We start from the raw sequence: 52507 nt of genomic DNA, 5'->3' as shown, positions 1-52507 counted from the left end.
GGTACGGTCGGGCGAACTTCGACCTTCTCCGGAAGCGGATCCTGCAACGGAACTGACGACGTCACAAGATCAGCGACAGAGCCCGATTACCTGTACCAGGCTCTGCACCGGTGGCCGTACGCCGACACCGCGGGCCTCCAGACCGATGCCTACCGGTTCCTGACCTCCGCTGTCGGATCCTCCTCGTGCCATCAAACCAGTATCGATCATGATCGTCGCGTTGAGGCATCGTTATGCTCTACCCGGCTCCGTGCTCTGCGTTCACCTCATCGGCACGCGCGTGCCGTCAACGTTGACAGTCCCGAGGAGCTCACCCCGCACGGCAGCCGACACAGCGAGGCACCGCCCCGGTTGATGCCGGCGAACCTACTCGCCGTTCATCCACGCTCTGCTCGGCCGAGCCGACCCGCGCACCACCCAAACCTACGCCCACCCCGACAACCTCGCCCGCAGTCCCGCCTACCGCGCCGACCGCTGCCCGACCACCGCTCTGGAACGCCGCAGGCCCGCCACACCCGCGGCTGTGACGTCATGATGATGCGCCCGGTCGAAGCACCTGGCTACGAGCCAAGCACCACGCTCTTCGCGAAGCCGCCGTCGTGAGCCGCCCGGCTTGCGGCGCCCGCGTCCCGGTGCCGCTGGCCGACGTCAACCCCAGCACCGCGCCCAGGCCGCTGTTGTCACCCGCAGCGGGCCGCCGCTGCGTCGCTCCTACTTGGCCGACCTTGGTGAAGTGATCCTTGTCCCCGTTGGCCCGCGTTCTGCTCAGACGGCGATGAACACTTGATCAAGTGATCGGACTTCGTTCCATCGGGCGGCGGCCTTGGCCAACCAGTCGGTGTACTGCCTGAGGCGCTGGTTGACGGCTTGACGGGCCTGGGCGCAGTCGGGCTCACTGGGATGGCGGTCGGCGTGCATGTCCAGCAGCAGCTGACGACCTCCATGATGCTCTCGGTGGCAGATCATACGCGCCAGGTTGTTGTCGTCGATACAGAGCTTGCCGGTCATCGTGCCGGTGCCGCTGTCGAGAGAGATGTGCAGGCTGCGTTCGGCGTTGATCGGCCGGCCGAGCGACTCGATGTTTTCGTGGTCGATCTGAACCCCGGAAACGTTGCCGGTGATCAGGCAAAGCGCCGCGTCATCGTCGTAGCCGAGGATAGGGGCGCTCCACAGGCCCTGGGGCCGGTCGATGCGGGCACGCCGCAATTGGTCGTCCTGCTGCCACACGACGTGCTCGTGTTCGCGTCCGTCGGCGCATTTGTCGGGGTGATAGTTGACCCGGCACCAAGGCATCCCGGCCGGTTGCCAGGTGAACCGGTCGTAGAGGGGTTCTTCGTAGAGCTGACGGAAGACGGCGAGAGTGACCTGCTTGCCGTTGACGGTCAGCGTTTTGATCTCGACCGCGGCGGTCGTGATCTGAGCGGTGCTCGGTGTGAGCGGGCGTCGGAGGGTCACCAGCGCCTCTTTTCGGTGAGCAGTCTGATCATGTGGCGGTCAGCGACGCCGACGGCCAGGCCGTGCTCGGCGAGCGCGACCACGGCTTCGGTGCCGGCCTGCTCTGGCACGTTGATTGAGCTGACGTCAGGCATCGATACCCCGCGATCGGTGTTCGACTCTCCCCGCAGTATGCGGGTCGAACGTCTATCCGTCGTCGGCATCGACGTGACCGGGCCCAAGATCGCTTAGGTAATCCGAGGGAACCTCCTCGTCAGGATCGTTGTCGGCAGGCTCGAGATCGCGGATGTACTCCCAGAACGCCTCGTCGTCGTATTCGACGTCGACAAACTCGGGGTCGAACAGGTCGTCGTCTGGGTCGATGCTTTCGGAGTGGCGCAGCACACGGACGAGGAACTCCTGCGCGTGGCGCAGCAAGCCGGGGTCATCGATCCAGATGCCGAAGTCGAGGCTGAGCCGTGAGCTTCGGGTGCCATTCGCGCTGCCGAGCCAGAGCCGCTTCGGGGTGAAGCCCATGACGTCGGCGACGAAGCCCTCAGGGTGCTCGTCATGCCACCACAGGTGCCCGAGCAAGAACATCTTGGCATGCAGGATGGGCACGGGTGTACCGCCCGCTTTGCGGAAGCCGATCGACCTGAAGCTCTGAATACGTACGCCGGGCAGGGGCGCCGATGCCGGGCCGACCACAGGTAGGTCACCGTCATATCGGGAGACGAGGTCGGTCAGAGCGCTGAATGCCCACGCGGGGAACCCCGGCCCCCGCTCGGCGTGGCGCTTTAACGCCTCGAAGCCGGGCCGGCCTCGTTTGCTCAGCTCCTGCTTGGTGACCACCACACACGCTGCAGGAAACCTGACGACGCGGTCGAGCAGTTGCGGATCGTCGAACCAGGGAACGCAGCCCAGCATGGCCGCCCCGAGGGAGCGGTACTGCGTCCACCGCCCATCGGGGTCGGCCAGGAACTGGTCGATGCCGTCGGTCAGGCTGCGCAGCGCGTCGATCCCAAAGACTCCGGCGCCGCTCTCCCCATAGGTGAACGCGTGCGAGAAATGCCCGGGGAAGCGCAGCTTCTCGGGTTCGGCTCCGCTCATCTCAACCTTCCTTGGCTGGGTGCCAGGCTATGCCCGCCGATCACGATCGCTCACCCCTTTATCGGCATCGGGAACACGGACCAGCGATTTGCACAGGGATTTTGTGGAGTCAGCACCGCCCGTCGACGCCGATGGTGTGATGGTGGTGGTCCGGTAAACCAAACTCTGGAGCCCGCCGCGATGTCAGCGAGCTCCGCTATCTTGAGAGCATGGTCGGCTTCGCCCGACCAGTGGCAGCTCCTCGGGGCTGAGCATTCAAACGATCTGCGCGCCGCACGCCTGCCTAGCGTCCGGCCCACTTCGCATGCTCGAGACCCTCAGCCGAAGGAGTCCCCACGATGCTGCACTACCTCGCCGCCCACGCCCGCCAGGAAAACCTCCGCTACGGGTGGCGCCGCCGCACCATCGCCTGGCTATTGGACATCACCGACCCCACCTCCCCTGTGTGGGAGAAATACGGCCAGGCCGAGGAAGTCCCCTACGTTCGCCGGTCCGGTTCCGGCGCCTGGCCACGCCCGGCCTGCGACACCATCGACTACCTCACCTGCCGTTACCGTGCGGCATGGCTGAAGATGATGGCCGACTACGCCCAATCCGCCCACGATGAACATGTGGCTGCGGCGCTCGGCGCGCTCGCCACCCTCGACCCGCCGCCCGGAGCGGTGAAGGGCGACCTGGCCGCAGTACGGGCCAGCGGCAGGTTCATCCACGAAACCTCCGGCCTGGCCGCGTTCTGGAACGACACGCAGCGGGCCGGCCTCGACTCTGGGAAGCGCGGCGTGTGCGTTTCCTGCGGCCAGGTCGCGCAGCTCGCCCGGCTGATCCCGGCCTACATCCCACCAGCCGCGTTCGGAGGACGCGGCAGCGGCGACATGGCGCTTGCTCCCACCAGCGCAGGAAAGAGCGGCAGGGGCGGGCAAGCACTCCTATGTCTGGACTGCGCGATCGCGTTCGGCGCCGCGCTCCCCACTCTGGCGCAGCACCCTCGCCACCACCACGTCACCGCTGTGGACGGTGAGATGGTGATGTGGTGGACGCTCGGCGGGCCGCAGTTCCCGCTTGGTGATCTCCTCAACAAACCCCACGCCGGCGGTCTTACCAACGTGGATGTGTCCGGCCGCGTGTGCCTGCTGGTCCTCAAGCCCAGCGGCGCAGGCAGGATTGCCATCCGCTGGGGCATGCAGGAGCCTGCCGCCGTAGTACGTGATCGGGTGGCGGCCTGGTACGACGTCATCACCGTCGAGACGGGATACGACTCCCGGCTGTTCGGCATTACTGCCCTGTATGGCCAGCTCGGCAGGTGGAACAAGGCGACCGGCACCTACAGCGACCTCCCCCGTGACCGCATGCCCGAGAGCGGCCTGTGGATCGCCGCCCTGTCCGGCCGTCCCGCTCCTGGCTACGCCTACGCCGCCATCAACGCATGCCGCCGCGATGGCCGCGTGTCGTTCGGTCGTACCGCGCTCATTCAGGCGTTCCTGCCCGGCTCCAACCTCGCTGCACTGCCCGACACCACACAGGAGCAACCCATGACCAGCTACAACACCACCGTCACGCTGTTGGAGACCAAGGCCGACGTCCTCGTCATCGTCATGAACGACCAGGCGTGGACCCTCCAGATCGGTGGGGACCACATGCTTGGCCAGTTCGCTGCCGACGCGGAAGCGTGGGCGAACGGCGACTGGGAGCCGAACGAGCACGACGGCCAGAACCCTACTGACGTGGACGATACGCTGCGCGAGGTCGCCACCTGGACCCGCGACCGCGGTCTCGAGGTCGTGGTGCGGCCGGACGAGCTGGGCGGAGCCGCCCGCGACTATCTGGGCGTCCATCCCGAAGAGTGATCCGATGCTGGTCAGTGGCCGTCGCCCATGAACGCGCTGGCTGCGACGCGTCGCGTGCAACCGCATCCAGCCGTCCGCGATGGCCACGTAGTTCGTCACGTACCTCTCGTCCAGGAGACGCTCGGCCGCCTGGTCCAGCATCTCCCCGCCTGCTCCGCAGCCACGTAGGCGGGCGTCACTCTCCCGCCCCAGTCGCCGAGCCGGTAGGGCGGGTGCGATGGTCGCCGCTACGGCGCCTGTCGCTCACCGCCCTGTTCGCCGCGGCCTCGGCTACGCCTCATGCGCCACTGCCGGAAGCATGATCATCTGGTGGATCGCCCATCGTTGATCCACGTCCCGGGCCCGATGGCGACTCACCCTCTCCCGCCCCGCGCCGTCCACGGGGCCCATGGCGGACGTGCACGAACGTTTCCTCACGTGCTCTGTCCCCCCGAACGCAGAGCCGGACGGCCGGGGCTCGCTTCCGCTGCGGTGCCGCGCCTAAGGGGGACCCAGCCTGCGGCTCGCTCACCTGAACCGCCGGCTGGAGGTCGGCCGAGAGGGGCTGCCATGGTGCCGGGCTGGCCTGGCATCTCGTCCGAGTGCGTAACCTCTCCTCGGGGGTGCAGCCCACTTACGCGCCAGGCTCGTACCGGCTTGGCCGCTGCGAAACGTTTCAGTCGAGACCGTTCCGTGCCTGGGCATTCTTGGCCTCGATGATCATTGCCGCGGCAAATTGGATCAGTATGAGTTTGTACGCTGCCTCTGCCGACTTCCCTAGCCTGTTGGCCTCGGTGTACTCCTCGATCAGGTCGCCGAGCTGGCTGGACCGCGTGGTCCGCATGCGGAGCTGCTCTCCGAGATATGCCGTGTTCAGCAGAATGACGCCTTGTGTCTTGGCTTGTTCAAGCTGTTCACTGATGGCGCGGGAGGTCGACTGGTCGTCGTCGATGAGCTCCTGGAGCGTGACAACAGATTCGTGCATACGTGACACTCTCTGGACATTTAGTGACGGAAGGGCATCTTCCCCTCCTTGTGTCGCAGCTGTCACTAGCAGAATCTGTTGCGAATGTATTTATGGTTTCGGCCAGGCTTGATAGCGGCAACCTGGCCAGGCATCGCCGAGGTGCCACGCCGGTGATAGCGCCGGATCCCCTTCGATCGCACAGCGCGCCTTTGATCGAGAGCTTTGTCTCACGCCCGTCCGGAGCCGTCAGTGCCGGGGCCGCCGGAGCGGTCAGCCGCTGGTGATGTGGGAGCCGGACGGGCGCGATCGTAGCCGCCGGGAACGTCGACGCTGGCCGCCGCCCCGTATGGGCCGTGATCCGCGGACGTGGCCGCCGAGGGTATGCCAGGACAGGCCAGGGTCCTCGACCCGCCGTTGAACGGGCCGATCGCTTGGCCTGCGCCGCTGGTGATGGGGCAGGATGTACGGCCGTTCAACCGGCCGAACCAGCACCGGCCAGCGGTTTTCACGCCCCATCTCCGTGTCTGCGGACGGCGAGCGAGAGGCATTGCCGGAATGTGCAGCGATGTCACGTGGTGGAACGTGCTGTCACGCCCTTAAAGCACGGGGCCGTCCGGCTCCGGCCGCGATGAGCGCAGTTCGGTTCGGCGGGTCTAGTCAGGACGGATGAATCCGGCTGGCCGTCGACGCCTCGTGCGGGTGCGATCCTTTCGAGGGAGAACATCACGATGTTCAGCTCGCGATTCTGCGGGGAGGCGCCGGTTCGGGACGGGGCTGCCCAGTCCCGCATCCGGTTCCAGCGCCGATGGCCGGTGTCCACCCTCGTGGCCCTGGCGTTGGCCGCCGCCTCGGTGATGACGATGGTGGCGGCCGGGACGCCGGCGCTCGCCGATCCCACCGACCAGATCCTCACCGTCGCCTGGGGTCACAACGAACAAGGCCAGCTCGGCGACGGCACCACCCAGCAAGCCAACACCCCGGTCACCGTGGCCGGGCAGATCGCCTTCACCAAGGTCGAGGCAGGCACCTCCCACACCCTGGCCATCGCCGCTGACACCACCATCTGGTCGTGGGGCACCAACGGTTTCGGCGGGCTGGGCGATGGCACCACCACCCCCAGTCTCACCCCCGTGCACGTGCCAGGACTGACGGGCATCGTCGACGTCTCCGCGGGTGCGGGCAGCAGCTTCGCCATCGATTCCAGCGGCAGACTGTGGGCCTGGGGCTTCAACGGCTCAGGATTCGGCAACCTGGGCCTGGGCGACAACGTGCCCGCCACCAACCCCGTACCCAAGCAGGTTCTCGGCCTGCCGCCCATGGCCGATGTCGAGACCAGCCAGCGCTCGGTCGTGGCGCGTGACGTCAACGGCGAGGTGTGGACCTGGGGCAGCAACAGTGACGGCCAGTTGGGCAACGGAACGGTCGGCGGCTTCCGCGCCACGCCGGCCAAGCTGGCGAGCCTGACCACCATCATCGACATCGCCGCCGCCGACGTCGACGGCCTGGCCCTGCGCGCCGATGGCACGGTGTTCGGCTGGGGCGACAACGGCGTCAGCCAACTGGGCCCTGGCGGCCTCGGCGACCGCCCCACCCCGGCATTCACCACCGGCATCGCCGGCCTGACCCAGATCGGCATCGGCTCGGGCAACGTCAGCGCGCTACGCAACGACGGAACGGTGTGGAGCTGGGGCATCAACAGCCGCGGCGAGCTGGGCATCGGTACCATTTCCGCCCCTGTCTATCCCCCTGTGGCCACCGCCGTCAGCGGCGCCACCCAACTCGCGGTCGGCGCGGAGAACGGCTACGCGCGCCGCGGCGACGGCACGGTGCTGGCCTGGGGCGACAACACCCTGGGCGGCTTGGGCACCGGATCGACCGCGCCCAACAACCCCAACCCCAGCCCCGTCGTCGGGGTGAGCCACGCCACCTATCTCGGCTCGGGCGCGACCGCCCTGCACGCGCTGGCGATCCAAGCGATCCCCACCGACTTCTCCATCGCCCTCGACCCCAGGCTCGGCTCGGTCCAACCGGGCGGCTCGACCACCACCGTGGTTTCCCTCACCCCGTCCAAGGGCTTCACCTCCAGCGCGGCGGTCAGCGTCACCAACCTGCCGCCCGGGGTCACCGCCACCTTGTCCTCACCGAAGGTGAGTGAGGACCACCCGGTCACCATTACGCTGCACACCTCGATCAGGACCCCGCGCGGCCAATTCCGCATCCTGATCACCGCGGTGGCCGACTCGATCACCAAGGCGGTGCCGTACACCCTCACCATCGGCAACATCACCACATCATGACCGCCCTGCTCTGGCCTGAGGCGTGCTCTTCAGGCCAGGGCCAGGCGTTAAGAATCCATCTTCCACCTGTGCGATGGCACGGAACGCCCGCCACAGCTGGCCGGTGCGCGGCCACGCTGCGGGTGACGGCCACGAGCCCCACCGGCGACCGGGAAGCCCAACAGATTGTTGACGCCCACAGCGCAGGGGCGCTATCCACCGACCACGACCGGCAGTCCTGGGCCGGGGCGATCGTGAAAGCTGCCGGTTCGTCCACGGCGGCCGGGCAAGCGGGTACACAAAGGCACCGGTCCTGGATCGACTGCCAGGACACCTGCCAGGTGCTGCTCGAATGCCGGCGCCCCAGGACGCCTACGCCCACCAGATCGTCCACGTGCGCCAAAGCACAACCGTCACCTCGTTGCCGCGGCCGAGGGACGCAGCCGCGGCAGACCGCCCGACGACGAGATCGTCTTGCGGGGCGTGTGTCAGTGGCAGTCGGAATCACGCACCTGGTCAGGATGAGCATCGGGGTGAAACGCATACCAGCCGTCCACCACGAAGGCGCGCCCGTAGGACATCAGACCGGTGCCGGGGCCGCAGTGAAGTCCAGTCAGTTTGAAAGGCTGATTGCCCTGGTCTGTGATGATCTGCTCCTCCTGCCTATTGTTGATCAGGTACTTCACCCGCAGGTTGAAAACGGTATAGAAGCGGTCCGCGTTGACCCTGATGATCACCGTCTCGTGCCGTCCATACGACAGCGGGATCTCGTTCTCCTCGAAATACGGCCGGCCTTCCGTCCCGTCACTGAACGGATCCCCTTTGACGACTTCGCGCGCGACCGGGACGCGCTCGTGTAGGTTGATCACCATGCGCGAGACAGGCTGGCCGCCCGCCTGGGTTCCCATAGCAAACAAGGTGCCGTCCAGGGGAGCCGACCGGGAAATGATCTCAGGGGTGATGCCCTTGATCTGGATCTTCTGGTTCCGGTTGCTCTGAAGACCGATCCTCAGGGTGAGCGTGCCGACCCGGACACCCCCCAGCTTCAGCAACCGGGCGTCCACCTCATCCGACACCGCGGCGTTCATTTTGACGAGCGACTTCGACAGTGCAGCATCGGGCTGGAAGTCATGCGCGAATGCAATCGACCGGCCCTCATCCTCCGCGAAGAACCCCTCAACGTAAACGTCCAGGTCGTCATCCCCCCTGATCGCCTTCTGCGTACCGTCCCGCAGGGCGTCGGGATCTACTGCCGCCTGCCCGAGCCCGAGCACGAGCGCTGTCACCACGGCGCCGATGCCACCGCCAATGATCGTGCCGACCCATACCAGCGGTTTGGTATACCACCTCTTGGGAGGCTCCTTTTCCGATTCCGGGCCCTTCTCTCCGGCGTCCCCTTTTGGCGGATTTTCCAATCGTTTCCGTTTCCGGGATGTCCGATTCTTGGTTGCCATTGCCCACTCCGCATGATCCGCCGATACCGCATGAATCGGTCGCATGCGTAAAATAGGGGAACCGAGTCAGGGACACCGCTGTAATCATCAGACCGTTACCTACGTGCCCCGTTACGCGCGGGCGGCTGACCATGGGCGAGCCACAGGAGCCCATGTATCCATTCGGGCCCGTAATTGATCACTCATGTTCTCTCCGCGGGTGCGGATGTCGTGAGATTGTCGCCGTAGGGAGCAAGTGCCGCCCCCCAGCGACTTCTAGGCCCTGAGCCATGAGGAGTTGCTCGCCGCGTTGGCCGAATGGGAGGTATTGATCGCGGCGTTGATGGCCGAGATACGCCATGGAAGCGGCGGGTGGCCATGGATTCGTCCAACTCCTCGACGTCGCCGGGTTCGGGCGGGCCGGCGCTGCACGCCACGCAGCTACCCGCATCCGCTATTGTCCGTTTTGTACGATTCTCGGGTGAAGGTGCGGAGATGCTGGGTGAGCCCAGACGGACACGAGGTGGAGCCCAAGATCCTCAACGCCCGGCAGGTCATCACCGTCTCCCGCTGGTACGGCAAGCGGCTCATCTGGATCGCCGACTGCCGCTCGGTGGCCGAAGTTCGCCGACATGTCGCCCTCCACACCCTCACCGAAGTGGTGAGGCTTCCCGGCAAGCGATGACTCAGGCGTCAGTGGCAGGTGGGCAGCCAGCGGCGCGGGTACCGCATGGAAGACGTGGAGGTCACACCGCGCGTAGTGGTCGTCTACGGCACTGGGGGCAGCGGCATGGAGCGGTTGATGCACGCGCAGCGGCGTACCGCCCGGCCATACCTTCACCGCACGCCCGGCTCGGTTACGCGTTGATGGCTTGGCCGGGACGTAGAGGACGGATCTCAGGCGGTGATGTCGAGCCGACCCGCCGGCCACGCGAGCCACGCATCTGGCCGAGCAGGCGCCACCTAAGCCCCATCCAGATCCACCCGTTCATCACCGGATACCGGGAGCTGAAGTTTGTTCCGCCGGTGCATCGCGCATGGTTGAACCCGGCCTCATTGGTGAACCGCGCCCCGTTGCAGAAGATCCAGTCGGTGAAGCGCGCCCCTGGGAACTGCGCTCTGTCGAAGTCGGCTCCGCCGGAGAACTCCCTCTGGCTGAACCAGGCCCTGTCAGCGGACCCTCAGCGGCCTCCAGGGCCTTGTCTGAGTCGGCGAACGAGAAGCTTCCCCATACACCTGCTGTACCCGGCTTTCGGTCGAGAGCAGGCCATAAGCGACAAAGCCCCCAGCCCTCGACCGGGGGCCGGATACGGTTTCGACTACTTGGGCATGACCATGCCTTGGTCGGTGACGTAGTAGCTGACCATGCAGTGCGGGTATGCAGAGCTGTCCCCCACCGGCCCGCGCATCTGAGAAGACGTGCAGAACTTGAACAGGATCTGCTGCTTCTGCTGGAAGGTGAGCCCGGTCGGTGAAGACGGTCGCGCAGTAGGCGGCAGATACTCGCGAAGCTCCTGAACGTCTTGGTCGGTTAGCGGTGTCGCCTCACCTTCAGAGGTCGATCCTCGGTTGGCAACAAGGACGACCCCGACGCCCAAGCAGAACGCCGCCAGCGTGGCCAGAAAGGCTATAAGGATCTGCTGAACGGTGCCCAGCGAGGAGAACCAGGGCTGTCGGGGCTCAGACTGCTGGGGGTCTTGCTGAGGGTCCATATGGATCTATCTGTCGATGTGGGGGGAACGTTCCATAGGAGAGAGGAAATCGTCATGCCGATCCCGGAAGCCGTGGATAGCCATGCGAGACGGCAAGGCGTCAGCGAGCTTCGACAGTTGCAGGCGGTGAGCGAGCTGCACAAAGCAGGCTTGGAATCGCAGCAAGACGTGGGCGGCCGGGGTGCCGACCGTGAGGCGTGACAGTGCTGGCGAGGGCCGAACGGGATGAGGGCGCGTGGAGGATGGAGATCGATGGTCTCAACGCGCTGCTGGCCGGCGGCTCAGGTCGCTCTCGTCTCTGCAGTCAGTATCCGGGTGCGACGAGCAGGCGCGCCGCGAAGACCCGGGCCAGCCTGTCGCACTCACCTATGAACGGCCGCGCCCCTCCAGCGCGCAGACGAACTGAGCGGGCGCCTCCGATGCGGAATCTCACCATCTATTCGGCCAGCGCATCCAGGTCACTGCCATGGGCGCGAACGCGCACCACTCTGGCTCCTGGGTGAACGTACGGGCGAAGCCCGTGCCTTTGTAGGAGAAGAAGACAAATGCATCAACCGAGCGCCTTTACAATGTAGATTTCTATGCTCCCAGCGCGCCTTCCCTGAGGGGCAGTCCGGCCGCTCGACCTGACTGAGGGAAAGCTGGGCCAAGCGCGCAACCACTGTCATGGTGTCGGCGAAGACCTCGGTCAAGGGCGCGGGCTGAGGGCGTTGCCGCCCAGGACGTCGCCTCAGCCGTTCAGGATGGGCCGGTGCGCCGCAGAGCGCCGGGCACCAGACACAGGTGCGGCGCACGCGCCGGAGCAGTATCGCGTTCTCCCAGGTCCCGCAGCCACACCCGCTTCGTCCATCCCTATGCGTCACGTTAGGCTCACTAGCGGTGGAAGTCCGGGCTAATGTATGGCCCTGACAAACACCACGAATACTGGGTATGGCTTTCGTCCATCCGCCGAATTTGAGGCTGCTACAGATTGGCCGCCCAGTATTCACCGGCGACTCGGCTGCTGATTAAGAACTGCGATAGATCGCTGAAATAGGGATGAGCCAGCGAGGTCGCCCGCAACACCCCCATAAACTTCAGGACGAGGGAGACGGCGTGGAACGCGCCTGGGCTGGAATCGACATCGGGAAAGGCCACCACCACGTCGTGGTCATCGACGCCGACGAGAAGCAGCTCCTCTCCCGGCGAATGCTCAACGACGAGGCCTCGATCCTCGCCCTGATCAAGGAGATCGGCGCGCTCGCCAACACGATCACCTGGGCAGTGGACATCCGAACGGGCCCGGCCGTCCTGGTGCTGGCGCTCTTAGCCGCTCAGGACCAGGAGGTCCTCTACATCTCCAGCACCGTGGTCAACGGGGTCGCCAAGGGCTACCGAGGCGCCGCGAAGACCGACGCGCGCGACGCGGCGATCATCGCCGACCAAGCACGCATGCGCCGCGGCATGACGGTCATCCACACGCACACCGAAGAGGCCATCGAGCTGCGTCTCCTGGTGGCCCGTCGCAAGGACCTCGTCGCCGACCGCACCCGGGCCGTCAACCGCCTGCGCGAGATGCTGCTGGAGCTCTGGCCTGCGCTGGAGTGCGTGTTGGACCTCACCACGAACGGCCCGCTCGTGCTGCTGACCGGCTACCAGCAACCGGCCGACATCCGCCGGCTGGGCGTCGCCCGTCTCGCAGCATGGCTTCAGGCGCGCGGCGTCCGCCGCCACACCGACCTGGCCGGCAAGGCCGTCAAGGCAGCCAAGGAGCAGAGCGTCACCCTGCCCGGCAGCTCGGTTGCAGGACGGTTGGTCGCCCAGCTCGCCCAGGACCTCATCGCCCTGGCCGAACGGATCGACGCGGTCGACCAGCTCCTCGAGGAGCGGTTTCGCCAGCACGAGCTCGCCGAGATCATCGAGAGCATGCCCGGCATAGGCCATGTCCTCGGTGCCGAGTTCCTCGCGGCCGTCGGTGGCGATCTGAGCGACTTCACCGACGCTGGCCACCTGGCAGGCTACGCCGGCATGTCGCCCGTTCCGCGCGACTCAGGGCGCATCAGCGGCAACATGCACCGGCCGCGCCGATATAACCGCGGGCTGAATCGGGTGTTCTACATGTCGGCGCTATTAAGCGTTCGATGCGATCCCGCGTCTCGTCGTTTCTATGACCGTAAACGCGCCGAGGGCAAGAAGCATGTCCAGGCCGTCATCGCCTTGGCCCGTCGCCGCGTGAATGTTCTGTGGGCGCTCATACGTGATCGGCGCTGTTATGTGCCCGATCTCGCCGCAGCACGTTCGGGCCTCGCTGCCTAACCCGCCATAAGGGACTAGTTGGGACAAAAGAGATCAAGATCCTTTGTCTCAACCTATTGAGAATCCCTATCCCAATGGGCTGCTCACCGGCACTTACAGTGAGGGGCCCGGCCTGGCCTCGCGGCCGGACAAGCACGCCGGCGTCACCCGTCAGGGTGAGTGCGGCCGCGTCCCCATCGACGTGGTGCAATCCACCACCGGCGCGCCGCCGCACACCCTTGGTCATTTCGGTTTCGACCTGCTCACCGGCCGCACGTGCGATCAACTGCCCAGCGCTCAAGTGGCGGCCGTCTTCGACGGCTACGGCATCGCGAGCCCGGGCCTGCCGGCCACGCTGGTCATCAGCGGTCGCCGTCTGCAGCTCGAGGAAGCCGCTGTCTACACGGCGCTGACCAGCAACAGGGTCGACGTCTCGTCTCAGACCTTCCATCGAATCCCGTACGGCGCTTCACTGCACAGCCGCCAGTCGGCTGTGCGATCCCCCGGCAGGCCATCCGGTTACGTACTGGACGATGGGCGGCTCTGGCCGGTCACGGATGATCGACTCTTCACCCTCAACGGGTCATGGGCGAAGTACCTCGCCCTTCAGCAATACGACAGCTATCAGAAGGGCCCTACGCTCCGTCCGGCCTGATCGAGATGACCAGCGCTGAATTCGCGGCGGCCGCTGCCGGTCCCGTCTCCCCTAGCTATCCGTGTGGGGGACCAGAGCCTGATGACGCTACCGTGGAGATTCTGACGGTGGGCGCGGCGTGGAGCCCAAAGGTGTGAAGCAGATATTCGCGAACGGCACTTCTCTTGAGCAAATCTACCCCTATTCAGTGCTGGAGGAGCAGTCGCCAACCGCCGGTCGTCATCGTCGTGAACGACAGTGCAGCGTCGGCCTGCGGTCATGACGCAGGCGAGAAGCTGGAGCGGGCAGAAGCGGCGTGTCATGGTCCACACACTCGGGCTGCTGCTGGGCAGGCTGTCACTGCCGCATCAGTGCGAGACCGCGACGGCCCGCATCCGGTGCTGGAGCCGCGGCGTGAGCGGTTCTCCACCATCAGCCTGGTCTGGCCGGCGGTCGGCTGCAGGCGTGGCCAAGCAGAGTCTCGGCCCGCCGGCGCTGTCCGTCCTGCCCAGCCACGGACAGCACGGCAGGGCCCGTGAACTCCTGGCCGCTCAGCCCTGGCGTGCCTGCAGAAGCCGCCATCCTCCGCATCGAAGCCGCCTCTCCGGCCCATGCCTGCCGGCAGGCTCTTGGAGGTCACTCGGAGATTTCAGCACGATCTAGCGCCACGCGGACACGGTCCGAGCCACATAGGCGTCGAAGGCGATCGGGGCGCGTCCGAGCACCCGCCGCACGTCGTCATGCGGCTCGGTGTAGAGGCCCGCACGCATCCCGGCGAACAGCGCGTCGAGCTCCGCCGCAGCTTCCTCGGAAACGCCCTGCGCCAGGAGTTCGTCCCGATACTGCTCCGGAGTGAGCTCCTCGTACCGGATGGACCGTCCCGACGCCTTGGCGATGGCCGCCACGGCCGCGCCGAAGGTCAGCGCCCGGGGCCCGGACAGGGTGTACACCTGCTCGTGGTGGCCATCCTGGGTGAGCGCTGCCGCGGCGACGTCGGCAATGTCCTGAGTGTCGATGAACGGCTCCGGCGTGTCCCCGATGGGCAGGGCCAGCCGTCCTTCGCGCAGCGGGGCCAGCCAGATCTGCGGGTCGTCGAAGTTCTGGTTGAAGTTGTTCGCGCGGATGATCGTCCACTCCGCACCAGAGTCGCGCACGGCCCGTTCCGCCGCGGCCATGCCGAGGAAATACCCGGGAAACTCGTCGATCTCGCGGGCGGACAACGCCACGAACCGGCGCACACCCGCCTCGGTCGCCTGCTTCACAAACACTTCGGCGTGCTCCGGTGCATCGGGCCAGACCAGGTAGAGCGCTGACGCGCCCGCCACCGTGGCCGCCCACGTGCTCTGATCGAACCAGTCGAACCGCGTTCCGCTCGACCGAGTCGCGACGCGGACGTCCTCGCCGCGCCCACGCAACGTGTCCACCAGGTGACGCCCGGTCTTGCCCGTTCCGCCCAACACCACAATCGTCATGCCGACGAGTTAAGTGGTCTTGTACGGTCCCGGACATGGTTCAGCGTCCGGAGCACATGTGCGATCGTCCGTAGACTTGGATGCATGGATCCGGTCGATGACCTGCTGCGCACTATCCGGTTGGAAGGCGGCGGCGTCAGCATCGAGGAGTTGACGCCACCCCGGCGCCTCACCGGCGATGCGCCCCTGACCTTGCTCTCCCCCCTTCAAGGCGTGACTGAGCTGACGGATGGCGTCGTGCGCGTCGGCGAGACGGCGATCGTGCGCGGAGCGTTCACCGCCCGCTCGCACGAACACTCCGTCCTGCTCGTCGGGGCGTACAACGTGCGCGGGGCCGTGGCACACCGGCTGCTGGACATACTGCCGCCCATGCTGGTGTTGCCGGACAGCGACGACTGCACGGCGACGCGAGACTTCCTGGCCTCGCAATCCGCCTCGTGCGCGACCGGTCAGCAGGTCGTGCTGGACCGACTGCTCGAGTGGCTGCTGGTGTGCACGCTGCGAGCTTGGTTCGATCAACAGCCCGCGGCTCCCGTCGGATGGCACGACGAGACGCTGGGCCCGGTGCTGCGGGCGATGCACGCGGCGCCCGGCAGGCCGTGGACACTCGCCGCGCTGGCCGACACGGCCGGTGTATCGCGGACCACGCTCGCCGAGCGGTTCGTCAAGGTGGTCGGCAAGCCGCCGCTGACGTACCTGAAGGACTGGCGCATGACGTTGGCCGCCGATCTGCTGGCCGAGTCGACATCGACCGTCGCCGCGGTCGCCCACCAGGTCGGGTACGCCGACGCGTTCGGATTCAGCGCGGCCTTCAAGCGCTTCCACGGAGTCAGTCCCACCGAGTGCCGCACAGGCTGCCGGTCGTGACGAAGCGACGGGACGTGTGAACGGCGGCCGGCCATCGCCGCCGGGCCGGCCGCGCTGGTCGTCCATCGTGAGGTCTGTCATCAGGTCCCACCGAAGGTGGAGCACTCCCCTGACCGAGTTCGGCCGTTCGCTCAAGTGCGGTTGAGATAGGTGAGTACGGCCAGCATGCGGCGGTTGGTGTCTTCTGCGGCGTCGATGCCGAGCTTGGCGAAGATGGCGGCGATGTGTTTGCCGACGGTGCCCTCGCTGATGTACAGCTGGCCGGCGAATGGCGGCGTTGGAGCGTCCCTGCGCCATGAGCTGGAGCACGTCGCGTTCGCGCGGGCTCAGCAGGGGCGCGGGATGCAGGGGAGAGGTGCCGCCGAGCAGCTTGGAGATCACCTCGGGGTCCATCGCGGTGCCGCCGGCCGCGACGCGCCGCAACGCCTCGACGAAGTGGGCGGTGTCGAACACGCGGTCCTTGAGCAGGTAGCCGACTCCGCCCGCGCCGTCGGCGAGCAGCTCGCGGGCGTAGATCTGCTCGACGTACTGCGACAGCACGAGCACCGGGAACCGGGGCCGGCGGCAGCGGGTCTCGATCGCGGCACGCACGCCCTCATCCTTGTAGCCGGGCGGCAGGCGTACGTCCACGGGTAGCCAGGTCCGGCTGGTGCGCGCTCACCACGGCGAGCAGGTCCTCACCGTTGTCCCCCGCGGCCACGATGTCGATGCCGTGGGCGGTCAGGATGTGGGTGAGCCCTTCTCGAGGAGGTAGACGTCCTCGGCGAGGACAACGTGCATGGGATCTCCAAGGCGGCTACGGTGGGTCCGCCGGTCGGGCTGATGAGTGAGGACGCCGTCGAAGCCGTCGAGGTGGTGCCGGATGCCGTGCAGCCCGCCACCGCGCCCGACTGTCGCGCCGCCCCGTCCGTTGTCGGTGACGGTGGCCTTCAGCACGCCGCTCTCGTGGCGTAGCTCCAGCTTGGCCAGCAGCTCGGACACCGCGAAGTAGACGGCCGCCTCGATCGGCTCCGCCGCCTGGCCAGGCAGGTTCACGCGCGTTGTCCACGTCCAGCGGGGCGTCCATGGCCAGCGTGCGGCGTCGGCGAGGCCCCGATCGGCGAGGATCGGCGGCTGGATGCCCCGGATGAGCTCGCGCAGCTCGCCGAGCGCGGTCACCGACAGCTCCTTGGCGCGCGCGATCATGACCTTGGCGGCGTCGGGATCATGCTGGACGGGGTGCTCGGCCGCGCCCAGGGTCATCCCGACGGCGACCCACCGGGCCTGCGCGCCGTCATGCAGGTCGCGTTCGATCCGGCGCAGCTCTGCGGCCTATGCGTCGTTGATCTCCGAGCGGCTCGTGGTCAGCGCGCTGACCCTCCGGGCGAGCACGGCCGCCTTGGTGGGATCGAGCAGCCACCGGCTCACGTGCGCGTGACAACGCAGCAGGGCGGGAGCGACGGCCATGCCGAGCGCGGCGGCGAAGAAGCGGCCCCCGCGCCCGGCGCGCTGGTGTTGGCCAAGATGGTCGGCACCGCGCGCAAGGCGGCCTCTGATCTGACGTGGTAGCTGGTGGCGCACCTGCTGACGGTGGAGGTTCGCTCCGATCCGGGGCGGATGCTGCTGGTGGATGCGGGGGTGGGGATGACCCGGCTGGAGTGGCTGGTCAGGCTGGCCCGGGGTGCTTGGCGACCTCGGTGAAGACCGCGATCGACAAGCTGACCTGGTTGCGCGCGATCGACGCCCACTGCCCACCGGCGCCGACCGCCAGGTCGCTATCAACAAGTTGACCGTGGACGAGTAGCGGGAGGCACGTCCGTTACCACCATCCCGGTGATGAATGAACCACGGTGGGCTCCAACCTGTTCGGCATCCTTGTGGAGATCGACTTCGTCGCCCATAGGAGCACATAAGGTCAGAGCGTGGATAGTTCGCTCTACGTTCTCGTCGAGGACCTGCGCGGTGAGGGCGTTGAGAAGGTGCTCAATCGTGTGCGGGAGTGCGGCGTGGCCGGGATCACGGTCGGCGCCGTCCATCACGGGTCCCGCGATGTCACCCCGCACGGGCTGTCCAAGCTGACCCTGCGGCATGACGGGGCACATTTCGACCTGCCTGATGACCTGTTCGCCGGGCTTCGGCTGGTGCCGCCGGCCGGTTACACCGACGCCTTCGACGGCCTGCTCGAGGCCTGCCGGGCGCGCGGGCTGAAGCTGCACGGCCGGACGGTGTTCCTGCGCAACGGCACGCTCGGCGCTCAACACCCGGACGTGATCGTGCGCAACTGCTTCGGCGACCGCGGCTACCCGACCGACCTGTGCCCGGCCCATCCCGAGGTGCGGCAGTACGCCGTGGCCCTGGCCAGGTCGGTGGCCAGGCTCGGGGTGGACAGCGTGGTCGCCGAGGGACTGCACTACCGGCCGCTCAAGGCTGAGCGCTTGTTCGTACCGCTCGGGCCGATGGACGCCTACCTGATGGCCCTGTGCTTCTGCGGCTTCTGCATGGCGCGGGCGTCCGATCTCGGCGTTGACGCCGACATGGCGCGCGAGGAGTGCGCGCGGATCGTCGGTGGCGTCCTGGACGGTGACCCACCGGCCGAGGGCGAGGTGACCAGGGCCGCCCTGACCGCCTACGCGGGGCCGGACGTCGTCAGCTACGCGGGCGCCCGCTGCGAGACCGTGACCACGCTGGTCTCGCAGGTGGCGGACGCGGTGGCGAGCGAGGGGTCCAAGCTGGTCTTCGTCGACCCGACGGGCGCGGTGAAGGGCTACCGAGACGGCCTGCCCTCGCCGGTGCTGGCCGCGCACGACGCCTGGCAGCTCGGCGTCGACCCGGTCGCGCTGGGCGACCTCGTGTCCTCCTTCGCCGTGCTCGCCTACGCGCGCGACGCCGCCCGGGTGGCCAACGACGTGGGCGCCTACCTGCGTTCGGTGGGCAAGGGCCGGGAGGTGCGCGCCGTGCTACGCCCCGGCTACCCCGACAGCGACTCGGCTGAGCGGCTGACCGCCAAGGTGCGCGGCGCCCGGGCGGCCGGCGCGCAAGCTATCGACTTCTACGCCTACGGCCTGGCCAGCCACCCCGTGCTCGACCGCATCCCCCACGCGCTCAGCTGACTCCGCGTGCCGGGAGGCGGTGGCGTCCGCGAAACCATGGAAACGCTTAGGGCCTGCAGAGAATTAACACGCCGAGTTGATCTTGTTTGGAACGGCGCCGATACTCATGGCGTAGGTGATGAGGTCTGCTGCGGAGTAGAGGCGTTTGGGGGCGGGGGTGATGGTGTAGCCGGCCTGTTCGGGCAGGGGCCGGATCTGGCGGATGGCTCGGTTGGCCGTCATGAGGGTGACCTCGAACAGTTCGGCGAGGACCGCTTTGGGCAGGCCGAGACGGTGGTGCAAGACAGTGAGCAGAAGGCGTTCGGGGAGGGTGAGGACGGGGTGACGGCCGGTCCCAGCCGCTACAGCCGACGGGGCCACCGTCTACATGAAGACCTCAAGCGGAAGTCCGTGATGTCTGAGTGGTCACCCGCCGACAGCTCGACCTGCACTCTGCCCGATCAACCCTGTGGCTCTCCCATGAGGTGATGTCGCCGACCAGCTTGGTGCCCGGCCGGGCGGCGGTGAAGTCGCGGCCGACCAGGTCAGGGATACCGCGGAAGTCGCCCGGCACGGTGGTCGCCGGCCGGAACGCCCGTTCCGGCGATCGGCCTGGCTATTCTGCGCTCCATGGCACTGATTCTGAGATGGGCACCGTGATGCCGGACTGGACCTATCATCCGCTGCGCGGGCTTGCCGCTGCACTGCTTGGACTGCGACGATCGCAACGGGCCGCTCTACGGGCGTTGGCCACGTTGGCCTCGTTGCCCGGCGGGCGCAGGGTGATCGAGAGCGTGTCCGGTCATTCGGCGCCCCCGGCGGTGTTGGCCGGAACCGATTGCCGGCATCGATGTGGCAGCGCGGCTGGGTGCGGTGGTGCCACCGGCGACAGCGCGTGATGCGGTCCGTGCATTGCCGACGCAGGGTGCCGGTCTGATCATGGTGGCGCCGATCGGCCGGGACGAGGTTGATCTGGTGCGTCAAGCGGTCGTCGGCCGGCGGTGTCCCGTGTTCGTGCGTACGGCCGATCCTGCGGTGGCGGCGGCGCTCAGTTCCCATGTCGACGCGGTGTTGACCGACGACGCGGATGTGATCGAGCTGACCACTCCAGCCATCGCCGATGCCTTGGTGGCACTGAAAGACGGCGCCAAGGCTGTTGCGGCGACCCCGGCAACACTGGTCGAAGCGGGGCCTGGCTGGTTTCAGCGGGTGGCCGAAGCGGCCACGCCGACGTGCCCGTTGCCCGGACTGCGTGAGGTGGGTCGTGATCCGCGACGGTGGCCTGCCTGGTGGTGGGGACTGTGGGTGGGGATCGGAATGATCTGCGCTGGCCTGGGCGCGGCCATCATCACTCTTGGTCCGGTCCTGCTCTGGTACGACCGGGACTTTCTCGGCCTGGACCTGCATCAGGTGCACGGCACCAACCACAACCTTGTGCACTTCCTGCAGCACGACAGGGTCACCATGGCAGGCACGATGGTGGCGATCGGAGTCCTCTACACCGGGTTGGCCATCGGCGGCATCCGGCGTGGGTGGCCATGGGCCCGGAATGCCTACCTGACCTCCGGGTGCATCGGATTCCTCACCCTGTTCTACTTCCTGGGATTCGGCTTCGTGGAGCCACTGCATACCGCGGTCACCGTCGTGCTCGTCCCGATGTTCGTCCTTGCCACCCGCCGGCCCCCTGCTCGTCCACAGTGGACGTTCATGGCAGAGGGGCCAGAACACCACCGGCGAAGGGCTCTGCTGGGCCAACTTCTACTGATTATCACGGGCCTGGGGCTGTTCTCCGGTGGTTTAGCGGTGTCCATCGTGGGGCTCACCCATGTGTTCGTCCCCAGTGACCTGGCCTTCCTCCACACCTCGCCCGAGAACCTCCGCGCCGCAAGCCCGCACTTGTTGCCGTTCATTGCACACGACCGGGCAGGGTTCGGCGGTGCGTTGATGGCCGCGGCCGCGGCGATCACCTTGCTGAGCGCCTGGGGATGGCGCCGCGGCGAGGCATGGGTGTGGTGGTCGCTGACACTGGCTGCGATCGCGGGGTTCATCCCGCCCACACTGGTGCACGTCCAGATCGGCTACACCGACTTCTGGCATCTGGCTCCGGTCTACCTCGGGATCTGCCTGACCACCCTTGCCGTCGTCCTGGCCCGCCCCTACCTGTGTGCGCGCCTACCCTAACGGCCGCGCCGCTGAGACAGGACATGCCGAGACTTGTGGCTGGGCCCGTTTCCTCGCTTGATGGCTGCGGTTCCCCCAAAGAGGCTTGTCGGCGATCGATTTGGACGGCTCGGCGGGCAGGTCCCGTGGCCAGCGCACTGCCATGTCCCCGATCTTCGACAGGCGAAGCACACTGGCCGTGCTCGAGAACCGGGCGTTCTTCGTGATCGGATGGCCAATTCCCGGTTTCTGCGCCGCGCCGAACGCCGGTTGAGGACAGCGTGGAACGACAGCACAGCAGGCCCGCCCTGTCCCGTCGGCGAGCTTTCGCGAACGGAAGGTTCGTTCTCAGCCTTGGAGGAACACTGCCCGGCCAGGACCGTAGAGGAGAACGCCCATGCCCCGGAGGAAAAGGCCAGCGCGTCGGCGCTCCGGCTCGACGAACTCGATGGAGGAGGAGAAGGACTCCAAGCTCGAGGCAGAGAAAAAGGCCGAGCCAAGGAGCTCGCGGCGGCGGAGAAGAAGAAGGCTCAGCGCCGTCAGCCGGCTGAGCGCCGTGAGCGAGCTGACCAAGAAGACCGAGCAGGGACGACTGCTATGAATGTGTCGAACGCCCCCAAGGAGGTGTCGACCCCCGAGACGACGACCACGACCGTCTTGAATTGGTTGGGGTTCGGGAACAAGTCCTCTAAACAGACCGGTGGTTCCGGCCCCACCCTCCCGCGTCCTCGGTCCCGTACGCGAGAACGGCCTCCTGCCCGAGCCTCTGGCCGCGGCGTTGTCGCGCATCCGCCCCGGCAGCCGCATGGCGTCGATCTGCACGGCGTCCTGGCCAACTCGCCGCGCATACCGAACCTGATGTAGTCGTTGACCCCGTTGTAGTTCTCCACCACGTTCAGCCCGGACTCGGTCTCATGCTGCAGGTCCCGGTCACGGAGCCAGCGAGCTAGGACAATGGTTCTCTGGGCACACCCCACCTCCAGCATCGCCGAGTAGGCCGGGTGAGTGGTCTCGCCCTGGAAACGGCGTAGCAGGGGGTGCTGGCTGTAGATGGCCATCGCTCCAGCGGTCTCGACTGTCCAGTAGATCAGCACGCCCCGTTTGGCCCGCTTGTACCGCGAGTGGTGCTCGGTGAAGATGTTCATCGTCCCGACTGCCCCGCAGCTGGGACATGCCACCGGCGCCCCCGCTGGACGTGACATGCACCACGATCGCCCCGGCCCCGGCCTGAACGCTGCCGATGACCAGGCCGGGCAGTTGCGGGAACACCAGCCCCGCAAGATCCTGCCCGAGAAGCGAGCGGCGGTCAGGTCATGGCACTGCCGGGCGGGGCACCAGAGATCCCTCGATGTTTGGCTGCGGAGAAGGACCGGTCGGCTTGGACCCAGTCGATGCGGACGATTGTAGTACTCCTTGCCTCACTTGCTGGGGCCCGGACGGCTTGCCTACGGCGTCACACCAACCCGGCAAGTGGAAACTCACACCGGTCAAGAGCGAGGCGAATTCTGGGGTGCCGCTCTCCTCGCCATGCAGGCGGACCCTCTGCTTTGTGAACCGAGCAAAAGCAGACGGGGCAGATCCGCATGACGACACGGATCTGCCCCGACGTGATACCTGTTGAGCGAGCGACACTCGATAACGAGCAGCGCGCAATCGCACAATGTCAGCCCGCTGGGCTGAAACGCCGCTGAGCGGTCACGAGGAAAGCTCATCTTTTAGCGTGGTGCGCATCTCATGGGAGTTCACACAACTGATGCGACATGCTTGGGACTATGCCAGGGGGATGGCGTCGATAACCCGTGCTGGCACCACCCATACGTTTGTGGACGTGCCCGTGGTGACTCGGTGGCCGTTTGTCATGATCCACACAATCGTTGAATCGGGTGCCTTGATCCGTGTGCCATCAGCGACGGTCGTTGACATCGCATCCCACACCCGCGCCGGGATCTTCTGCAACGGCTTTGTGCCGTAGCCGGTCTCGTCACGCTCGGCACCGCTGATGAAGGGCACCTTCGCCCCACCAACGACCGCACCCTCCGACGTACTGCCACTCTTGCCGATGCGCGTGCCATCAGCGACGGTCGTTGACATCGCATCCCACACCCGCGCCGGGATCTCCTGCAACGGCTTTGTGCCGTAGCCGGTCTCGTCACGCTCGGCACCGCTGATGAAGGGCACCTTCGCCCCACCAACGACCGCACCCTCCGACGTACTGCCACTCTTGCCGATGCGCGTGCCATCAGCGACGGTCGTTGACATCGCATCCCACACCCGCGCCGGGATCTCCTGCAACGGCTTTGTGCCGTAGCCGGTCTCGTCACGCTCGGCACCGCTGATGAAGGGCACCTTCGCCCCACCAACGACCGCACCCTCCGACGTACTGCCACTCTTGCCGATGCGCGTGCCATCAGCGACGGTCGTTGACATCGCATCCCACACCCGCGCCGGGATCTTCTGCAACGGCTGGGAGGCATAGCCGGTCTCGTCACGCTCGGCACCGCTGATGAAGGGCACCTTCGCCCCACCAACGACCGCACCCTCCGACGTACTGCCACTCTTGCCGATGCGCGTGCCATCAATGATCTGCGTTCTGATCTCGTTGAACGCTCGGGCGGGGATGGCGTGGACCTTTGAGGCCCAGTCGGTGCCGTAGCCGGCATCGATGACTTCCTGCTCGGAGGCGAAGTTGACTCGAGCGGCGCCCACCATGGCGGCCACCGGTGTGGGGCCACCGTTGCCGGCGCCCTGAATCAGGGTGCCGTCCTCGGGGACGGTGGGCATGGCGTTGAAGTGCCGGGTGGGTACCCCGCGTACCTTCGAGGCCCAGTTCGCACCGTGCCCGACGTCGATCACCTCCTGGGCGTTGGCGAAGTTGATCCGCGCCCCTCCCAGGACCGCTGCCACCGGTGTGGAGGTACCGCCAGCGGTGCCCTGAATCAGGGTGCCGGTACGCGGGATAAAGCCGATGCGGTTGTAGCTGCCACCGGAGATGGCCACCACCTTGGAGGTCCAGTCTGTGCCGTAGCCGGTGTCGATGACCTCCTGAGGAGTAGCGAACGGCACTAGTGCGCCGCCCAGAGTCATGGCCACGGGAAGGTCGGTATTGCCCTCCTTGGCTTGGACAAGAGCTCCGTCAGCCGGCTCCTGGCTCATATGATTACGGGCGTCGATCGACCAGTCTGAAATCTTCACCGGAGTGCCGCAGGAGACCGGAGCAGCGCAGGAATCCTGCCAGATGGGGGCGCCGCCAATGAAGATGTATACCCGGCCGCGTTGGTCGACGGCGGAGGCGCCGTTGCGTGGGGTGGCGGGACCGGCGTCGATGACACTCTGGGTGGTCGGGCGGGGAGTGGTGTTGCAGATCCCGTCGTTACATGTGGCCTGCCACACTGGAGCGCCGCCGACCATCTTATAGATGCGGCCGGTGTCGGTGGCGTGCAAGAGCGTGCCATCAGAAACGCTGCGTACGTCGGTTACTGGCACTGGACCTGGCGCCGGGCCAGCGGTCCCGGAACCGGGGGGCTGGCCGTAGCCGCCGCCACCGCCCTGAAGCATCGTGCGGGTGCAGCGGGTGTCAGGGCTCAGCCAAGCGCAAATGATCGACGCTGTCGGGATTTTGGCAGAGCGATAACTGACGATCGTGCCGCTCGAGCACCACCAAGTGCCCAAAATGTTGAAACGGACGGTGTGATCGATGTTTTTATAGGCCACCCGGGTGAACTGCACGTAAGGCTGCACGTACCCGGTCTTACCTGGGGGCACTTTAAGCTGCGCCCCGGCGGTGGTCGCGGTTTTAGTCGCCACGGTCGTGACTACTCCAGCCGAGCGGGAAGCACCAATCACTCTGCTGATCTCCAGCGAACTGGTCACGCTGGTCTCCACCGACAGTGACTGCTCCTCCAGCACTGAATAAGGGTAGGTTTGCTCACTAGAAGTGCCGTTCACGAATATCTGCTTCACACCTTTGGGCTCCACGCCCGCGCCCGCCGTCAGAATCTCCACGGTAGCGTCATCAGGCTGTGGTCCCCCACACGGATAGCCAGGGGTGACGGGACCGGCAGCGGCCGCAGGCGCTTGCGCGGCCACGTTTGGCGTTATGGCTGTCACTAACGCGGCCAAGCCGACGACCCAACGTTTCCAGGTTCTCATGATATCCACTTCATTTCTAGCCTCCGCATAAGCAGGCTGTATATTCGTTCGAATTGAGCCGGCGAGCGCCTGCTGGATGGTAGGCGGGTAGTTGGTATTTCTGATGGGCCGCACCGTGTGCTCGGCGGTGCGTATTTCGGCTGTCCGGACATGTTGGCTGTCGCGGACTCAGCGCTGGTCAGCTTGATCAGGCCGGGCGGAGCGTAGGGCCCTTCGGGTAGCTGTCGTATTGCTGAAGGGCGAGGTACTTCACCCATGACCCGTTGAGGGCGAAGAGTCGATCATCCGTGACCGGCCAGAGCCGCCCATCGTCCAGTACGTAACCGGATGGCCTGCCGGGGGATCGCACAGCCGACTGGCGGCTGTGCAGTGAAGCGCCGTACGGGATTCGATGGAAGGTCTGAGACGAGACGTCGACCCTGTTGCTGGTCAGCGCCGTGTAGACAGCGGCTTCCTCGAGCTGCAGACGGCGACCGCTGATGACCAGCGTGGCCGGCAGGCCCGGGCTCGCGATGCCGTAGCCGTCGAAGACGGCCGCCACTTGAGCGCTGGGCAGTTGATCGCACGTGCGGCCGGTGAGCAGGTCGAAACCGAAATGACCAAGGGTGTGCGGCGGCGCGCCGGTGGTGGATTGCACCACGTCGATGGGGACGCGGCCGCACTCACCCTGACGGGTGACGCCGGCATGCTTGTCCGGCCGCGAGGCCAGGCCGGGCCCCTCACTGTAAGTGCCGGTGAGCAGCCCATTGGGATAGGGGTGGACGCGCAAGTCGGTGCGGTCGAGGAACTCCAGAACCGTCCCGGTGGAGTTGGGGCCGTTGCTGGCGACGATGAACGCTTGGAGCGCGTCAGAGTACTGCCAGTCTACGGAGAAGCCGTTGAGCACCATGAAGCTGCGGTCGTTGTCCACCGTCCTTGGCTGCCAGCCGCTCGCGGTGAACACCTCCACCCCGCTCTGGAAGGCGGGATCGGCCGAACGCCAGACGAACTGCCCGGCTCCGTTGCTGAGCGCGCCGCTGCCGGTAGTGTCGGTGAACATCAGGTAGAACTTGCCGTCGAGGTAGACAGCGCTGGGCTGGCCAGCTCCGTACTTGTTGTCTCGGTCGACGTCGAAGGCCGGGGTGATGATCGGCCGCCCCTGGTTCAGGCGCTGCCAGGAGATCCCGTCAGTGCTTGAGGCCACACCGATCTGAGTCAAGGCAGGCGAGTTGTCTCGCGAGCCGCCGTAATACATGTAATAGGTCCCGTCGACCTTCAGCACCGACGGGTCGCAGGTGTGCTGATCCCATCCCGTCGTCCCATCGAACACTCGCCGCTGGGGAGCGCCGTCAGAGGCCAGAAAAGGTCCACCCGGCGAGGCCGACTCGGCGTAGAGGATGTCATCGCCCGGTATGGTGCCGCCGGAGAGCTGGCTGCACCACCACATCCGGTAACGCCCATCGACCATCACCGTCGGCGCGTAGTCATACACGTTCCGAGAAATCAGCCCGCCAGGATGAGAGCGGTAGGAATCAGTTGGCAGCGCGCTGGACATCGTGGCCGCCGAAGCATGGGTTGGGCCGCCGAGGATCCCTGCTAGTACACAGGCCGCGACAATCCCGCGTGTGATCAGTTTCAAGTAGGTATGCAGCTTTCTGAAGAGGAGGTTGTGCGGCACCTCCCACGGCATTGGGTGATGCCTGGCTGCGGATGGGAGTCCGGCCTGCTGCGAGACATCCTCCCATTCGCAAAGCACCACAGAACATGTCTAAGCTGCCAATACGCGGAGGTTCCCAGACAAATCGCCTTGCGAGTGTCTGTGGACCGTCCCGGCGAAGTTGGAGGCTACACAGGTTGAATACGTAGAGTCTTAGCCTCGCGACGGACTTGGCCGAGGTGGTCGGCTAAGTGGGCGACAGTGACCAGACAGCGATCTGCCCGCCCAGAACCAGCGCTACGTCGGCGACATCACCTGTCTCCCCGTCAGTGAGGGCTGGTTCCTGTATCGGGCGACGGCAGGGTGCGGAGCCGGCTTACCGGGGAGACGATGAGCCCGATCACTATGGCGGCCGAGCCGATGGCCGCCATAGTGAGCGCGCCCTTGGCGCCGACCGCACCGGTCAGGAGGCCTGCGGACAGACCGCCGAGCGCGCCGCCGCCGAACAGCAAGGTGCGGAAGACCGCAGTCATCCGGCCCATCATCGCCTGCGGGGTGCTGGTCTGGCGCAGGCTGACGATGATGACGTTGGCGACGCCGAGGCCCAGGTAGGTGGCAAAGAAGGACAGGACGAACATCCCCACCATCACCGGCCTCGGACCGCCTGCCAAGACGATCAGTGCCGGGCCCAGCAGGAGAGCCGTCTGCGCCACGAGATAGACCCGCCCGAGCCGGAATCGCGCGATGATCTTCCGGGAGATCATCGCGCCCATCAAGCCGCCGACGGAGGCCGTCGCGAAGACGCCACCCAGGGTTGTGGAGTCCAGCTGCAGGTCACGCGTGCCGTACAGCAGGAACATGGTCCAGACGGTGACCATGGAGAAGTTGCAGCAGAACCCGACCAGGGCCAGCGCGCGCAGGATCGGGTTGCCGAAGACCCAGCGCAGACCCTCGCGTAGTTCGGTCAGCAGGCGTCTGCGCGCCGTAGGCGGTTCTGGGCGTGATTCGTGCGTGCGGATGAGTAGCAGGGAGCCCAATGACACCAGGTAGGAGAACGCGTCGACGACCAGCGCCACCGGCGCGGTCACCGCACTGATCAGGGCACCGGCGAGCCCGGGACCGGCCACGTCAGCCGCTGACGAGCTGATCCCCATCTTGGCGCCGGCCTCAACGTAGTGCTTGGGGTCCTTCACGAGGGTGGGCACGAAGGACATCCAGCTCACGTCGAACAGCACCGACGCGACCCCGATGACACAGGCGATGACCAGGAGCGGCGCCATGCTGAGGACGTCCAGCCAGGACAGGACCGGGATCAGCGCGAGCAGGACCATCCGGGTGAGGTTGGCCCACACCATGACAGGCCGCCGCCTGACCCGGTCGACCCAGACCCCGAACAGCAGAGCGAGCCCCAGGTAGGGGGCGAGCTGCAGGAACCTCAGGAGACCGACCTGCTCGTCGGTGGCGTGGAAGGCGTAGATCGCGGTCAGCGGCAGCGCAAGGTTGGTGACCTGGGTGCCGAGCAGCGACAGAGTCTCGCCGAGCCAGAACTTCAGGAAGTCGCTGTTGCGCCACAGTCCTTCCCGAGCGGCGGCATCCGGATCGGCGAGAGGTTCAGCGGTCGTCACTGCCGCTGCCCGCGACGCTGAGGTCAGCGACCGCCGCGACGACCTGGTCCACTTCCTGTTCGGTGTTGTAGTAGTGCGGTGACAGGCGCAGGCACCAATCGATGTCCTTGTCGCCGAAGTCGAACTGCGCGAAGTGGCGGAAGCTGAGCGCCGAGTTGATGCCGCGGGCGTCCATGGCGGCCTTGAACGGGTCCGGCTGCCAGCCCTCGATGGCGAAGGTGACCAGGGCGCCCAGTTGCTGGCCGTGGTCGAGCACGCGTATCCCTGGCAGATCGGCGAGCCTGTCGCGCAGGTCGGCGGCCAGGGCGGGGGTACGGCGGGCGATGGCGTCCATGCCGACCTGGCGGGCATAGCGGGCGGCGGCCGCGCAGCCGAGGAGGATGGCGTAGGGGAACTCCCAGTCCTCGAACCTGGCTGCCGTCTCGACGGGCTGGTAGCGGCCCGGCTCAACCCAGCGGGCACCGTACATGTCGATGAACAGCGGCTCGTAACCGGCGCGCAGGACGCGGTCGGACACGTACAGGAAGCCGGAGCCGCGCGGGCCGCGCAGGAACTTGCGGCAGGTGGCGGTGAGCAGGTCACAGCCGATCTCCGCGACGTCGATCGGGTACTGGCCGACCGACTGGCAGGCGTCGACCAGGTACAGCAGATCCAGGTCGCGGCAGTGCCGGCCGATCTCAGCGACCGGCTGGACCAGGCCGGAATTGGTGGGGATGTGGGTGGCGGCGACCAGCCGGGGCCGGTGCTCCTTCATCAGTCGGGCCATCGCCGCCACATCCACCCCGCCCTCTGGCAGGTCGGGCGCGTGCACGATTCGCACACCGAACCTCTTGCTCAGCGACAGGAAGGCGATCTGGTTGGAGATGAAGTCGTTGCGGGTGGTGAGGATGACATCATCGGGCTCGAACGGGATCGCCGACAGAGCGGTGGAGAAGGCGTGGGTGGCGCTACCGGCGAACGCGATGTTCTCGGGAGCACAGTTGATCAGGGCGGCGGTCTCGGTGTAGAACTCGCGGACCTGCTCGGCGCGGGCGGCCGAGGCCTCGTAGCCACCGATGCTGGACTCCAACCGCAGGTGGTCGACCATCGCGGCCAGCACCGGCGTGGCCAGTAGACCGCAACCGGCGTTGTTGAAGTGCACGACGTTGTCTGCACCGGGAGTGTCCGCGCGCAGGGCTGCGACGTCCAGAAGCGATTCTGTTGAAATTCTGGAAGCGCTATTATCATTTCTCATGTCATACAGTAGCAGTGCGGCAGAGCTGGCGTCCACGATGCGCACGGTGATCGCCCGGCTGTCACCGGGCGACCGTCTGCCCAGCAGCCGCGAGCTGATCCGGCGCTACCAGGTCGGCCCCGCCACCGTGTCCCAGGCGATCGCCACGCTCGCCGCCGAGGGCCTGGTGGCCACCCGTCCAGGCAGCGGCACGTACGTCGCCGCACGCGCCCAGCGGCGCGCCACAGTGGCCGACACCGCTTGGCAGACCGTCACCCTCGCCGACCGGACCGTGGACACTCGAATCCTCACCAGCGCCATCGGTGCGCCACCCGCGGGTACGATCATGCTGGACGGCGGCTACCTGCATCGATCGCTCCAGCCCACCCAGATCCTGACCGCGGCGCTGACTCGCGCCGCGCGCCGCCCCGACGCCTGGGACCGCGCACCCGCCAGCGGCCTGGCGGCCCTGCGCAGCGTGTTCGCCACCATGGCCGGCGACGGCGTGAGCGCGGACGACATCCTGGTCACGGCCGGCGGGCAGAGCGCCCTGTCCATAGCGTTCCGGGCCGTCGCGGCGCCGGGTGACCCCATCCTGGTGGAGTCGCCCACCTATCCGGGTGCGATAGCCGCCGCCAGGGCGGCCGGACTGCGCCCGGTACCGGTGCCGATGGATGCCGACGGCCTGCAACCCGACCTCCTGGCCGACGCCTTCGCCATGACCCGCGCACGCCTGCTGTACTGTCAGCCGGCCCACCACAACCCCACCGGCATCATGCTGGCGCCACAACGCCGTCAGCAGATCATCGACGCGGCCAGGGCCGCGGGAGCATTCGTGATCGAGGACGACTTCGCGCGGCACCTCGGCCATGGCACGCCGGTGCCGCCGCCTTTGCTGGCCGCCGATCGCGACGGCACCGTGATCTACCTGACCTCGCTCACCAAGCCTGCCGCGCCAAGCCTGCGCATCGGCGCCCTGATAGCCCGAGGCCCGGTGATGGAACGCCTGCGCGCCACCCGCCTGGTCGACGACTTCTTCGTCACCCGCCCGCTCCAGGAAACAGCGCTCGAACTCCTCACCTCCCCTACGTGGGAACGGCATGTCCGTTCTCTGACCGCGGCCCTGCGGGAGCGGTGCGCAGCGCTGACGGCCGCCATCACGCACGAACTTCCCCACTGGACCCTCACCCGCATCCCCACAGGCGGACTGCACCTGTGGGTCCGCCTGCCGTACGGCACCGACGACACCGTGATCGCCGACGCGGCCCGTCTGCACGGCGTCGCCGTCAGCGCCGGCTACCGCTACTTCGCCACCGAACTCCCGGCGGCCTACCTGCGCCTCGGCTTCGCCGCCACCGCCGACCCCACCGAACTGACCGAAGCCGCACGCCGACTCGCGTCCGCCCACGAGCACGCCGTCGGCACGCGCTGATCGAAGCGCCAAGGCCATACCCACCGTCAGAGAGAGGGTTGCTTAGCATTTCCGCTGACCTGCATAAACGTACAGATGGCGGCTGGTGGAGCCGTCCCTGCCGACATCCCGAAATGCAGTGATGTCGCAGGTGATGGGGTGCCGTTCTGGGTGAGGACGCGGCTGCGGTGTATTCCTCGCCGCGTACGGCCGAGTCGCATCGCGCGGTGGTGCGCACCCGGCTGGGTGTGACCCGGAACCCGGGGAAGGCTCGCAAGATCGCTGATCGGGCGATCCGGAAGGCGGCGTGGGTGAAGAACAACCCGCCGGATCTGATCAACGTGGCGTTGGAGCATCTGGTGCAGGCCTCACTCGAGCTGCCGGCGTTTTCGACGCTGGATGAGATGGCCACCCGGATCCGTGCGGAGATCAACGCGGGGATCTTCCAGATGATCCGGTCCCGGCTGGGGACAGCTGGACGGGCGCGGCTGGAGGCGCTGCTGGTGGTGTGCCCGGACGGCAAGAGTGACCTGTGGCGGCTGAAACGGCCGGCGCGGCGGGCGTCGTGGTCGCGGTTCAAGGAGCAGCGCCGGCACCTGGAATGGGTCGTGGTCCGGAATCGGAGATCCTCGCGCCGACCCGGGCATCGGGCCGACAGCAGTGGGCCGTCGGGCTACCGTGGCGCGGCAAGACCCGTACCGAGATCGGCCGCCTTCCTGACGGCGCTGCACCGACCTGCCTCCGAGCAGGCGCCCGCCGGCCGGGGCCGCGGAGGACCGCTGGCCGACTACTCCGAGGGTTTCGCCAAGCAGCTCGCCTCGGCCGCCGAGCATGCATCCGGTGGCCGAGCACGCCGCGGGCACGGCCGTGGACGCCAGCGCGCGACGCGGAGCGGCACCACCGCCCCGGTGGACGAGCCCGGATTCGGGCAGCGGAACATCGGTCAGGGCCGCCCCTCTCGCCGGCGTCGCCGGCCTGGGCGACGACGCCGAAATCGTGCTGGGGGTGGCGGTGCTCACCGCGATGTTCACGATCTGGCATTCGACGCACACCTACCGGACCGGCGACGAGGCGTTCGTCGGCTTCTCCCGGACCAGGTCGACGCCGGTGACCTCCTCGATGACGGGATGCTCGACCTAATCATCGCGGTAGATGATCACACCCTGTTGCGCGAAGCGGTCTGCGACATCCTCCGAGCCGAGGCTGCCGGCCCACGACGGCGCGGTGTTCTTCGGGGAGATCATGCTACGCCTGGAGCAGCGCGACCGGCCAGCCCAGCGTCAGGCCGTACAGGCCCCCGTGGCGAGTTGTTCGCGGGAGATGCTCTTGTGCAGGTATGAGAACGCCGACTTCGCCCAGGCGGTCGGGGTCGCCGCTGATCGCTTCAGGGAACGAGGACGAGTTTGCCGCGGACCGGGCCGGTTTCACTCAACTCCTGGGCCTTGGCGGCGTCACGCAGCGGCAAGGTCCTCTCGACGTGCACGCGCAGCAAGCCCCGGTCGACGAGCTTGTTGAGTTCCTCCAGGTCAGCCGCTGACGGAGCGACCTGGACCGGATCGAATCGCAAACCCCGCTCTGCGACTTGCTCGGAGGTCACGCCGGGACGATCCCAGATCGCGCTCACCAGGTGTCCACCGGGGACAAGGGTGTCGAGGGATCTGGCGCCGTACGCGTCCCCGATGTTGTCGAAGACGACGTCGATGTCGCGGGCTGCTGTGGCGAAGTCCTCGACGGTGTAGTCGATGAGTTCGTCGGCGCCCAGATCGCGGAGGAAGGCGTGGTTGGCGGCGCGGGCCGTACCGATGACATGAGCGCCGTGTGCTTTGGCGATCTGAATGGCGATGTGGCCGATGCCTCCCGCGGCGGCGTGAATGAGGACCCGCTGGCCGACCTGGATCCGGGCGATGCGGACGAGCGCCTGCCAGGCGGTGAGCCCGACGGCGGGCATCGCGCCGGCTTGGACGTGGTCCAGGCCGGCGGGCTTGGCCGCCAGGTCGGCGGCAGGTGCGCGGACGTATTCGGCGTAGGTGCCGGCGAACGGCGTCGGCATGCCGTGGACTTCGTCGCCGGGACGGAAGCGAGTGACCCGGTCTCCGACCTGTTCGACGACGCCGGATACATCGAATCCAGGGACGAACGGCGGCTGAACGGGCAGGGCGGCCGTGCCTGACCGGATCTTCCAGTCGGCAGGATTGACGCTCGTCGCGAGGACCCGGAGGAGGACATCGTCAGGGCCGGGAACCGGCCGGTCGACCTCGACGAACTCAAGGACCTCCGGGCCTCCGAAGGCGCGCTGTCGGATCGCGTGCATGCGTGCTGGCAAGGGAAACTCCTGGGGATGCCGAATGCTTTGAATGGGTCGATCGTAGGAGAACTCAGCGAGATGTTGAATGATGCATCGTCTCTGTTTCATGTCCGATCGTCTCGCATATGAGGCCGATCGGTAGTATTCGTTCGTGGACGTTCTCAGCGATGCCATCGCCGCCATGCGCAGCGGACGACCGGGTTCCACACGCACGGACCTGCGAGCTCCGTGGGGGCTACATTTCGACAAGGTCGTTAGAGCACGGTCCAGGAAGCGACGCCGGTGCCGATCTCGGCCATGGTGTCTTGAAGGTTCATGAACGGAGCGTGCGAGCAAGGGTGACGATGAACGGCTCGTCTCCCTTGCTCGCAGTGGGGATATCACCCTTAAGCCACAAGCTCGGCCACGGACCTCGGCCGGCACAACCACCCGTCCCCCCGAGGGCCGACGATTGCTACGGTCGAAGCCTTCTGCCCGTGCCGACGCCGCACCGTGTCCCCCGGCTTTGCTCATGACGTGACGGGCTACGCTTCGAGGAGCGCCGCATTCTGACGTTCGAGTGCCTTGACCGCACCGCTGCGCCAGCCCTCGGCCATGGACTCCGACACGGCATCGGGGAAGATGTCCTCCTCTTCTTTCTCCACTCCGTCGAAGATGGCTCGTGCGACGGACTGTGGCGAGAACTTGGGTATGTCCAGGCCCCGGGTCATGTCGGTGTCCACCGGGCCGGGCATGACGGTATGAACCCGTACGCCTTGCCCGGCCAGAAGAGGACGCAGCGATTGTGACAGGGAGAACACAGCGGCTTTTGAGATCGAGTAGGCCGGAAGGACCGGCACAGCGGCCCAGGCCGCCAACGACCCGACGTTGACGATGGCTCCCTGAGAACGAGTCAGCAACGGCAGGAACGCCTGAATCACGCCGTAGGTGCCGAAGAGATTGACGGCGAGGTGCTGTTCGAGCGCGGCTCGATCGCTGAGATCATCGTAAAACGAAAGGCCGGCGTTATTGATGAGGATGTCGAGAGAGGAGACTTTCTCCACAGCCGCCTGGGTCTGTGCAGCGTCGGTCACGTCCAGAATGAGCGGTGTGACACGCTCATCCGGGTGGGTCAACGGCAGGCGCGTACCAGCGTACACCCGCTTCGCGCCCCTCCTCAAGGCCTCCTCCACCATGGCCCGCCCGATGCCGCGGTTGGCCCCAGTCACCAGAACTGCTCGGTCTGCGATCGTCATGCTGGTACGGCTCCCTTTTCCTGAGTCCCTGCGCCCGGATCGTCCGGGCCGTCGGTCAGGTAGACACCGCGACGCCGGGAAACCGGGCGCCCATCGACCGCCCAGTTCACGGCTCGGCCGGTGTCAGTACCGAAAAGGACCAAGAGGGGCACAGATGGCAGGGGTGGCGTAGTGACAACCGACCTGATCACCAAGGCGCGGGCTGGGGACGGCGAGGCGTTCCGCGAACTGACCCAGCCGTACCGCCGAGAGCTACAGGTGCACTGCTATCGGATGCTCGGCTCCTTCCACGACGCCGAAGACGCCCTCCAAGACACCCTGCTGGCCGCCTGGCAAGGCATCGGCAGGTTCGAGGGACGCGCCTCGATCCGTACCTGGCTCTACCGGATCGCCACCACCCGCTGCCTGAACGCGCTGCGCTCGGCCAGCCGGCGCCCGGCCAAGGAGTGGAACATGCCCGAGATCGAACCACCCGAGCCGACCGGGCTCGGCGAGATCGTGTGGCTCGAGCCCTATCCCGACGCCCTCCTGGAGGGCGCGACCGACCAGCAACTCAACCCTGAGACCCGCTACGAACAGAGCGAAGCCATTTCTCTGGCCTTCGTGACCGCACTGCAGATCCTGCCCGCCCGCCAACGTGCCGTGCTCATCCTGCGCGACGTCCTCGGATACCACGCCACCGAGGTGGCCGACATGCTGGACACGACCGTCGAATCGATCAACAGCGCCCTCAAACGGGCCCGCGCCGGCCTGCACCACCGCCTCCCACCGGCCGAGGAGCGCCAACCCCCTCCCGCTCCTCACTCACCAGCCGAACAGGCGCTCACGGCAAAGTTCGTCCGCGCCTACCAGGCCGGTGACATCGACGCGCTGGTCGCCTTGCTCACCGACGATGTCCGCCTGTCCATGCCACCGATCCCCCTCGAATACCATGGTCGCGACGCCGTCACCCGCTTCTACTCCAGCATCATCCACCAAGGCCATGCCTATGGCTTCGTGCCGACGCGCGCCAACGGCCAACCGGCGTTCGGGACCTATCTCCGCACCTCCGCCGACGGCATTCGCCACGGAGCCGGCCTGCTCGTCCTCACCCTCACCGGCGACCAGATCTGCGCTATCACCCACTTCGACACCAGCGTGCTCCCGCGGTTCGGCCTGTCCCGATCACTGCCCAGCCGTTGACCGGGACGACGTGGACGCTGTCGCTACCCTCTGCCGCCGGGGATCTCCGGCGGGTTCAGCGCGGCGATCACCGCGCCGGTCAGCATGGTGGCGTTCCTGGCGCCCATGGATCGGAACCGGTACCGGTTCGGTGCCCAGGGCGATGGCCAGGTCAAGGACCGCGTGCTCGGTCGTGGAGCTGTAGGGGTGCCGTTAACGAACGTGTCACCAGCCGCCCTAGGACCGGTGGCGGGTCGCTCGGTGAGGGCGGGCTGCCAGGAGGCGAAGGGTTACGGCTCGCTGAGAGATTTGGAACGGGATCCGACGGAAAGGGCTTTCCTGTCAGGTCACGAAGGGTGAAGTGCCTGCCGCCGGGGGGACGGGTTTCGGTCGGGACGGCAGGGCATGAGTCGGGCGCGACCCGGCTCGATAACCAGCGATGACGTGTTTTCGCAGGTCGCGTTGCTCGCTAACAGCTTTTATGTCAAGCCGTGCCGCGCCTCTGGTCGCTCAGAGTCACCGCCGCCGGATTCCGCTCCAAATCTCTCCGGAGGCCGACACCACGCGACGGTACACCCTGCCCACCCACGGCGACCTGGAGGACGCGGTCGCCAAACTCCCCACCGACCAGTAGACCTGGCGGGAGGTCACGTGCCGGTTCCCAACGAGCCGAGGTCGCCGATGCTTGGCGTTCAGGTCGAGTCGCACCTCGCCGTAGGGGCGGACATGGAGCCAGAAGAGCGGGGTCAGGCCGCGCCGGTCGACCGGAGTGAGCAGGGCGGCCCACTCGGGTTCAGCGAGCACGTCTTAGAGGTCCTAACAAAATGATCTAGGGCGTGTCCAGAGGCCCTCTTGATCGTTGTTCTCTGCATGAAGAAGGGTGAGCTGCTGCCCTGGATCGTGCCGGACAGCTTGTGGGAGCGCATCGAACCGCTGTTACCGAAAGTGGAGCGGCGGCAGCGTCATCCCGGCCGCAAACGACTGGACGATCGACTCGCTCTGCAGGGCATCCTGTTCGTGCTCTACACCGCGATCTCGTGGGAGTTCCTGCCTCAGGAGCTGGGCTTCGGCTCGGGCATGACCTGCTGGAGACACCTGCGCGACTGGCACCAGGCCGGAGTGTGGAACAGGCTGCACCAGCTCCTGCTCGCCGAACTGCACGCCGCCGGCCAGCCCGACTGGTCCAAGGCGGTGATCGACAGCTCCCACATCCGGGCGCTCAAAGGCGGCCCAAAACCGGCCCGAGCCCGGTCGATCGCGCACGAACGGGCTCGAAACACCACGTCATCACCGACGGCCACGGCATCCCATTCGCTCTCAGCCTGACCGGCGGCAACCGCAACGATGTCACCCAACTCATCCCACTGATCAAGAAGATCCCCTCGGTCCGCGGACGCGTCGGGCGGCCCCGCAAGCGACCCGACCGCCTGCTCGCCGACCGCGGCTACGACCACGACAAGTACCGGCGTCTGGTGTGGAGCGCCGGCATCAAACCGATCATCGCCCGCCGGGGCACCCCGCACGGCAGCGGCCTGGGCGCGCACCGCTACGTGGTCGAGCGGACCATCGCGCTACTGCATTGGTTCCGCCGTCTACGCATCCGCTGGGAGATCCGCGATGACATCCACGAAGCCTTCATGACCCTGGCTACCGCGATCATCTGCTGGCGACGTCTCACCCGCTGACTGTTTCGCCAGAACCACTGACTTCATGTTCCAGAGGCGCTGCCATGCCGCCCGCCTCGAGTTCTCGCGGTCAGTCGTGACCGGCCCTCGCCATGCGGGCCAGCCATTCACGGACCATTGCGCGCTCTCCAGCATCGAAGCCGACCTCCAGTTCGCTCTCCCGCGCATGAACCACGGGCCTGGCGGCCTCCAGCCGACTGCGTCCGAGAGCAGTGAGGTGAATCTTCTGGCTGCGGCGATCTTGTGGGTGGGGGTGGCGCTCCACCATTGTGGCGCGCTCCATCCCAGCGAGGAGTTCGTTGGCGGATTGCCGGGTACTGGCGACCGCGCGGGCCACGTCGGCGACGGAGGCGCCGGGCTGCTCGTCGAGCACGAGAAGCGTCGCGTACTGCGCCACGGACAGATCGTGCGTCGCGAGCGCGCTATCCATGACCGATCGCATGTTCAGCCATGCCTGTCGCACGAGGAAGCTCAGGCAGATCTCGTCGTTACCCATCACACGCTCCAAAATTTGACAGGTTCCTGACGATTCTGAATACTCGTCAGGAACCTGCCAATCTTACCTGGGAGAGGGACATGACACTTGCAGTGGTCACCGGCGCCAGCAGCGGAATCGGCGCCGCGGTCGCCCGCCATCTAACCGATCGCGGCCTGATTGTGCTCGGGGTCGCCCGTCGTGCCGCCGAACTCCACAAGGTCGGAACGGACATTCAAGGTTCAGGCAGCTTCGAACCGGTTGTCGCCGATCTCACCACTGAGGCCGGGATAGCGGCCGTGGCAGCTGCAGTCGCTGGACGTCCAGTTACGGCACTGGTCCACTGCGCTGGCATCGATCACGTGCGTGAGATAGCCACAACCACCCGGGCTGAACTCGACGCGCTGTGGAACATCAACATCTCCGCACCGATCCTGCTCACCCGAACCCTGCTTGACGTCCTGGCCGATGGGGCCGGCGTCGTCTTCATTGGGAGCACGGCCGCGACGCGCGGCATCGACCGACACGCGGCCTACGGGGCGAGCAAGGCGGCACTGCTCGGTCTTACCGTCAACATGGCCGTCGATCTGGCGCCTCGGGTACGGGTTAACTGCGTAAGCCCAGGCGGTACCCGCACACCCATGACCGCCGGCTATCTCGCCGCCTACCGGCAAGGGGCCGATCCCGAGCGGGTCGGTCGAGAACTGGCGGTCGAAAGCGGCCGGATGCTGCTTGGCGGCCTGACCGAACCCAAGGATGTGGCGCTCACCGTCGGGCATGTCGCCCTTGACGCCACCGCTATGACCGGGACCGTCATCTACATCGACGGCGGGTTCACTGCCCGCTGACCTGCCGCGCACGGCCTTGCGGTCATCCAACCGTGTGCGGCCCAGGCGACGGACTCGGCGCTGTCTCCTCGGGTAACAACGGTTCCATCCGCTCCCACATGCCGTCACGTAACAACACACGGTCACGCGCATATCCACGATGAAGCCGTTGGTGGACACGCCGGACACCATTTTGTTAGGAGTCCTTAAAGCATGAGGACATTCACCATGACGAGTGATGCCTGCAAGATGCGAAGGCACAGCGCGGTCATCTCCACCTCATCGCGCCGGTTGGTGGAGATCTCCCCGCCGCGGCCGTAGCACAGCACCGTGTTGGCGCGGTTCCACGCCTCGACCACGTTCAACCCTTCCTCGATCTCCCGCTGCAGATCGCGATCCCGTAAGTACCGGGCAACGAACGTGGTACGCGCCGCACGACCGACCTGCAGGATCGCCTGGTAGGCCGGGGATGCCGGTCATCCCCACTGGACGGTGTGTGGGAAGAGCAGCCAGAGGACCTGGGCCGGTTTGGCAAGCTCACGTCCGGGCTTGCACGATCAACCGGTCGTGGTGAGAGTGTCAACTGGCGCAGACGCCATCACGCGACGCCCGACCGCGACGGCGACCGGAGCCGCCAGGAGTATGACGACGACGAGGAACCCGAGAAGAGTGAACACAGGCCGGGCCGCAGGAGCTGTGCCGAACACGCTCTCGATTACCCTGTGCCCGCCGCGCAACGCGACCAGTGTTGCCAACGCGTGCAGAGCGGCTCGCTTTGATCGTCGTAGACTTGGCAGCGCACTCGCAAGCCGGCACAGCGGATGGCAGGTCCAGTCGGGCATCAGGGTCTCCATCTCGGAATCGCCGCCGCCCCCTGTTTCGTCGACGCGCCTGTCGACCGGCTTCCTCGATTCGGATCACGGCTTGGCAAACGGTCAGTAGCGGTTGACCTCCTGGCCGATGACGCGTGGGCACCGCGAGCGCAGGGCCTGGCCACGCGGCAGAGCGACTTTGATCGAGATGTAAGTCGTACCGACCTGCACCATCAGCTTCTTCAACGTCAACTGGAACGCCGTCAGGACGGCCGCTCGTCCTCGACCGGGACGGCTGTCCACTACATGTGCCGCTCGCTGGAGTGGCGCGGTGCCAGGCCTGCCAGCGTGAGGGTGATGAGGCGGTCGGCGGCGTCGGGAGACAGGTGCTCGTGCAGAGAAGCGGCGGCGGTCGTCAGCGTGGTGACATCCGCACCGGTCGCGTCCAGGCGCAGTGCGCCCGCCTTGCGTGCGTGCGCGACGAGCTGTTCGCCGACGTCGGCCATCCGCAGGCACGAGGCGTGCAGCTCTGACGCCTCGTCGTCCAGACCGTCGGCGAGCATGACCGCCAGGCCGCCGTAGGTGGCGGCGTGCTCAGTGACGGCACGGACCCAGGTGTCGAGCGCGTCGGGTGACTGCTGGGCTATGAGCCGGTCGCCGAGCTGGAACAGCTGCTCGTTGCGGTCGCGGAGCAGCGCGCCGACCAGGGTGCGCCGGTTGGGGAAGTGGCCGTAGAGCGTGCCGATGGCCACGCCCGCCCGGCGGGCGATGCCCTCCAGGCTGGCCGTCACGCCACCCCCGCGGAAGGCGGCGTCGGCCTCGGCCAGTAGGCGCTCGTAGTTGCGGCGTGCGTCGGCACGCGGCCGGCGGCTGGTGGTCATGCGCATCCCGGTAAGGCGAGGTACCCTCGACATAGATTTGTCGAGGCAGCCTCAGCTTAATCGGAGGTGTCTGTCTCCTCACAGCTTCGTGGAAGGACATCTCATGATTCTGGTCACCGGAGCCACCGGCTCCATCGGCACGCACCTTGTAGGCCTTCTGCGCGAGCGGGACGTGCCGCTACGGGCGCTGGTCCGCGACGAGGCCAAGGGGCATACCTTGGACTGCGACTACGTCGTGGGTGACTTCGACGACCCCGGCTCGCTGCCCGCCGCGATGGAGGGCGTGGACCAGCTGCTGCTGAACGCCGGCGGCGCCGTGCCGGTGGAGGGCGAGCAGCCGATGGTCCGCCAGCAGAAGGCGGCGATCGACGCGGCATGCGCGGCCGGTGTGTCGCGGGTGGTGAAGGTGTCGGTCTGGCCCGTCCACCAGGGCGGCAGGCTCGCCGTGGGCGCGCACTGGGAGATCGAGGAGCACCTTCGGGCGTCCGGCCTCGGCTGGACGATGCTGCGGCCCAGCGCGTTCATGCAGAACTTCCTCTCCGGTGCCGGCGCCTACACTGCCGACGGCGAGCTCGTCGACCCCTACAGCGGCGCCCCTGTCTCCTATGTCGACTGCTACGACATCGCCGCCTGCGCCGCCGCCTTGCTGACCGGACCGGGCGGCCTCGGTGAGGCGTACGTGCTGACCGGCCCCCGCGCGCTCACTCATGCTGAGATCGCGCGGGAGCTGTCGGCGGCGCTGGGCCGGACCGTCGGCCACGTCGAGCTGTCCCCGGAGGAGGTGGCCTCGGCGCTGCGCGCCCAGGGGCTGCCCAAGAGGTTCGCCGATGACGTGGCTGAGCTCTCCCGGCAGGTGGCGGACGGCGCGCTGGCGACCCCGACGACCGCGGTGCGGGACCTCATCGGTCGCGAGCCGCGCACATTCGGCGAGTTCCTCGCCGCCAACGCACAGGCGCTGCGTGCCGAACGAATTGCGACAGCATAACCACGATGGCTGAAAGGTCGTCATTTCGTGTCGCTTGAGAGCTCCCGCCAAGCGATCGCGATCGCCGCTCCCTCCAGGTCCGCGTATTCGAGCATGAAGCAGATTCGCGATCTGCATCAGGAGATGCCACCAGGGGCCGCCCGGCGCGTTGTCGCGGACAACAGCGTGCTCAAGCAACGGCGTCCGCCGGCTGACCAGGACCACCAGCGGCTCGAAGAGCACTTGCAGACTCTCGCTTTGCCGACCGCCGCATCGCTCAGCTCGAAGTTCAGTTCCTTGATGGGGCAAGCCTCCCGGGAGGGCACTGCAACGACGAGAGCTCATAGCGGCTGCGTCGGCAGCGGCCACCGCGAAGATCGAGGCGAGCGGATCGGCCCGGGCGATCATGGTCGAGCAGCGCAACGCTCCCTGCCCGTCGGCTTCTTGCCAACGACCGAGGAACGCGACGTGATCTCGGCGCGCGAAATCTGATGCGGAAGGGGCGACCACCTGATGCCTCCTAGCCCGACGGCCGCGATCTCCCGGGGCATCCGGCCATCTGCCCGCATCACCTTTACTGAGCCGGATCGTCCCCAGCGCCTCCGATGAGGAGCATCGAGCGGGTGTCAGGGTCTTGAGACGATCGGCGCCCGCATGTCGTGCTGGATCTGCTCTGCGTTCAGGGGTGTCGTATAGAAGCGAAATTCGTCCAGGTATCCGTCATATTCACTGTTGGACACCGCGCCGAGACGGAAGCGTCCGGTGGCCGTCCAAGGAAAGATATCCCCTGTTCCCCCCAGCGACGACACCTCCGCCCCATTGGCGAACAGCCGCGCCGTGTTGCCATCGGAAATGATTGCCAGATGCGTCCACGTATCTTCAGGTATGGGCCCTGACGTGAGAGTGCGGTTGTTGATCAGCACCATGATGGTGTTGCCGTCCTGGCGTATCTGGATAGGCCCGGTGGTGTCATACTCCTGCTCCCGCCAGTTCGGGTGCATGTAGAACAGGAAAGAGGGATGGGGAGTGTAAGCCGGCTTGACCCAGGTCTCGAGGGTGAATCCCTTTTGCAGGGTCTCCGAATCGAGTGAGTCTTCCCGCCTCAGGTGCGGCATGGACTTCCGGCGGAAGCCTCCCACGTGGGGCAGTCATCGCGTTCCACTGCCTGTGCTGCCTGATCGGCGGTCAGATCCACCCCGACGGCCTCTCAAGAACCGTATTGCACAACGCCGGATTTTGAGAGGCTGTTCACGAGTGATCAGGCCGGTTGGTCGTGCGGGCGGTGTAGTGAGCCTTTTTCATCCTGAGTACCGGCCGTCTTAGACGAGCTGGAGGACGAGGATGACCTGCACGAGCGCGGTCGCGCGATGCGGGCAGCAGCGCAGCTTGGTGAGCACCTTCCAGGCCTTCAAAGTCGCGACGCCGCGCCCGCGATAACGCGGACGCGGGCATGTGAGCGGTTGACGTCCCGCTGTCCACGTGACAGCCATGGACGGCGGCGATGCCGCTTGAACGGCGTCCGGATCGTGCCGCCCGCGCCTTGATAGCCCCTGTCCGCAAAGGTCTTCACGCCGGCACCGGTCAAGGCGTCGATCAGGCCGATCTTCCGAGCGGCGGTCACGTCATGAACGGCGCCCGGCAGCGCAGGCGAGGCCCACACCAGCCGGCCCACCGGCCCAGCGAGCCCGTGCCAGTTGGGCGAGGCCGCGCCGAGCACGGACCACGTCATCGAGCCGTCCGCCCCGCGGGCGCGCGAACTGCTGGCGAGGTATACGGAGGACTTCGAGCAGGCTCGTGATCGCCGGGACGCTCGTGCCCAGCATTCGCGTGGCCTCGGTGGCAGGAACGCCAGGACTTCCCAGAGGGTGAGCGCGGCTCGCTGTCGCGCAGGCAAGTGCTGCAAGCTGGCGATCAGCGCCAGACGCATGCTTTCCCGCGCCGTGACGATGTCAGCCGGATTCTGCGACTCCGGTTCGACGAGCGCGTCGGGAATCGGCGGGGTCCATGGGACATCGGGGGTCGGCGGAGGGCGGTGGCGCGTACGGATTGTCGCACGGGTTCATGAGGCCTGACGGCAGGACCCTGCGGCTGGCGTGATCCAAGGCGGTCAGGCACGCGTTGGTGGCGATGCGATAGAGCCAGCTACGCACTGACGACCTGCCCTCGAACCGCTCGAACGCTCGCCAGGCTCGCAAGTAGGTCTCCTGCACCAGGTCCTCGGCTTAGTCCAGCGATCCGAGCATTCGGGAGCAATGGGCGAGCAGTTCGCGCCGATAGGGATCGGTGCTGCTGACGGAGTCAAGGGCGGAGTCGTCGCCGTCGACCTCTGATCCGCTCGCCGAGATGTTACGGCCCTCGTCAGTCCGGCCCAGCATCTGAGATCATCACCGCCCGCTTGCATGATGCTACCAATCTTCGTAAGTTACTAGCTTCATGCAAGTCATTCAGGGGAATGGAAGGAGAATCCGCAGCGATGGGCAGATTTGACGGGCTGGTGGCCGTTGTGACGGGTGGCGGCAGCGGCATCGGCCTGGCAACGGCGGAACGTTTCCACCAGGAGGGCGCCCGCGTCGCCATCGCCGGACGCGACCGGCAGCGGCTCCGCCAGGCCGCCGCCTCGATCGGCGGCGACGTCCTCGCCGTCACAGCGGACGTCAGCCGACTCGACGAGATCGACCTGCTGTTGTCCACCGTCACCCGCGAACTGGGCCAGATCGACGTGCTCTTCGTCAACGCCGGATTCAAGGGGTTCCAGGCACTCCAGGAAGCGACGGAGAGCTTCTTCGATACGGCCTTCGACGTCAACGCCAAGGGAGCGTTCTTCACCTTGCAGAAGGCGGTCCCGCACCTCAACGACGGAGCCGCCGTCGTCCTGTGCGGTCTGGCCCCGGTCGACCCGGCCTGGCGCCGCCCCGGGACCAGCGTCTACACGGCCTCCAAGGCCGCCCTGCGGTCATTCGCTCGTAGCGCGGCGGCCGAGCTGGCGCCACGGCTCCGACGTCCATATCGCGCGACGGATCTCACAAATTACAGGATCTCACACTGCGGAATATCAGTACATCGTGTTGGGATAAGAAGTGGAGAAATTGTGTTGGCCGCAGCAGCCGACCGGATCGGAAAAGACGGTGTACCAGCGATCGACCCCGTGCTGGTCCCCCTCGCGTCGCTGACGCCGGCGCCGCACTATCCTCGGCTGAACGGCGTCGACCAGGACCACGTGCGGGTGCTGGCCGAGTCGCCCATGCCGATGCCGCCCATCGTGGTCCGGCGGTCCATGGAAGTGATCGACGGCATGCACCGGATCTGCGCCGCCCGGTCGCGCGGGGAGTCATACATCAGTGCGTTCGTGCTTGATGAGAGCGACACCGAGGCCTACATCCAGTCCGTGACCGCCAACATCACGCACGGGCTGCCGCTCAGCCTACGGGATCGCAAGGCGGCGGCGGAGCGTCTGCTTCGCCTCTGCCCGGGCAAATCTGACCGGGCGATAGCCCAGCTGGCGGGGCTGTCGGGCAAGACGGTCGGCGCGTTGCGCCGAACGCTGGACGACCTGCCGCAGGCCGAGGCCCGCGTTGGCCAGGACGGTCGGGTCAGGCCAGTCGACAGCACCGAACACCGCCGCCAAGCCGAGCGGCTCATCACCGAGCACCCTGGGGCGTCCCTGCGCGAGATCGCCGGACTCACGGGCCTGTCCGTCTCGACCGTGAGCGTCGTCCGGCGGCACATGCGGTCGGGTGACTCTCCAGTCAGCACGGTCGAGCGGCTCCGGCCCCGGCCGGAGCCCGCACACCGGACGGAGGCCGATCCGCGGCAGACCCTCTCACTGCTCATGCGCGATCCGTCACTGCGGTACACCGATGTCGGCCGCACGTTGCTGCAGTGGCTGCACCGGCACCCGCTCGTCGACGGGCCTCCCTTTCCGAACCTCATCTCGGAGATCCCGCTGCACTGTCTCCCCGCGGTGGCCCGGCTGGCGCGGCGCTACGCGGCCGAGTGGGAGGAGTTCGCCCAGCAGGCCGAAGACATGATGATCTCTGACGTCGGCTGACGTCGGTCATCCCCCTGCTTCAGGAGAGCCCATGTCCGAGAGCCGGTTGGTCGGCGGCCGCAACCAAGCGGTCGGGATTCTGACCTCACGGAGGCCCAGGTCAACGTCCGCCAGTAGACGCCCGCATAGGCTCGATGGGCGTCAGCCGGTGCGGCGGGTCGCGGCGGGTCGCGTGGCCAGCACGTCGAACACCTCCTGCACAGCACCGTAGACAGTGGGGGTCACCTACATAACAACCCCACCTTCCACGCTCGTGGCACACGATGAGGATGAAGGTCTGGAAGGTCTCTATTCCTAACTCCTCACGACCCTTGAGCCCTTTCGCCTGCAGGCGGGCGATGAGGCCGTCAGTGCAGCACGGCGAGGAGGTCTTCTTCCACCCCTCGATTCACCGTGTCTCACGGGCGCACGTGCTCAAGATCGAATCTGCGCAGAAACGCCTGCCAGCATCGGTCCGCGTCCGCGCCGTGACGCCGGTTTCGGTGATCATAGCCAGACAGGCGGGCGTCACGGTCGCCGGGAGGTGCTCGCCTTCAGCCGGGTCAGGGTGCTCTCACGCATTCCGGCAGGTGGCCGCTCGACCGGGTAGGACGCGCCGGAGCAGGGCGAGCCCAGCGAGGAGTGCGATCAGGGCGCACACACCGCTCCAGCCGAAGGCGGAGTAGGCGCGTACACCCAGCCAGGAGCCGACGCTGCTGCCCAGGAACGCGCAGGTCATGTAGACGGTGTTTAGGCGAGCACGCGCGGAGGGGCGCAGAGCGAAGATGCGCGACTGGTTGGCGACCTGGTTCGACTGCGTAGCGATGTCGAGGAGCAGCATCCCAAGGCCCAGGCTTGCCAGTCCGGGAGCGCCGCCCAGGTGACCGGCGACAAGAAGGGCGCCAGCGGCGATAGCGCCCAGCATACAGATGAGGTTGACGACGTCGGGACCGCGGCGGTCGGAGAGGCGTCCGGCGGTCGGTGTGGCGAACATGCTGGCCGCTCCCACCAGGGCCAGCACACCCACGGCGGGGGTGCCCAGGCCGTAGCGTGGACCGGTGACAAACAGCGCAAGCGCGGTCCACGCGGCGCTGAACCCGGCAAACACCAGCATCTGGTACTGGCATGACCGCCTCAGCAGCGGTTCGGCGATCAGCAGGCGCAGGCAGGCCGCGAGGAGCGCCGGGTATCGCTGGTCGGTGGTAGGTGTGGTGTGCGGGAGCGCGGCGGCCATCGCGAGGGCCAGAACCAGGGCCAGTGCGGCGGCGACCAGGTAGGGGGCGCGCCAGCCAAGCCACTGGCCCAGCATGCCCGAGAAGGTGCGGGCCAGGAGGATGCCGCCGATCAGGCCGGAAAGCAAGGTGCCGGTCACCGCGCCACGCTGCTCCGGCACGGCCAGTCCCGCGGCCATGGGGATAAGGATCTGCGGAACCACCGTGGTCAGGCCGACCAGCGCGCTCGCCACGGCCAGAACGGGCAGGGCGCTGGCCGTCCCCGTCAGTACGAGCCCCGCGCAGGTCCCCAGTAGCAGCGTGGCGATCAGCCCGCGGTGGCGCAGCCGGTCGCCGAGCGGTACCAGCAGGAAGATGCCCGCGGCGTAGCCGAGCTGGGCACAGGTGACCACCATGGCCGCGGTTTCGGGGGGGGACGTGCAGGTCAGCGGCGATCAGCGGGCTGACTGCCTGCGGGAAGTAGATGTTGGCCACCGCGATGCCGCAGGTGAGGGAGAGCAGCAGGATCAGGGGCCGGCTCATAACTGGGGAGGGAGGACGAGCGGACACGACACACCTCAATCGGGAGCCCAAGTGGAAGAACCGGTTTAATAGGTTCATCGAAAGTACCAGTTAAACTGGTTCCGCAGGTATGGTGGAGATGATGGTTTCCTCACCTGTGCCGACGGTTCCGCGCTTCCGCAGCGGTGCCGGGCGGCTCTGCCTCGACCTCATGCGTACGCTTCGGCTGCGCGGCATGGACGGTGCCACCGAGGAACTGGACCGTCCGGAAGCGCTCAGCGCTTGGGTGGCCCAGTTCGGCCCGTATCCCTCGCATGCCGTCATCCCGGTCCCGACGCCGGACGTGCTGCACCACGCGCGCGATCTTCGTGAAGCCGTCCACACCCTGCTGACGGCGGCCCGCGGCGCCCACGGTGTGGCCGGATGTCCTCTCCGCGAACGCGAGTTGCTAAACCGGGCGGCCCTCGGCGCGCCCCCGGTGCCTGTGCTCGACGCGGACGGTACCCTGACCTACACCGCCACGGATCCCATCGGCGCGCTCCTCACCGAGATCGCGCGTGATGCGCTCACGCTGGCGACGTCCCCAGCCCTGGAGCGGGTGCGTACCTGCGCTGGATCTCGCTGCGCCGCCTGGTTCCTCGACACGTCCCGCCCGGGCAACCGCCGCTGGTGCTCCATGGACACGTGCGGCAACAAGGCCAAGAAGTCCACCTGGCGTGCCAAACACGCCGTCACGGCCAACGATTGAGCGGGGATGGCCGATCGGTTCCGCGCGTCTCAGCCCCGGGGTCGGGCAGGGTACCGCATCACTGCGGCAGTCCCCCTGAGGTCGGGTCGCCCGGGGGAATCTCACCCCATGGCAGCAACTTTGAGCGGATTGCGTAGGGGATTGGTGTACGAGTTTGACCTGTTCACAGGCATGGTGTCGCGAAAAGGGAACGGCCATTGCGTGACGCGTCTACGTTTGTCAAGTGCCCCCACTCCTTCAACGCCGCAGCCAGGGTGTTCTGCCGAGAAGCGGCCGACCACTTCCCGACGATGAGCGAGGCGGCGGCCTCCCCGAACTTTAGCGATCTGCCATCCGCAGCAGGTCGGGATAGCACTCGCAGATCAAGTCCTCGTTCCACCAGTTGGCCAGCAGCGATCCGGCGTGCGGGTAGAGCGCGTTGGTCACCGCCGGAGTGTCGACCCGCGGCTGGTGATCCTGCCCAGATCGCGCATCCTGGCAACGAGGACCTTGCCGACCAGGTCGAACACCGCCGCCATACAGCTCCCAGCCGAGACGTCGCCTCTGAGTCACCGAGGCCTCCGGGCGGAGTGCACGTGGGAATGCGAACCTACGATAGGTAGAGTCCTCCTCACCCTGAGCAACAGCGGAACCTGCGAATGTAGAGCTGGTGGCAGGATGGCATCTTTTTTGGCGTATTTCAATCTGTCCTTGGCGCACTCGATTATCTATAGTTGACCGAGATTTCAGGCGCGGCTTCGATTCGATAATTTCCAAGCGTTCGCTCAAAGCGTTTTGCGTCAACCGATCATATCTTGTAGATTAGCTATATGCATGAAGTAACGCTCAAGGACGGCCGAACCTTAGCAGTGGAGGAATGGGGAGACCCTGACGGCATCCCGGTCTTCTACGTATGTGGTAGCCCGATGAGTCGACTCGCCAGATATCCCGATGTCCGCCTCTTCTCCCAATTGGGAGTGAGACTGCTCACTTATGACCGTCCAGGTTTGGGCTATTCCACACCGAAGCCCGGACGCCGCATCATCGATGGCGCAAACGATATCAAGGCCATTATCGATGCCTTGGGCTTGGATCGGGTCCCTATTTTTGGAGTGTCGGGTGGGGGGCCACATGCGCTGGCCATGGCAGCGCTGTTCCCTGACCGGATATCCAAGATCGCCACTATGGCCAGTCCGGCTCCCCGGGATGCCAAAGGCCTAGAATGGACCGACGGCATGGGTGACGGTAACCGCGCCAGTGCCATAGCTGCAGCACGCGGCCGTGATGCTCTCGAGGCGCACATTACGTCGCTCAGATCGTCAACCGTTCCCGCGCTGCTTCCCCGCAACGATCAGGAAGTCGTCTCTCGTCCAGAGGTCAGCGAGATGCTTGGAATCGCATTCACCGAGGCGGTCCGTCCAGGCCTGGCTGGTTGGATCGACGACGCGTATGCATTGTTCGGCCTGCCCTGGGGTTTTGATCCCGCAACAATCATTCGCCCCCCGCGCATCTGGCACGGTGGATCCGATGCGGTGGTGCCCGTCACACACGGTAGGTGGCTTGCGGCACGCATTCCCAACGCAACCTTCATCTTAGAGCCGGACGCTGGCCACCTCGGCCACTTCGACGCCACCCCTGCTCTATTGGAGTGGCTGATCAGCGAGGATTAGGCCTGCGCGGAGCTGAGATCAGGGGTCTTGCCCCGCCGCCCAGCGCGAAAGCTGCCGATACATGACGTTCAGGGTGACATCGCCGAGGTGTTGGGCGATGTCACGGGGATGGGGAGGGGATGGGGTCTTGGTGGAGGAGGGTCAGGACTTCCTTGTCTGTGACGGTCGGCCGGGGTGATCGCCGCTCGTCTCGGGATACGGCAGGCAACGTGGGTGGGGGTGGGAGGGTGATGTCGAGGCCGGTGATGGTGCGACTGTGGTCGAGGTGCGTCAGAGAAAAATGCACCAGATCGGGGCTTAAATACCCATCAGCCACAGGATGGGTCAAACGGGATCCTGGCGCAGTTCTCGGCTGGTCACAACCCGGGCCTCGTGCGCGGCCTTCAGCCCGGCCCTACGGGCGGCCCGGATCGCCTCGCTGCGCCCGTGGTGCTCATCGTCCGGCGTGACGTACCCGATGCCCTCGTGCAGCCTCACCTCGTTGTAGAACGTCCGGATCGCGTCCAGCTCGGCCTCCAACTCGCCCGGATCGGTGATCTTGTCCAGGTGCGGGAACTCGTCCTTGACGTGCCGAACAGCGACTCGATTCACGCCTGGTCGTTCGGCGTGCCGAGATGGCCGAAGTGCTGGGCGATGCGCGCCCCGGCCATGAACACCCGCGTGGCCGAGGAGGTCATCTGCGGCCCGTTGTCCGACAGCGCGAGCAGCACCGGGACGTCGTCGTGGTCAGGCCCCTGGCCGCCGCGCAGCTCGGCCAGGAACGTCTCATCGTCGAGCAGATGCGCCTTGCCCAGCACGGACCGGCACGGGAGTAGGCGACCTCGACCTGCGTGGAGCCCTCCTCCGCCGAGACGACGGTGGCCAGCCAGTACCGCGACACCATGTCCAGGACCGCGATCGCGCACCACGACGGCAGGCCGCGGGAGTGCGTGAAGTCGTAGATCGTGATGACGCCCGGCACCAGCTCAGCCCACTGCGGCCATTCCCGGCGGGGACGCCGCTCGCGGGGCGGACGTTCGACGACCTGGATCCCGGCGGTCCGCAGCACCCGCAGCACCATCGATTCGGAGGCGTAGAACGCCTCCAGCCGCGACCCACGATGAGCGAGCTTGCGATGCGAGCGGTCAACCCCCAGCCACTCCTCGGCAATCTTCACGATCGCCTCGCGTTCCCATGGCAGCAGCGCGTGCAGCGCGATCTCCGGCCCCGGCTTGGCGTGTCATCGAGCCGCCCAAGCACGGCAGCGCCTGCCAGCGCAGCACCCGCACATGATCCAGCCCGAGCGTCGCCGCTGCCCGGCGCGTCGACCGGCCGCCGTCGCGGGCCGCATGAGCGACGAGTTCCAGCAGACCGGCCTTGACGGTGGCGTCGACTCGCGCTCACCTTCCCGGTCCCCACCTGACGCGTTCGTGAGCGCGAGCTTCTTCGGTCAGGGCTAGGATCCGGCGGGCGAGCATGCGCAGCACGGTGCGGGCTGCGTCGTCGATGGTGCGATGCTCATCCTCGGACAGGTCTGCGCAGGTGCGGATGAGCGTGGTCGGCCCAAGACCAGCGAGCGCATCGCGCAGCGTCGGGTCGGCGCACATGAGGACGGCCCCCAGCTGGTTGATGGCTTGCGTGCGAGCCTTGACCGCCGAATCCTTGGCGACTTTGAGCATGCGGATCATTTCGATGGCGCCGTCACCGGTCTTGGCGATGGCAGTGGCCTCCTGCGACAGCACGGCTCGTGCGGCGTTCTCGGCGTCGATGGCGTCGCTCTTGCCGCGCCGCCGTCGCCCGGGTCCGATCGGGCCGGTCGATCTCCAGGATTTGCATGTCGTGGCGGCGCAGGAAGCGGTTGAGCGCGGTGCCGTGCGAGCTGGTGCCTTCGAATCCAGCTCGTCGCAGCCGGCCGTGTCCGCGCGCCCAGTCCAGTAGCGCGGCATACCCGTCGGCGGTGGCCGGGAACGCCTGGGTGCCGATGAGCACGCCCATGACGGTGATCACTGCTGCGACGTGCACGTCGTTGTGGTGTCCACGCCGAGGACGATCTCCTCATGAACGTCGGCGTCGGCAGGGACGGTGTGGTCGTCGGCGGGGCGGATCACGGATCTCCTCACAGTTCCGATGACGGTCACCGCCGGAAACGGGCCCGGGAGTGGCAGCTGGCGCGACGGCCGCGAGCGCAGGCGTCGGCCGACGACCTCGCGCTGGTCGAAGAGCAGATTTCCGAGTTGCGGCCCGGTCAGGTCCTGGTACGCGACACACTCCTGTCGGTGGATCCGTACATGCGTGGCCGGATGGACGACCGCCCGCCCTACATCCCTCCGTTCCCGCTGAACGCGCCGATGAAGGGGGAGCGGTCGCCGTGGTCGTCGAGTCCCGCGCGGACGGCGTCAAGCCGGGCCAGGTGGTCGAGCACTTCCTGGGGACGCGAGGCCACTGTGATCGATGCGGCCGGGGTCGTCCCGATCGATACCGACGATCTGCCCGCCGAAATCTATCTCGGTGTGCTCGGTGCGACGGGCCTCGCTCAGCCCATCCACCACAAGATGGTCGGTGAGGCCGAACATCTCGCCCGCCCTGAACATGATCACCGTCCGTTACGCCCAGGCGCTGCCGGAGATCAAGTTCAGCGTCGCCTCTCCCGGCGAGATCGTCCCCCGCAAGTTCGCCGCCACCGACATGAACCGGCACCCTGGCGAGCTGACGGTCACCGAGGGCACCGACTCGATCGTGCCGCTCGCGACGCTCGACGCCGG

Annotated in this window: 47 protein-coding genes and 7 pseudogenes; 22 read left to right on the top strand and 32 right to left on the bottom strand. The window is 66.8% G+C overall.

The genetic code is table 11. From position 1 onward, the window contains the following. Positions 1–765: 765 nt before the first annotated feature. A complete protein-coding gene (locus LDL49_RS51625) occupies positions 766–1455 on the bottom strand; it encodes a hypothetical protein (protein ID WP_225302311.1) in 690 nt (229 codons plus the stop codon). A 186-nt stretch (positions 1456–1641) separates the two neighbouring features. Then, positions 1642–2544: a hypothetical protein gene (locus LDL49_RS51620; protein ID WP_225302310.1), complete on the bottom strand. Its 903-nt coding sequence runs from the start codon at positions 2542–2544 to the stop codon at positions 1642–1644. 338 nt (positions 2545–2882) lie between these two features. On the opposite strand from LDL49_RS51620, the gene LDL49_RS51615 reads away from it, so the two are divergent. Beyond that, complete coding sequence (locus LDL49_RS51615; protein WP_225302309.1) at positions 2883–4388, top strand: type I-C CRISPR-associated protein Cas8c/Csd1; 1506 nt, start codon at positions 2883–2885, stop codon at positions 4386–4388. 655 nt (positions 4389–5043) lie between these two features. Here the strand turns inward: LDL49_RS51615 and LDL49_RS51610 are convergent. Then, positions 5044–5352: a hypothetical protein gene (locus LDL49_RS51610; RefSeq protein WP_225302308.1), complete on the bottom strand. Its 309-nt coding sequence runs from the start codon at positions 5350–5352 to the stop codon at positions 5044–5046. Positions 5353–6062: 710 nt separating this feature from the next. On the opposite strand from LDL49_RS51610, the gene LDL49_RS51605 reads away from it, so the two are divergent. Beyond that, on the top strand, positions 6063–7631 hold the full coding sequence (locus LDL49_RS51605; RefSeq protein ID WP_225302307.1) for an RCC1 domain-containing protein: 1569 nt from the start codon (positions 6063–6065) through the stop codon (positions 7629–7631). Positions 7632–8098: 467 nt separating this feature from the next. Here the strand turns inward: LDL49_RS51605 and LDL49_RS51600 are convergent, their stop codons facing one another. Further along, positions 8099–9064, bottom strand: a complete 966-nt coding sequence (locus tag LDL49_RS51600; protein ID WP_225302306.1) for a hypothetical protein — start codon at positions 9062–9064, stop codon at positions 8099–8101. Between the two features lie 481 nt (positions 9065–9545). Between LDL49_RS51600 and LDL49_RS51595 the strand changes: the two genes are divergently transcribed. Further along, the gene (locus LDL49_RS51595; RefSeq protein WP_225302305.1) at positions 9546–9728 is read left to right on the top strand and encodes a transposase; all 183 of its coding nucleotides are present in this window, start codon (positions 9546–9548) and stop codon (positions 9726–9728) included. 634 nt (positions 9729–10362) lie between these two features. Here the strand turns inward: LDL49_RS51595 and LDL49_RS51590 are convergent. Next, the gene (locus tag LDL49_RS51590; protein ID WP_225302304.1) at positions 10363–10755 is read right to left on the bottom strand and encodes a hypothetical protein; all 393 of its coding nucleotides are present in this window, start codon (positions 10753–10755) and stop codon (positions 10363–10365) included. A 54-nt stretch (positions 10756–10809) separates the two neighbouring features. Between LDL49_RS51590 and LDL49_RS51585 the strand changes: the two genes are divergently transcribed. From LDL49_RS51585 to LDL49_RS51575, 3 genes are all read left to right on the top strand, one after another. Continuing rightward, positions 10810–10956: a hypothetical protein gene (locus tag LDL49_RS51585; protein ID WP_225302303.1), complete on the top strand. Its 147-nt coding sequence runs from the start codon at positions 10810–10812 to the stop codon at positions 10954–10956. Between the two features lie 894 nt (positions 10957–11850). Continuing rightward, positions 11851–13050, top strand: a complete 1200-nt coding sequence (locus LDL49_RS51580; RefSeq protein ID WP_225302302.1) for an IS110 family RNA-guided transposase — start codon at positions 11851–11853, stop codon at positions 13048–13050. A gap of 43 nt (positions 13051–13093) precedes the next feature. After that, the gene (locus LDL49_RS51575) at positions 13094–13684 is read left to right on the top strand and encodes a hypothetical protein (RefSeq protein ID WP_225302301.1); all 591 of its coding nucleotides are present in this window, start codon (positions 13094–13096) and stop codon (positions 13682–13684) included. Between the two features lie 638 nt (positions 13685–14322). Here the strand turns inward: LDL49_RS51575 and LDL49_RS51570 are convergent. After that, on the bottom strand, positions 14323–15135 hold the full coding sequence (locus LDL49_RS51570) for an NmrA family NAD(P)-binding protein (protein WP_225302300.1): 813 nt from the start codon (positions 15133–15135) through the stop codon (positions 14323–14325). A gap of 84 nt (positions 15136–15219) precedes the next feature. On the opposite strand from LDL49_RS51570, the gene LDL49_RS51565 reads away from it, so the two are divergent. Then, positions 15220–16002: an AraC family transcriptional regulator gene (locus LDL49_RS51565; protein WP_225302299.1), complete on the top strand. Its 783-nt coding sequence runs from the start codon at positions 15220–15222 to the stop codon at positions 16000–16002. A gap of 131 nt (positions 16003–16133) precedes the next feature. On the opposite strand, the pseudogene LDL49_RS51560 reads toward LDL49_RS51565, so the two are convergent. From LDL49_RS51560 to LDL49_RS51550, 3 genes and pseudogenes are all read right to left on the bottom strand, one after another. After that, a pseudogene (locus tag LDL49_RS51560) lies at positions 16134–16782 on the bottom strand (LuxR C-terminal-related transcriptional regulator). Positions 16783–17121: 339 nt separating this feature from the next. After that, positions 17122–17295, bottom strand: a pseudogene (locus LDL49_RS51555) (histidine kinase dimerization/phosphoacceptor domain-containing protein); the annotation flags it as partial. Between the two features lie 18 nt (positions 17296–17313). Further along, positions 17314–17562 (bottom strand): hypothetical protein, encoded by a 249-nt coding sequence (locus tag LDL49_RS51550; protein WP_225302298.1) that lies wholly within the window; start codon positions 17560–17562, stop codon positions 17314–17316. A gap of 341 nt (positions 17563–17903) precedes the next feature. Between LDL49_RS51550 and LDL49_RS51545 the strand changes: the two genes are divergently transcribed. Next, entirely contained in the window at positions 17904–19091 is a 1188-nt protein-coding gene (locus LDL49_RS51545) for a hypothetical protein (protein WP_225302297.1), read from the top strand. Positions 19092–19154: 63 nt separating this feature from the next. On the opposite strand, the gene LDL49_RS51540 is transcribed toward LDL49_RS51545, so the two are convergent. Then, positions 19155–19451, bottom strand: coding sequence for a transposase family protein (locus tag LDL49_RS51540; RefSeq protein ID WP_225302296.1), 297 nt, complete (start codon positions 19449–19451; stop codon positions 19155–19157). 558 nt (positions 19452–20009) lie between these two features. On the opposite strand from LDL49_RS51540, the gene LDL49_RS51535 reads away from it, so the two are divergent. Further along, positions 20010–21251 (top strand): hypothetical protein, encoded by a 1242-nt coding sequence (locus LDL49_RS51535; RefSeq protein ID WP_225302295.1) that lies wholly within the window; start codon positions 20010–20012, stop codon positions 21249–21251. Between the two features lie 518 nt (positions 21252–21769). Here LDL49_RS51535 and LDL49_RS51525 read toward each other — a convergent pair. From LDL49_RS51525 to LDL49_RS51505, 5 genes are all read right to left on the bottom strand, one after another. Next, on the bottom strand, positions 21770–22288 hold the full coding sequence (locus LDL49_RS51525) for a Tn3 family transposase (protein WP_225302314.1): 519 nt from the start codon (positions 22286–22288) through the stop codon (positions 21770–21772). Between the two features lie 712 nt (positions 22289–23000). Beyond that, positions 23001–25232, bottom strand: a complete 2232-nt coding sequence (locus LDL49_RS51520; protein WP_225302294.1) for a hypothetical protein — start codon at positions 25230–25232, stop codon at positions 23001–23003. 334 nt (positions 25233–25566) lie between these two features. Beyond that, positions 25567–27048 (bottom strand): glycoside hydrolase family protein, encoded by a 1482-nt coding sequence (locus LDL49_RS51515; RefSeq protein ID WP_225302293.1) that lies wholly within the window; start codon positions 27046–27048, stop codon positions 25567–25569. A gap of 293 nt (positions 27049–27341) precedes the next feature. After that, a complete protein-coding gene (locus LDL49_RS51510; RefSeq protein WP_225302292.1) occupies positions 27342–28640 on the bottom strand; it encodes an MFS transporter in 1299 nt (432 codons plus the stop codon). Next, positions 28627–29781, bottom strand: a complete 1155-nt coding sequence (locus LDL49_RS51505) for an aminotransferase class V-fold PLP-dependent enzyme (protein ID WP_225302291.1) — start codon at positions 29779–29781, stop codon at positions 28627–28629. Before LDL49_RS51505 ends, LDL49_RS51510 begins: the two co-directional genes overlap by 14 nt. 91 nt (positions 29782–29872) lie before the next feature. Between LDL49_RS51505 and LDL49_RS51500 the strand changes: the two genes are divergently transcribed. The 3 genes and pseudogenes from LDL49_RS51500 (at position 29873) to LDL49_RS58890 (ending at position 32404) form a co-directional block, all read left to right on the top strand. Then, positions 29873–31285: an aminotransferase-like domain-containing protein gene (locus LDL49_RS51500; protein ID WP_225302290.1), complete on the top strand. Its 1413-nt coding sequence runs from the start codon at positions 29873–29875 to the stop codon at positions 31283–31285. A 167-nt stretch (positions 31286–31452) separates the two neighbouring features. Then, a pseudogene (locus LDL49_RS58895) lies at positions 31453–31668 on the top strand (DUF4158 domain-containing protein); the annotation flags it as partial. A gap of 436 nt (positions 31669–32104) precedes the next feature. Then, positions 32105–32404 carry a hypothetical protein gene (locus LDL49_RS58890; protein WP_225302315.1) on the top strand — a complete coding sequence of 100 codons (300 nt, stop codon included), beginning with the start codon at positions 32105–32107 and terminating at the stop codon, positions 32402–32404. Positions 32405–32648: 244 nt separating this feature from the next. Here LDL49_RS58890 and LDL49_RS51485 read toward each other — a convergent pair whose 3' ends face one another. Continuing rightward, positions 32649–33782: an NADP-dependent oxidoreductase gene (locus LDL49_RS51485; RefSeq protein WP_225302289.1), complete on the bottom strand. Its 1134-nt coding sequence runs from the start codon at positions 33780–33782 to the stop codon at positions 32649–32651. Positions 33783–34093: 311 nt separating this feature from the next. After that, on the bottom strand, positions 34094–34804 hold the full coding sequence (locus LDL49_RS51480) for an SDR family NAD(P)-dependent oxidoreductase (protein ID WP_225302288.1): 711 nt from the start codon (positions 34802–34804) through the stop codon (positions 34094–34096). 171 nt (positions 34805–34975) lie between these two features. On the opposite strand from LDL49_RS51480, the gene LDL49_RS51475 reads away from it, so the two are divergent. Next, the gene (locus LDL49_RS51475; protein WP_225302287.1) at positions 34976–35986 is read left to right on the top strand and encodes a sigma-70 family RNA polymerase sigma factor; all 1011 of its coding nucleotides are present in this window, start codon (positions 34976–34978) and stop codon (positions 35984–35986) included. A 23-nt stretch (positions 35987–36009) separates the two neighbouring features. Here the strand turns inward: LDL49_RS51475 and LDL49_RS57845 are convergent, their stop codons facing one another. After that, entirely contained in the window at positions 36010–36141 is a 132-nt protein-coding gene (locus tag LDL49_RS57845) for a hypothetical protein (RefSeq protein WP_263656596.1), read from the bottom strand. Positions 36142–36481: 340 nt separating this feature from the next. After that, positions 36482–36769 (bottom strand): hypothetical protein, encoded by a 288-nt coding sequence (locus LDL49_RS51470; protein ID WP_225302286.1) that lies wholly within the window; start codon positions 36767–36769, stop codon positions 36482–36484. Between the two features lie 66 nt (positions 36770–36835). On the opposite strand from LDL49_RS51470, the gene LDL49_RS51465 reads away from it, so the two are divergent. Further along, a protein-coding gene (locus LDL49_RS51465; protein WP_372470712.1) for an IS5 family transposase occupies positions 36836–37650 on the top strand; the annotation gives its coding sequence in 2 pieces (ribosomal slippage) (positions 36836–37196 and positions 37196–37650; 816 coding nt in all). A 70-nt stretch (positions 37651–37720) separates the two neighbouring features. On the opposite strand, the gene LDL49_RS51460 is transcribed toward LDL49_RS51465, so the two are convergent. Next, a complete protein-coding gene (locus LDL49_RS51460; RefSeq protein ID WP_225302285.1) occupies positions 37721–38146 on the bottom strand; it encodes a MarR family winged helix-turn-helix transcriptional regulator in 426 nt (141 codons plus the stop codon). An 80-nt stretch (positions 38147–38226) separates the two neighbouring features. Here LDL49_RS51460 and LDL49_RS51455 point away from each other — a divergent pair, with 80 nt between their 5' ends. Next, positions 38227–38973 carry an SDR family NAD(P)-dependent oxidoreductase gene (locus tag LDL49_RS51455; protein ID WP_225302284.1) on the top strand — a complete coding sequence of 249 codons (747 nt, stop codon included), beginning with the start codon at positions 38227–38229 and terminating at the stop codon, positions 38971–38973. Between the two features lie 185 nt (positions 38974–39158). Here the strand turns inward: LDL49_RS51455 and LDL49_RS51450 are convergent. Both LDL49_RS51450 and LDL49_RS51445 read right to left on the bottom strand, forming a co-directional pair. Beyond that, positions 39159–39410 (bottom strand): annotated as a pseudogene (locus LDL49_RS51450) (Tn3 family transposase); the annotation flags it as partial. A 656-nt stretch (positions 39411–40066) separates the two neighbouring features. Then, positions 40067–40645: a TetR/AcrR family transcriptional regulator gene (locus LDL49_RS51445; protein WP_225302283.1), complete on the bottom strand. Its 579-nt coding sequence runs from the start codon at positions 40643–40645 to the stop codon at positions 40067–40069. A gap of 103 nt (positions 40646–40748) precedes the next feature. Here LDL49_RS51445 and LDL49_RS51440 point away from each other — a divergent pair, with 103 nt between their 5' ends. Together LDL49_RS51440 and LDL49_RS51435 are read left to right on the top strand one after the other, a co-directional pair. Beyond that, the gene (locus LDL49_RS51440; RefSeq protein WP_225302282.1) at positions 40749–41630 is read left to right on the top strand and encodes an SDR family oxidoreductase; all 882 of its coding nucleotides are present in this window, start codon (positions 40749–40751) and stop codon (positions 41628–41630) included. A 93-nt stretch (positions 41631–41723) separates the two neighbouring features. Continuing rightward, entirely contained in the window at positions 41724–42101 is a 378-nt protein-coding gene (locus tag LDL49_RS51435; RefSeq protein ID WP_225302281.1) for a hypothetical protein, read from the top strand. A 134-nt stretch (positions 42102–42235) separates the two neighbouring features. On the opposite strand, the gene LDL49_RS51430 is transcribed toward LDL49_RS51435, so the two are convergent. From LDL49_RS51430 to LDL49_RS51415, 4 genes and pseudogenes are all read right to left on the bottom strand, one after another. Beyond that, positions 42236–42724: a LamG domain-containing protein gene (locus LDL49_RS51430; RefSeq protein WP_225302280.1), complete on the bottom strand. Its 489-nt coding sequence runs from the start codon at positions 42722–42724 to the stop codon at positions 42236–42238. Positions 42725–42928: 204 nt separating this feature from the next. After that, positions 42929–43293 (bottom strand): annotated as a pseudogene (locus tag LDL49_RS51425) (transposase family protein); the annotation flags it as partial. A 265-nt stretch (positions 43294–43558) separates the two neighbouring features. Then, positions 43559–43819, bottom strand: a complete 261-nt coding sequence (locus LDL49_RS51420) for a sigma factor (protein ID WP_225302279.1) — start codon at positions 43817–43819, stop codon at positions 43559–43561. Between the two features lie 12 nt (positions 43820–43831). Continuing rightward, positions 43832–43984, bottom strand: a complete 153-nt coding sequence (locus LDL49_RS51415) for a hypothetical protein (protein ID WP_225302278.1) — start codon at positions 43982–43984, stop codon at positions 43832–43834. Between the two features lie 98 nt (positions 43985–44082). Here LDL49_RS51415 and LDL49_RS51410 point away from each other — a divergent pair, with 98 nt between their 5' ends. Continuing rightward, a complete protein-coding gene (locus LDL49_RS51410) occupies positions 44083–45657 on the top strand; it encodes an SDR family NAD(P)-dependent oxidoreductase (protein WP_225302277.1) in 1575 nt (524 codons plus the stop codon). 553 nt (positions 45658–46210) lie between these two features. On the opposite strand, the gene LDL49_RS51405 is transcribed toward LDL49_RS51410, so the two are convergent. Next, positions 46211–47263, bottom strand: a complete 1053-nt coding sequence (locus LDL49_RS51405) for an MFS transporter (RefSeq protein WP_225302276.1) — start codon at positions 47261–47263, stop codon at positions 46211–46213. Between the two features lie 263 nt (positions 47264–47526). On the opposite strand from LDL49_RS51405, the gene LDL49_RS51400 reads away from it, so the two are divergent. Both LDL49_RS51400 and LDL49_RS51395 read left to right on the top strand, forming a co-directional pair. Further along, the gene (locus LDL49_RS51400; protein WP_225302275.1) at positions 47527–48117 is read left to right on the top strand and encodes a CGNR zinc finger domain-containing protein; all 591 of its coding nucleotides are present in this window, start codon (positions 47527–47529) and stop codon (positions 48115–48117) included. A gap of 809 nt (positions 48118–48926) precedes the next feature. Beyond that, positions 48927–49766 (top strand): alpha/beta fold hydrolase, encoded by an 840-nt coding sequence (locus LDL49_RS51395; protein ID WP_225302274.1) that lies wholly within the window; start codon positions 48927–48929, stop codon positions 49764–49766. A 324-nt stretch (positions 49767–50090) separates the two neighbouring features. On the opposite strand, the gene LDL49_RS51390 is transcribed toward LDL49_RS51395, so the two are convergent. The 4 genes from LDL49_RS51390 to LDL49_RS51375 form a co-directional block, all read right to left on the bottom strand. Next, positions 50091–50357 (bottom strand): integrase core domain-containing protein, encoded by a 267-nt coding sequence (locus LDL49_RS51390; RefSeq protein WP_225302273.1) that lies wholly within the window; start codon positions 50355–50357, stop codon positions 50091–50093. Then, positions 50354–50563: a hypothetical protein gene (locus LDL49_RS51385; RefSeq protein WP_225302272.1), complete on the bottom strand. Its 210-nt coding sequence runs from the start codon at positions 50561–50563 to the stop codon at positions 50354–50356. The genes LDL49_RS51390 and LDL49_RS51385 overlap by 4 nt, the downstream gene beginning before the upstream one ends. A 582-nt stretch (positions 50564–51145) precedes the next feature. After that, complete coding sequence (locus tag LDL49_RS51380; RefSeq protein ID WP_225302271.1) at positions 51146–51487, bottom strand: hypothetical protein; 342 nt, start codon at positions 51485–51487, stop codon at positions 51146–51148. Then, positions 51447–51767 carry a hypothetical protein gene (locus tag LDL49_RS51375; RefSeq protein WP_225302270.1) on the bottom strand — a complete coding sequence of 107 codons (321 nt, stop codon included), beginning with the start codon at positions 51765–51767 and terminating at the stop codon, positions 51447–51449. Before LDL49_RS51375 ends, LDL49_RS51380 begins: the two co-directional genes overlap by 41 nt. A gap of 35 nt (positions 51768–51802) precedes the next feature. Here LDL49_RS51375 and LDL49_RS59555 point away from each other — a divergent pair. Then, positions 51803–52045 (top strand): annotated as a pseudogene (locus LDL49_RS59555) (hypothetical protein); the annotation flags it as partial. 17 nt (positions 52046–52062) lie between these two features. Here the strand turns inward: LDL49_RS59555 and LDL49_RS57840 are convergent. After that, a complete protein-coding gene (locus LDL49_RS57840; RefSeq protein ID WP_263656594.1) occupies positions 52063–52188 on the bottom strand; it encodes a hypothetical protein in 126 nt (41 codons plus the stop codon). 116 nt (positions 52189–52304) lie between these two features. On the opposite strand from LDL49_RS57840, the pseudogene LDL49_RS51365 reads away from it, so the two are divergent. Further along, positions 52305–52507 (top strand): annotated as a pseudogene (locus LDL49_RS51365) (hypothetical protein); the annotation flags it as partial.

The sequence above is a fragment of the Nonomuraea aurantiaca genome (assembly GCF_020215705.1).
In the GTDB taxonomy this organism is placed as follows: domain Bacteria; phylum Actinomycetota; class Actinomycetes; order Streptosporangiales; family Streptosporangiaceae; genus Nonomuraea; species Nonomuraea aurantiaca.
The sequence above is the reverse complement of the archived record's forward strand: the minus strand, read 5'-3'. Positions and strand labels throughout refer to the sequence as shown.

Coding starts and splice junctions, on each gene's coding strand:
- LDL49_RS51620 (WP_225302310.1), bottom strand. CDS start 2,544: ATGAGCGGAGCCGAACCCGAGAAGCTGCGCTTCCCCGGGCATTTCTCG.
- LDL49_RS51615 (WP_225302309.1), top strand. CDS start 2,883: ATGCTGCACTACCTCGCCGCCCACGCCCGCCAGGAAAACCTCCGCTAC.
- LDL49_RS51610 (WP_225302308.1), bottom strand. CDS start 5,352: ATGCACGAATCTGTTGTCACGCTCCAGGAGCTCATCGACGACGACCAG.
- LDL49_RS51605 (WP_225302307.1), top strand. CDS start 6,063: ATGTTCAGCTCGCGATTCTGCGGGGAGGCGCCGGTTCGGGACGGGGCT.
- LDL49_RS51600 (WP_225302306.1), bottom strand. CDS start 9,064: ATGGCAACCAAGAATCGGACATCCCGGAAACGGAAACGATTGGAAAAT.
- LDL49_RS51590 (WP_225302304.1), bottom strand. CDS start 10,755: ATGGACCCTCAGCAAGACCCCCAGCAGTCTGAGCCCCGACAGCCCTGG.
- LDL49_RS51585 (WP_225302303.1), top strand. CDS start 10,810: ATGCCGATCCCGGAAGCCGTGGATAGCCATGCGAGACGGCAAGGCGTC.
- LDL49_RS51570 (WP_225302300.1), bottom strand. CDS start 15,135: ATGACGATTGTGGTGTTGGGCGGAACGGGCAAGACCGGGCGTCACCTG.
- LDL49_RS51565 (WP_225302299.1), top strand. CDS start 15,220: ATGGATCCGGTCGATGACCTGCTGCGCACTATCCGGTTGGAAGGCGGC.
- LDL49_RS51535 (WP_225302295.1), top strand. CDS start 20,010: ATGGTGGCGCCGATCGGCCGGGACGAGGTTGATCTGGTGCGTCAAGCG.
- LDL49_RS51525 (WP_225302314.1), bottom strand. CDS start 22,288: ATGGCCATCTACAGCCAGCACCCCCTGCTACGCCGTTTCCAGGGCGAG.
- LDL49_RS51515 (WP_225302293.1), bottom strand. CDS start 27,048: ATGCCGTGGGAGGTGCCGCACAACCTCCTCTTCAGAAAGCTGCATACC.
- LDL49_RS51500 (WP_225302290.1), top strand. CDS start 29,873: ATGTCATACAGTAGCAGTGCGGCAGAGCTGGCGTCCACGATGCGCACG.
- LDL49_RS51480 (WP_225302288.1), bottom strand. CDS start 34,804: ATGACGATCGCAGACCGAGCAGTTCTGGTGACTGGGGCCAACCGCGGC.
- LDL49_RS51460 (WP_225302285.1), bottom strand. CDS start 38,146: ATGGGTAACGACGAGATCTGCCTGAGCTTCCTCGTGCGACAGGCATGG.
- LDL49_RS51455 (WP_225302284.1), top strand. CDS start 38,227: ATGACACTTGCAGTGGTCACCGGCGCCAGCAGCGGAATCGGCGCCGCG.
- LDL49_RS51445 (WP_225302283.1), bottom strand. CDS start 40,645: ATGACCACCAGCCGCCGGCCGCGTGCCGACGCACGCCGCAACTACGAG.
- LDL49_RS51440 (WP_225302282.1), top strand. CDS start 40,749: ATGATTCTGGTCACCGGAGCCACCGGCTCCATCGGCACGCACCTTGTA.
- LDL49_RS51435 (WP_225302281.1), top strand. CDS start 41,724: ATGAAGCAGATTCGCGATCTGCATCAGGAGATGCCACCAGGGGCCGCC.
- LDL49_RS51430 (WP_225302280.1), bottom strand. CDS start 42,724: ATGCCGCACCTGAGGCGGGAAGACTCACTCGATTCGGAGACCCTGCAA.
- LDL49_RS51415 (WP_225302278.1), bottom strand. CDS start 43,984: ATGCTGGGCCGGACTGACGAGGGCCGTAACATCTCGGCGAGCGGATCA.
- LDL49_RS51410 (WP_225302277.1), top strand. CDS start 44,083: ATGGGCAGATTTGACGGGCTGGTGGCCGTTGTGACGGGTGGCGGCAGC.
- LDL49_RS51405 (WP_225302276.1), bottom strand. CDS start 47,263: ATGGTGGTCACCTGTGCCCAGCTCGGCTACGCCGCGGGCATCTTCCTG.
- LDL49_RS51395 (WP_225302274.1), top strand. CDS start 48,927: ATGCATGAAGTAACGCTCAAGGACGGCCGAACCTTAGCAGTGGAGGAA.